This is a genomic window from Arthrobacter oryzae (assembly GCF_037911235.1).
In the GTDB taxonomy this organism is placed as follows: domain Bacteria; phylum Actinomycetota; class Actinomycetes; order Actinomycetales; family Micrococcaceae; genus Arthrobacter; species Arthrobacter oryzae_E.
Genome location: NZ_JBBLYW010000010.1, coordinates 1 through 57671, shown reverse-complemented (window position 1 = coordinate 57671; position 57671 = coordinate 1). Strand labels below are relative to the sequence as shown.

Here is a 57671-nt window from a genome sequence, read left to right as displayed (position 1 = left end):
CCTCGTGCGGATGAAATCCGTCCTGAACATCATGATGATGAGCTTTGGCGCCATGGGTGTTGTCGCCGTCGTCTGGGCGCTATGGGGCTACGGGCTGGCGTTCGGTCCCGACACCATGGCCGGGCTCGTCGGGGATCCGTTTGCCAACCCCGGGCTGAGCGGACTCACAAGCACCATCGGCGGCAAGGCGCCGGGGCTCCCGGACATGGTGTTCATCGGGTTCCAAGCCACCTTCGCCATCATCACGGTCGCGCTGATCAGCGGGGCTGTGGCCGAAAGGGTCAGGTTCGGGCCGTGGCTGCTGTTCGCTGCCTTGTGGGTGACACTCGTCTACGCCCCGATCGCGCACTGGGTCTGGGGAGGCGGCCTCTTCGGCGCCACCGGCATCGTGGGCAGCAAAATCTCGGCGCTCGACTTCGCCGGCGGAACCGTTGTGCACATGAACGCCGGCATCGCGGGGCTGATGCTCGCCGTCGTGCTTGGAAAGCGCCTTGGATTCATGAAGGATCCCAACATCCGTCCGCACAACCTTCCGTTCGTGATGCTCGGCGCAGGGCTCCTGTGGTTCGGATGGTTCGGTTTCAACGCCGGCTCTGAACTCGCCGCCGATGCCACCGCCGGCCTGGCCTGGACCAACACCCTGTTGGCCACGAGCGCCGCCCTCCTGGGCTGGCTGCTGGTTGAAAGGCTGCGGGACGGCCACGCCACGTCCCTCGGTGCCGCATCCGGAGCCGTGGCGGGCCTGGTTGCCGTCACCCCGGCCTGCGGCTTCGTTGACCCCATCGGCGCCATCCTGATCGGGGCCGTAGCCGGCGCGGTCTGCGCGCTCGCGGTGGGCCTCAAGTTCCGGCTGGGCCTCGACGACTCCCTTGACGTGGTGGCCGTCCACTTTGTGGGCGGGCTCTGGGGGACACTCTCCCTGGGATTCTTCGCCGTGCCGTCCGTAAAGACCGAGGGCGGGCTGTTCTACGGCGGTGGCCTGACGCAGTTCTGGCCTCAGATCCTCACAGCGCTCATCGTCACGGCCTGGAGCGCCATTATGACCACACTGATCGGATATGCCATCCACAAGACGATGGGCATGCGCGTGTCCGAAGCCAGCGAACGGTCCGGCATCGACGTCACCGAGCATGCCGAAACTGCCTACGAGTTGCTCATGGTGGGCGGAACCTTCCATCCCGGCGAGCACCACGGCAAGCCTGTTCCTCCCGGCGCGGCCGCTGATGCTGCGGGGGACGCGGGCACTGCAGCGGAAATGCCTGCCGGCGTTCCCGGGCAGAGCCAGGTGGAGCGCGGCAGGGTGCGGACATGAAACTCATCACGGCCATCATCCGGCCGGACAAGGTCGAGACAGTGCGGGCCGCCCTGGAGGGCTTTGGAGTCAGCGGCATGACGGTCAGCCAGGCAAGCGGCTACGGGCAGCAGCGCGGGCATGTGGAGGTTTATCGCGGAACCGAATACAACTCGGACCTTCTGCCGAAGGCCCGGGTGGAAGTCCTGGTGAACGAGGAGGCCATGGACGGCGTGATGGCCGCCATCGAAGCCGGTGCGAGTACCGGACGTTTCGGTGACGGCAAAATCTGGACCATTTCCGTCTCCGACGCCGTCCGCGTGCGGACCGGGGAAAGGGGCCGGTCGGCCATCGATTGAGGAGTCGGCGCTGGGTTTGGTAAACACTTGATGCACAGCGGGAAACCGAGGTGTATGATGGGTGTCACACTACCGACCCATCCTCGAAGGAGAGGCATTCCTTTGGAAGAGCTGCGCATCGAGGCCAACGGCAACCTTGGCCCCATCGATTCATCCCGTATTCCCCGCTACGCAGGGGCGGCAACCTATGCGCGCCTGCCGCGACTGGACCAGGTGGCCAAGGCGGACATCACGGTGGTGGGAGTGCCCTTCGATTCCGGCGTCTCCTACCGGCCGGGTGCCCGCTTCGGTGCCAACCATGTCCGCGAGGCCAGCCGGCTGCTACGCCCCTACAACCCCGCGTGGGACGTCAGCCCCTTCGAGAACGTCCAGGTGGCGGACGCCGGCGACATGGCCGTCAACCCGTTCAACATCAACGAGGCTATCGAAACCATTCAGCAGAACGCCCTCGACCTGACGGCCGGCGGCAGCAAGCTGGTCACCCTCGGCGGTGACCACACCATTGCGCTGCCACTGCTGCGGGCCGCTGCCGAACGCGCCGGGGAACCGGTGGCCATGCTGCACTTCGATGCCCACCTGGACACCTGGGACACGTACTTCGGTGCCGAATACACACACGGCACCCCGTTCCGGCGCGCCGTCGAGGAAGGCATCCTGGACACCGAAGCCATCAGCCACATCGGCACGCGGGGTCCCCTCTACGGCAAGAAGGACCTCGACGACGACCACCGCTTCGGCTTCGGCATCGTCACCTCCGCAGACGTGTACTACCAGGGCGTCCTGGAAACCGTGGCCAAGGTCCGGGACCGCATCGGCAACAGGCCGCTGTATATCTCCGTTGACATCGACGTCCTGGACCCCGCGCACGCGCCGGGCACCGGCACGCCGGAGGCTGGCGGAATCTCCAGCCGCGAACTGCTGGAGATCATCCGCGGCTTCCGCGGCATGAACCTGGTGGGTGCGGACATCGTTGAGGTGGCCCCCGCGTACGACCACGCTGAAATCACGGGCGTCGCGGCCAGCCACGTCGCCTACGAACTGGTAACGCTCATGGCGGACTCCGCCGTCGAGGGCAACAGGTTCGGCAGTGCCAACGGTTACGCCGCGCAGGCGCTGGGACAGGAAGAACGGCGCAAGGCCGGCTTCCCGGCCCCCGTGGACCAGCGCGTCGAGACCGGCGTCTCACTGTGACCGGCGTCCGCAACGGCGGGGACCTCGTCGTCGAAACCCTTGAAGCGCTGGGGGCGAAGACGGTCTTTGGCATACCGGGCCAGCATGCCCTGGGCCTGTTCGATGCGATGGGCAGGGGCAACCTGCACTTTGTCTCTTCGCGGGTGGAAAACAACTCGGCGTTTGCAGCCGACGGGTATTCGCGTGCCACCGGAGAGGTTGGTGTGCTGTTCCTGTCCACCGGTCCCGGGGCACTGACGTCCCTGGCCGGGCTGCAGGAAGCCTACGCCACGGGTGTGCCCATGGTGGTGGTGGCCAGCCAGATCCCGCTGGACGGCCTGGGTGCCCGCCGCAAGGGCATGCTGCACCAGCTCGATGACCAGAAGGCCTCCGCCGCGAACGTCACCAAGAGCCAGCGGCTGATCCAGCACGCATCCGGCATCCCCTCGGCCATTCAGGACGCCTGGACCGAGGCCATTTCCTCGCCGCAGGGCCCGGTCTGGCTGGAAATTCCGCAGAACGTCCTGCTGGATCCCATCATGGTCCCGCCGGTGGAGGACGCCCTCGCCGAAGCGGCGGACAACCCGCCGCGGGTGGAGCTTGTCCGGGAAGCGGTGAAATGGCTGTCGACGGCGGAGCGTCCGGCCATCATCGCCGGCGGCGGCACCCGCCGCGGCCGCGCCGAGAAGTCGCTGCTGTCCATTGCCGAAAAGCTTCGGGCGCCGGTGATCTGCACCCCCGGCGGCAACGGTGCGTTCCCGTGGAACCACGAGCTGTCGCTGCAGTCCTGGATCGAGGACCGGCACATGACGGACCTCCTCGAGGACGCGGATGTGCTGATCGTCATCGGCTCCTCCCTGGGCGAAGTCACCTCCAACTACTTCACCTTCGAGCCGCGGGGCCGCATCATCCAGATCGATGCCGAACCCCGGGTCCTGGAATCCAACAGGCCGGGACTGGGCATCCGAGCCGACGCCGGCCAGGCCCTCGCCGCGCTGGATGAGGCGCTGACTGAACCGCACGGCGAGCGGGCCAACTGGCACGGCACCCCGCCGGAGGCGCTGGTCAAGGAAACGCTCGCGAAGGTCAAGGCCCGGCTGGAGTCCCAGGACCTGGGCAAAGAGTTGAAGTTCATGGCGGACATCCGCGAGGCCGTGCCCTCGGGCATGCAGACCTTCTGGGATATGACCATTTCGGCGTACTGGGCCTGGAGCTGCTGGGATGCCCGCGAGGGCCAGTTCCACTCCGCCCAGGGCGCCGGCGGACTCGGCTTCGGCTTCCCCGCTGCCATCGGCGGGGCGGTTGGGCTCGAGACAACGGGCAGGCCCGGACGTGTCCTGGCGGTCTCCGGCGACGGTTCGGCCATGTACTCCATCTCCGAACTGGCCACCGCCAAGCAGCACAACGTCCCGGTCACCTGGCTGATCGTCGACGACGGCGGGTACGGCATCCTGCGCGAATACATGGTGGGCGCCTTTGGCAAGGCCACGGCCACCGAGCTGGTCCGCCCGGACTTCGTCAGACTCGCCGAAGCCTTTGGTGTCCCGGCCGTACGGGTTGCGCCGGAAAACGTGGAGGAGGCCCTGAAGGCGGGCTTCGCCGCGGACGGCCCCAACGTCGTCGTCGTCGAAACCCTGCTCAAAATGTTCGGCCCCACGCACCTGGACGTTTGAACAGCGCCCTAAACCACCCCACCACATAGCGCGAACGGACACTTGAGGCCCCACTTCCTCCAGGGCCTCAAGTGTCCGTTCGCGCTGGGCGTTTAAGGAGCCGGGCCCCTGTCGGACCCCTGCCTGACCCCTGTCGGTAGTCGGTTAGTTTCCTAAAGCAACCATTTTCGGATATAGTTGCCTAAGGCAAGCAAAGGGGATATGCATCATGGCAGTCGCACCGGAAACCGCAGCCGACCTCGTCTATCAAATCTTCGACCTCCAGCGGGCGGTCCGTTGCGTGGCGGTCGCCGGCCTGCGCGGGCAGGACACCGGCGTGGCGCTCCAGGGCGTCCTGCGGTTTGTGGGGGAGGGGGAGTCCCGGGCCACGCATCTCGCCGCCCGGCTCGGCGTCAGCGCTCCCGTCCTGAGCAGGCACATCGCCGATCTGGAAGAGCAGGGACTGGTGGTCCGCCGCCCTGATCCCGAGGACGGACGGGCCCAGCTCGTGGCGCTCTCCGAGGCCGGAGCGGACAAGTTGCGCGAGATAGAACAGCAGCGCACGGCAACCCTCCAGGGCTACCTGCAGGACTGGAGCCAGAACGACGCCGAAGAAACCGCGAAAATCCTCAAGAAACTTGCTGAATCCCTGAGGGACTCAGCCCGGGCAAAGACGGCCGGACCCACCGAAATCACTCCAACCGTTTAGGAGCTGCACATGGCAAGCCACGCCACAGCCACCGGTCCGTCCCGGGCCATGTCAACGACACCACAGCAGTCGTCGCCGTCATCTGCCCAGGCGCCCCAGCCTGCGATGAGCCACCGCCAGATCATGGAAGCCCTCACCGGCCTGCTGGCTGCATTCTTCACGGCGATCATCAGCAGCACCATCGTGGCCAACGCGCTGCCCACCATCATGTCCGAGCTCAAAGGCACGCAGACGGACTTCGCCTGGGTCATCACGGCGGCACTGCTGGCCAACGCCGCCACCACGCCGATCTGGGGCAAGCTCGCGGACCTCTTCGACAAGAAGCTGCTGGTCCAGCTGAGCATTGTGATCTTCGTAGCCGGGTCCGTCATGGCCGGCCTTTCCGAAACGATCCCGCTGCTGCTGACCGCCCGCGTCATCCAGGGCGTCGCCATGGGCGGCCTCACGGCATTGGCACAGGCCATCATCGGCTCCATCATCCCGCCCCGGGACCGCGGCAAATACTCCGGCTACATGGGCGGCGTCATGGCTGTGGGCACCGCCGGCGGCCCGCTGCTGGGCGGATTCATCGTAGACAGTCCGCTGGGCTGGCGCTGGACCTTCTTTGTCTGTGTCCCGCTGGCCGTCATCGCGCTCATCCTGCTGCAGATCACGCTGAAGCTTCCGCACGTCAAGCGCCACGCCAAGATCGACTGGCTCGGTTCCATCCTGCTCACCTCCGGCGTCAGCCTGCTGCTGATCTGGGTTTCATTCGCCGGCAACCCGGACTACTACGACTGGTGGTCCTGGCAGACCGCTGCCATGGTGGGCGGCGGCGTGCTTCTCCTGGCACTGCTCGTTGTGGTGGAGTCCAGGGTGGAGCAGCCCGTCATCCCGCTCAAGATCATCAGCGAACGCACCACGGCACTGGCCATCCTGGCCTCCGTCGCCGTAGGCGTGGGCATGTTCGGATCCTCCGCCTTCCTGGGCCAGTACTTCCAGGTGGCCCGGGGGGCAACCCCCACCGAAGCGGGCCTCCTGACGCTGCCCATGATCGCCGGCAACCTCATCGGCTCAGTCCTGTCGGGCCAGCTGATCAGCCGCACCGGCAAGTGGAAGCGCTACCTGGTTGCCGGTTCCATCCTGCTGATCGGCGGCCTGGGACTGGCCGGATCCATCGACCACACCACCGAACTCTGGCTGACCGGCCTCTACACCGCGATCCTGGGCCTGGGCCTCGGACTGCTGATGCAGAACCTCGTACTGGCGGTCCAGAACACCGTCCGGGCCACGGACATCGGCACCGCCAGCGCCTCCGTGGCGTTCTTCCGGTCGGTAGGCGGCGCAATCGGCGTGTCCGTGCTGGGTGCAGTGCTGGCCAACCGTGTCAAAGAACTGGCCGCCGACGGGCTCGCCGCGGCCGGTATTCCGGCCGCGGGCGGATCAGCGGGGGCGAGCATGGCCCTCCAGGACATGCCTGCGCCGATCCGGGACATCATGCGGGCGGCCTACGGCGACGCGACGGCCGAGATTTTCCTGATCTCAGCGGTCGTCGGCATCATCGCCCTTGTAGCGATCCTGTTCATCAAGGAACAGCCGCTGCGCCGCACCGTGGACATCGTTCCGGGAGCCGCGCCCGCGGCTTCGGGAAGCCCCTCGCCGGCCCGGAACGGCGACGGCGGGCTTACCCCGGCCGGCGGGTCCGGCGTCGTGGACCTCGACCGGGAGTTCATCGAAGTCCTCAGCAGGCAGCGCGCGCATGAGTCGCGCTTCCCCGACGGCGCGCGCCGGGAGCGGACCATGGTGGCGGACCGACGTTCCGAGGCCGACGACGTCGTGCCCCTCCTGGTGAAGACGCAACTGCTGCTCGCAGAGCAGCAGCTCCAAGTGGCAGAGGCGCTCCGCGCCGTCCACGAGCAGACGGCGGAGCAGCGCGAGATCGCCGCCGAACAGTCACGCATCAGCGGGGAACTCACCACTCTCCGGCGGCGGCTGGCCAAGGAACGGAAGCTCCAGCGCGCTGCAGCGGACTACATCGCAACGCACGGACGGCACCGAAGCGAGTAGTCCGCGCTCACCGAAATGCCAGGAGCAGACGACGACGGCGGCTGACTGCCGCCGTCGTCGTCAAGGGCTCCGCGAGGGTCAGGGCTCGGGGACAGGTGACGCAACCACCACCACGTTCTTTCCCCAAGGGTCTTCCGTGTAGCAGCTGATGAGGACGAGGCGGTTGGGAAAGCCGGTCCAGATCGGGCTGTCTTTCAGGCTTGACTTCAGGTAGGTATCCACCGAATCCACCCGGTACCGCATTGTTCCCGAGGCCGTGATGGCTTCGAAGACGTCGCCCGGGGCGCTGGCTGCGCTGAGCCGGTTGAACGGGGCGTCGCGGTCCTCCCAGCTGTGGCCGAGGATGTACGTCGTGTTGGTGGACCCGGCGCCGGGCATGCCGAGGCTGGACACCCAGTAGCCGTCGACGGTGATCGGCGGCACGATCGCCTGGGATTCGAGCTCCTCCGGCGTCGGCGTGAGCGGATGAATGGTGACGTCCAGGCCGGCCGCGGGATACACGATGCGGGTGGGCGCCGCGGCGGGAGGATAGTTGGGAAGGCTCGGCGGTTGCTGGGCTGCCGGCGCAACGGCGGCGCCTTTGATGGCCTCCGGGGCCGAGCCCTTCCCGTTCCAGGAGAATGTGTCAGCCGGGCCGGCATAGGCGGTGGCGCGGGTATCGGCCCGCGAGTACGGAGCAGTTGCCAGGTGAAGTCCGGCCGCGCCGGAGGTGTTCCCGGCAGCGATGATGCCGGGAAGGAACGACAGGAGGAAAAAGGCCACGACGCCGGCGAGCAGTAACAGCCGGTCGCCGCGGTTCAAGGAAAGACGGTTCCGCGACAGGCGCTTCAAGGACGGGCGCGTGGACGCAGTACGCTCCAAGGAAAGGTGCTTGGGGTGCTTGGGGGACGGGTCGCTTGGGGCTGCATCCTCCGGGGCTGCCTCTGGTGCATCTGTTCGGCTGCCGGTACTGCTCCGCAGGTGCTGGCCCTCTGCAGATGTGAGGCCGGGGAAGGGCATCGGAACTCCTTCGTGGAGTGTGGTGTGGACGGGCATCACGCCGTGGCGGCGGATGCCCGTCCTCACAGGGGACCAGCCTTACTTACTTGGAGCCGGGCATATCCTGCAGGCGTCCCCGGTGCCTCAGGGCAATCAGGCCCGTTGCCCCCAGGAGTGCCGCCAGGCCGCCGAACCAGGCCGGCATGCCCGTGTCGGGCTGGCTGCCGGCCGCCGTCTGGGCGTTGAACCCGCGGTTGACGACAGGTACTACTGCTGCCGGCGCAACGACGGGTGCCACGGCCGCTCCCGCAGGTGCCGGCGGGGTAACAGCCGGCGGGGTAACAGCCGGCGGGGTGACCTCCGGCGGGGTGACCACCGGCGGGGTAACCTCCGGCGGCGTAACCTCAGGCGGGGTCACGACGGGCGGAACAACAACGGGCGGCTTTTCTTCCTCTTCTTCTTCTTCCTCCTCTTCAGGGCAGCAACCACCGGCGGGGACCGGATAGATGTCGCCGTGGTCCTTGTGGCCGTGCCACCAGGCCTTTTTCGGAATGGTGATTTCGACGTAGGGGTTCTCTTCAGATCCCGTGGCGTGGCAGATCGTGATCATTTCGCCGTGGTCGTCATCATCGTCATGGCCGCCCCCGCCTCCGCCGTATCCGCCGCTGGGGCAGCCGCCCGCAGGTGCCGGAATCAGGTCGCCAGCGTGCGTGGCATGGCCGTTTCCGTTAAGCGAGTTCTCGCTGACAGTGATGTGCACGTAGGGGTTTGATTCGGAGCCGGTTGCGTGGCAAATGCTGACTTTTTTGTCGTCGTCATCGCCGTTGCCGGTGGCATTCGCCGGGGCTGTGACACCTACTAACGCAATGCCGGCAATGCCGGCAGTTGCGAGGATTCTCTTCATGGGATACTCCTGGATCATTGTGGACTGACCAGACTGCGGGAGCGGAAGCCCATGGAGGAGCTGACCGTTTGGTCGCGGATGCCCAGATCACCTGCGACTCTCCTACAGAGTTGTCATTGACTGACCACTTCACGCTAATCCCTAGGCCCGGAGGCAGTCGCGAGTAGCCGGTACCTGACTCGCCACTCGTTTTTCACAGGTTGCACCGCTTGGAATCGCGGGGTGACACCCGTTCCACCTGTAACAGGGTGCACGTGGGAAGCTATAGCCTCGTTGCGCCGCTACGCCCTTGGGATGATATTCACAGGGCGTTGTTTCGCTGAGGCAACAGATTTCGTAGAGTGGGGAAGGCTGAGAGTGTCGGCCCTCGCTGGTATTACTTTCCTGCACTCACTTCGCACTTCCCAAAGGACCCCCGGGCATGCTTGTCACTCTGATACGGCGCTACTCCAAGCCGTATTCGCCGTATATAGCGGCAGTCATTCTTTTCCAGCTTGCTTCCACCATTGCGGCCCTCTATCTACCGAGCCTGAATGCCCAGATCATTGATGAGGGAGTCTCCCGAGGGGACACGGACTACATCTGGAGAACGGGCGGTCTCATGCTCGGGGTCGCGCTGATCCAGGTGGTCACCGCCATTGCAGGCGTGTACTTCGGTTCCAAGGCGGCCATGGCCTTCGGCCGCGACCTCCGGCGCGGGGTCTTCCGTAAAGTCACGAGCTTTTCGGCCAAGGATGTCAACGTCTTCGGCGCACCAACCCTGATCACCCGCGGCACCAATGACGTCCAGCAGGTGCAGATGCTCGTGCTGATGGGCCTGAACTTCATGGTGGCAACGCCCATCATGTGCATCGGCGGGATCTTCATGGCATTGCGCGAGGACCTGAGCCTGTCCTGGCTGGTCTGGGTGTCCGTTCCGGTGCTTATTGCCGTCGTCGGATACCTCGTGGTCCGCCTCATGCCGCTCTTCCGCTCCATGCAGACGAAAATCGACCGCATCAACGGCATTCTCCGGGAGCAGATCATCGGCATCCGCGTGGTCCGCGCCTTCGTCCGTGAACCGCACGAAACGGAGCGTTTTGGCGAGGCCAACCGCGAACTCACGGACGTCTCCCTGAAGATCGGCGCCCTGTTCGTCCTGATGTTCCCGGCCATCGGCATGATCCTGCACGTCTCCACCGCGGCCGTCCTGTGGTTCGGCGGCCAGCGCGTGGAGGCGGGAGAGATGCAGGTGGGCTCCCTGACCGCCTTCCTGCAATACCTCCTGCAGATCCTCATGGCGGTGATGATGGGAACGTTCATGGCGATGATGATTCCGCGCGCCTCGGTCTGCGCGGACCGCATCGGTGAAGTGCTCGACGTCGAGCCCTCCATCCATGAGCCGGCCGCGCCCGTGGCGCCCGCCCAGCGCACCGGCCGCGTGGAGTACCGTAATGTCTCCTTCGCCTACCCCGGGGCGGAAGAGCCTGTCCTGAGCAACATCAGCTTCACGGCCGAGCCCGGCCAGACCGTGGCCATCGTCGGGTCAACAGGTGCCGGCAAGACCAGCCTGCTGTCGCTGCTGCCGCGGCTTTACGACGTCGCGTCCGGTGAGGTACTGCTCGACGGCGTCTCCGTCACCAACCTTGACCGGTCCGAAATCACCGGCCGTGTGGCCATGGTGCCGCAGCGGCCCTACCTCTTTTCCGGGACCATCGAGCACAACCTGCGCTTTGGCAAGACCGAGGCCACGGACCAGGAACTGTGGGACGCGCTCACGGTGGCCCAGGCCGCTGACTTCGTCCGGGAGAAGAAGAACGGCCTCGGTTCCCGGATCGCCCAGGGCGGCACCAACGTCTCGGGCGGCCAGCGCCAGCGCCTGTGTATCGCCAGGGCACTGGTCACCAAGCCCAAGGTGTACCTGTTCGATGACTCCTTCTCGGCGCTGGACGTCGCCACGGACGCGCGACTTCGCCGCGCGCTCAAGGCAAAGACGGCGGACGCCACCGTGATCATTGTCGGCCAGCGCGTGTCCACCATTGCCGACGCCGACCAGATCCTGGTGCTGGACAACGGCCGGATCGTGGACCGGGGAACGCACGAGGAACTGCTGCAAAGTTCCACCACCTACCAGGAAATCGTCGAGTCCCAGCTGACCGCGGAGGAAGTGGCATGAGCACCAACCAGAAACCCGCCGCCGGCCAGGAAACCCTTCCCGCGGACGAGGACGATTTCTACGAAGAGGAATACAAGCCCACCGAGGCCGACGGCGACATGTTCGGCGGCGCGCCGGCGAAGAAGGCCGAGCACTTCTGGCCGTCCGCCAAGCGCCTCATGGGCCTGCTGAGACCCGAGTCCGCCGGCATCGCCCTGGTGCTAGCCATGGTGACGGTCGCCGTCGTCCTCAACGTCGTAGCCCCGAAAATCCTGGGGCAGGCCATGGATGTCATCTTTGGCGGCGTAGTGGGAAAGCAGCTGCCCGCGGGCGTGAGCAAGGACCAGTTCGTGGACGGGCTGCGCGCCCAGGGCGAAAACAACTTCGCGGACATGGTCGCCAAGATGGAACTTGTCCCGGGGTCGGGGATCGATTTCCAGAAGCTGTCCTTCCTGATCAGCGTGGTGCTGGTGATGTACTTCGTAGCGAACATCTTCACCTGGCTGCAGGGCTACGTCCTGAACGTGCTGGTGATGCGCGTGGTCCGCAAGCTCCGTGATGACACGGAGAAGAAGCTGAACCGGCTGCCGCTGAACTACTTCGACACGCGCCAGCGCGGCGACACCCTCTCGCGCGTCACCAACGACGTCGACAACATCCAGCAGGCGCTGCAGCAGGCCTTCGCACAACTGGTCAGCTCGGCCCTGACGGTCCTCGGCATCGTGATCATGATGTTCATCGTGTCGTGGCAGCTGGCCCTCATCGCCCTGGTCGCACTGCCGCTGTCCGGCGTGGCCGCCGGCATCATCGGCTCGCGCAGCCAGAAGCTGTTCGCAGCGCAATGGAAGAACACCGGCCTACTTAACGGCCAGATCGAGGAATCCTTCTCCGGCCACGACCTGGTGCGTGTCTTCGGCCGCGACGCGGACATTCTGGAACGCTTCGACGAACGGAACGAAGCCCTGTACAGGGCCAGCTTCGGGGCCCAGTTCGTGTCCGGCATGATCATGCCCGTCATGCAGTTTGTCTCTTACCTGAGCTACGTCGGCATCGCCGTGGTGGGCGGCCTGCGGGTGGCTTCCGGCGGCATGAGCCTGGGCGACGCCACCGCTTTTATCCAGTACTCCCGGGAGTTCACGCAGCCGCTCGGACAGATGGCGGGCATGGCCAACATGCTGCAGTCCGGCGTTGCCTCCGCTGAGCGGGTCTTCGAATTCCTGGATGCCGAGGAGCAGGATGCCGAGACTGCCACCGAGCACCTGCCTGCCAAGACAGATGGCCACGTCGAGTTCAGGCACGTCACCTTCAGCTACTCGGAGGACAAGCCCCTGATCGAGGACCTGTCCTTCACTGCCGAGCCGGGACACACGGTGGCAATCGTGGGCCCCACCGGAGCAGGCAAGACCACACTGGTCAACCTGGTGATGCGGTTCTATGAGCTCAATTCGGGAAGCATCACCTTGGACGGCGTGGACATCACGCACCTGAGCCGCTCCGAACTGCGGGCCAAAGTGGGCATGGTCCTGCAGGACGCCTGGCTGTTCGGCGGAAGCATCTACGACAACATCAAATACGGCAACCTCAACGCCACGGAGGACCAGGTCATGGAAGCGGCACGGGCAACGTTCGTCGACCGGTTCGTCCGGGCGCTGCCTGACGGTTACGACACGGTCATCGATGAGGAAGGCAACAACGTCAGCGCGGGCGAGAAGCAGCTCATCACCATCGCACGGGCCTTTGTGGCCAACCCGTCCCTGCTCATCCTGGATGAGGCAACAAGCTCCGTGGACACCCGCACGGAAGTCCTGGTCCAGAAAGCCATGGCTGCCCTCCGGACGGACCGCACCAGCTTTGTGATTGCGCACAGGTTGTCCACCATCCGCGACGCCGACACCATCCTGGTGATGGAAGCCGGACGGATCGTCGAACAAGGCAGCCACCACGCCCTCCTGGAACTCAAGGGCGCCTACCACCGCCTCTACATGTCCCAATTCGCGGGCGAGGACGCTGACGCGGCCCTGGCCAATTCCGCGGAAGACGCGACGGCGGTGCACAGTTGAGCGCCGCCCCGTCGGCCGACCGGCGCATTGAGGTCCTGGTACCGATGCGCTGGGGAGACATGGACGCTTACGGCCATGTCAACAACGTGCAGGTGGTGCGGATTTTGGAGGAAGCCCGCATCGCGGCCTTTGGACCTCCCCGCGGCGCCGGACTGCCTGGCGTCGAACCGCAGGTGGCCCTTTTCAACGACGTCGAAGAGGGCACCATGGCCTTGGTGGTGGAGCACAAGATCCGCTACGTCAGGACGCTCGAATACCGGAATGTGCCGGCAGTGGTCCAGCTGTGGATCGGCGCCGTCAAAGGCGCCAGCTTCGACATCCACTACCTGCTGCAGGACCCGGTGACCCGGGAAGACTGCGTCAAGGCCACCACCCACCTGGCCTTCGTGGATGAGGGAACCGGCAGGGTGCTCCGCCTGACTCCGGAGCAGAAGGAGCGGATGGCCCCGTTCACGGCCTGAGCCCAAAGCCCCTACCCGGGGCGGGGCTGCGTCCCTATGATCGTCACTAGATGACCGCCAGCACGAAGCACCAACCAACTGAAGCAAGGAGCACCGGCCATGGCCACGAAGAAGGACACCAGGAAGAAGTCCTGGAAGGACCTGCCGCCGCTGGCACGCGTCGGGACCGTCATTGTGGGGGCGGTGCAACTTTCACTCCTGATTGCGGCCCAGCGTGACATTTCCAGGCGGCCGGCCGAACAGATCCGCGGCAGCAAGGCCGTGTGGCGCATGGTTACGCTGATCAACTTTGTCGGTCCGGGAAGCTATTTCGCGTTCGGGCGGAAGAACCTGCCCCGGCGCTCGGCGGCAACTGCCCGCTAGCTCTGCTGGCTGTACCGGCGCCGATGCCACCGGCCCAGGACTTCTATGGCGGCGCTCCCGGCGGTTCCCACGCCGAGGGAGACGGCCAGCAGGTCTGGCGGCAGGGTCGGCAGTTCGAAGAAACCGGTGGCAGCCGGCAGGGTCAGCAGCACGGCCAGTCCAGTGACCATCGCGGCAATAACCAGCAGCCGCCAGCCGTTCAGCGGCCGTGACCGGACTGCCAGCACCCACAGGGCAATGACCGAAAGTGCCAGCACAGAACCTGTCCGGGTGACGTCCGGGGCCGCCCCGGTCAGCGCGGCAACGACATTCACCGCGAGCACTGCTGTGGCAACAACCAGCCCTGCCGGGACGGCAAAGGCCAGCGACCGCCGCAGGAACCCGGGCACGTAGCGCCCGGCATTGGGCATCAACGCAAGGAAGAATGCCGGAATCCCGATGGTGAGGGCATCGGTGATGGACATCTGGCGCGGCAGGAACGGGAAGCCCCACAGCAGCGCACCGAACACTACGGACAGCGCCACGGCGTACGCCGTTTTCGTCAGGAAGATCGTCGCCACCGTCTCGGTGTTCGCAATGACGCGCCTGCCCTCCGCCACGATCTCCGGTAGGCGGGAGAAACTGCCATCCAGCAGCACCAGCCGTGACACTGCCTTGGTGGCAGCAGCAGCCGTGTTCATGGCGATCCCGATGTCCGCCGCCTTCAACGCCAGGGTGTCGTTCACGCCGTCTCCGGTCATGGCCACGATATGGCCCTGATCCTGCAATGCTTTGACCATTGCCTGCTTCTGGGCAGGTGTGACGCGGCCAAAAACGTGGTGTTCCGCCAGGACACGGGCCAGGGCATCAGCGTCTGCCGGGAGCGTTCGTGCATCGTAACCGTCCGCCGCCAGGCCCACTTCCCGGGCAACGGACTCCACGGTCCGCGGATCGTCGCCGGAGAAAACTTTCACCTGGACACCCTGCCGCCGGAAGTAGGCCAGGGTCTCTGCGGCGTCGCGCCGAATGGTTTCGCGGAAGGTCAGCAGCGCCGCAGCCGTCACCGCCCGCGGAGGCCCGTCCTGCTCCGCCTCCTGCGGCGTGAGTGCCGCGGACCGGTGGGCGAGGACCAAGGTCCTCAATCCGCTCGCCGCCAGCGCGGCCGCCTGTTCCAGCGCCTCCCCGTTGCCCGGTGCCCCTGCGTCCAGCACAAGCTCCGGAGCGCCCAGGACCCAGGTCCCCGGTGCCGGGCTGGCGCGGCCAAGGCTCAGGGCGCTCCATTTGCGGGCGGATGAGAAGGGCACCAACACCAACGGCCGAAGTCTGCCGTCATCGGCAAACACGACGGCGAGGCAACCGGCGGTGGCATTACCACCGGTGGCAGCGAATCTGCCCAGGGCCAGTTCCAGTCCGTCAGGAAACACCGATCCCACCGGATGCAGGGCATCGAAGCTCATGCCTCCCTCGGTGAGGGTCCCGGTCTTATCGATGCAAAGCATGTCCACCCGGGCCAGGACCTCCACGGCGGGCAGTTCCTGGATGAGGACCATGTTCCGGCTCAACCGGACGGCGCCCACGGCGAAGGCCAGGCTGGTCATCAGAACGAGGCCCAGGGGAATCATGGCGGTGACGCTGGCCACCGCGCCCACCAGCGCCTCCCGCCAGGTGCCGCTGGCAAAGGCCGGATCCCAGCCTCCAGCGGCCTGGATCTGGCCATTGGCCACCACCGCCATGATGGGCAGCAGCGCCCACGCGATCCATCGGAGCAAACGGTTCAGGCTGCTGCGGATCTCAGAATTGACCAGTGAAAACCGCCGGGCTTCGGCGGTCAGCCGGCTAGCGAAGGAATCGTCTCCCACCCTCACGGCGCGTGCCATGCCTGTGCCCGCCACCACGCTTGACCCGGAGAGGATTTCAGCGTCGGCGGCCTTGTCAACCGGCTTGGACTCCCCGGTCAGGAGGGACTCATCCAGCTCAAGTCCCTCCGCGCTGAGCACCACGGAGTCGGCCACTACCTGATCGCCCGCGCGGAGCAGCAGCACGTCGTCCCGCACCACGGCAGCGTGCGGGATTTCGGTGACTGCCCCGTCGCGGACCACCCGGGCACGCGGCGCCGTGAGGACGGCCAGCCGGTCCAGCGCCCGTTTGGCCCTGTACTCCTGGACGATCCCGATGATGGCGTTCGCGGTGGCCGAGAACCCGAAGAGCGCATCCTTCCACTCGTTAAGCAGCAGCATGATCAGGAAACACGCGGCAATGATTCCGTTGAAAAGAGTCAGGACGTTAGCCCTGAAGATATGCCAGAGCGTCCGCGACGGGCGCGTGGAGGACTTGTTGGTGTATCCGGCGTCCGTTCGTGACTGCACCTCGCGGGCGCTGAGTCCGGTCAGCGGGGCTGCGGTCAGCGGGCTTGCGGGCAGCGGGACTCCGGTCAGAGGGCCTGCGATGCGTGGCGCGGCGTCAGCTTGGTCCGCACCCGTCTGCGCCGGGTCTGCCTGCGTCACGGCTCGGCTCAGGTGGCGGAGTCGTTACTCAGCCAGGACTCGAGGTAGATACGGCCTGTGGTGCTGTCCGGCAGGAGGATCCAGGCCCAGATGTAGAACGTGGCGGCCGGGCCCGGCACCAAGGCCAGGACCAGGAAAACGATCCTCGCTGCGTTGGGGTCCACGCCAAGCTTTGCCGCTATTCCGCCGCACACGCCGCCAAGCCACCTGTCCGGTCCGCGGGTGAGCCCGGTGCCCCTAATGGCCGTGAACATCTTCTGTGTGACATCTTGGAAAGTCATGGCACGCTCCTTTCGGTGCCGCCAGCCTATGCCCGCCACTCCCGCGTTCATAGGGCCGAAAGCCACGGGGGCCGCCAAGTAAACATACATAATGCCTTAGGTGCTACCGGGCAGTAACCTGTGGAGTCCCGTGGTGCTGCCGCTCAGGTTAACCCTGTAAATTTGAAGGCATGACCCCCACCGCGAAGCCTGCCATGACCCGCGCCCCCGGAATCTCCAAGGAGATTGAGGACGCGGCGTGGTTTGTCCTCGGGGCCGGCCTGCAGGGCAAGCCGTCGGCGTTGGACGGACAGACCCAGACATGGACCACCGCTGCTGCCGGGGAACTCCTGGAGCGGCTGGAAAGGGGCGTCGCCGACTCCAAAGCGCCCATGATGACCAACCTCCGGCAAAACCTGTCGGACGCCTCGCACGCCGCCAAACAGCTGGCCGTTGAGCTGCTGTTCCTCCAGTCGCTGCCGCTGGCGCACGAGGTCAAGTCGTTGAAAGTCAAGCGTGCCCGGGTGGCCGAGGCGGCCTCCTGGCTGGAGCCGCCGCTGGAGCTGCCGGACGAGCTCTATCAAGGCATGACGGACCACGGTGTCATCCGCGACCGCACCGCCGAATTCAACTGGACCATCTGGGACCACCTGAAGTGGCTGTGCCGCTTCGTGCAGCATGTTGACCAGCAGTCCACCAATGCCATGACCAAGGCTTTGAAGGATCCCCTTGCCTTCCATCAGCTCGCGTCGGGAACGCCGGATGACCAGCCCGCGATCCGGCGCAGTATCGAGTACCTCGCATGGCCCAGCTACTTCGAACCGGTGGTGGCTGACGTGGAGCGGCAGGAAATCCGGGATGCCTTCGCTTCTTTGGTGGGCGGCGCCAAGGGTGACAGCGAAGCAGAAATCACCGCTGACATCCACCGCATCCGTCTCTACCTGGACAAGCAGGCGGGCCAGCGGATCGACTGGTATGCCCGCCAGCTGGTGAGCCAGTGGCGCAAGGTGGGGGATCCCGGCCGCCGCGCCTGGCTCCTGCGTACGCACCATGACGTGAAGGACCTCCTCGCTGCGTGGCACAGCGAGGAGAAGGTGACACTCGACGTCGAACATCTGCGGCTTCTGGACCCCGGAGTCACCGCGGGCGTCGTGCAGCACGCCGTCGACGAGGACTACAAGCACCTGGGTTACGTGGAGCGCGAGGACAACAAAACCGCCGTTTTTGCCTTCCTCACGGTGATGAAGCCGGGCGACCTGGTCCTGTACCAGCACGCCGGCGCCGTCCGCCTGGGCGGGGTCCTGGGCGAGCCGGAGCACAACGAGGACAACCGCCGGATGCGCCGCAAGGTCCGCTGGTTCGACGAAGCACACAACATGGCTGACCTTCCCCGCCACGTCCAGCGCCAGCTGGCCACGCCGGGTGTCGTCGTGGACGTCACCCGGGTGGTGCAGGCGCTGCAGGCGCTGCTGCCCGCCGAAGCGGAGTCGGAGGCCGACGACGCCGCCGCGCCGGCCGCCGTCGTCGAACAGGTTCCGGAGGGGTTCCGTCCCCTGACGGAGGAGTTCGCCGCGTCCCTGCACATGGACCTCGAACCGCTGCAGGAAATCGCCGAACTCCTGGAGGAGAACCGGCAGCTGGTGCTCTACGGCCCGCCCGGGACGGGAAAGACGTACCTTGCCAAGCACCTGGCGGCCGAGCTTGCCGGGGACAGCACCGATGAACGCGTCAAGCTGGTGCAGTTCCACCCCTCCTATGCCTACGAGGACTTCTTCGAAGGCTTCCGGCCGGACAAGACCGACGAGGGACAGGTCTCCTTCAAACTTGTGGCCGGACCGCTGCGCCGCCTCGCGGAAGAGGCTGCCAAGCCCGGCAACGAAAACAAGCCGTACTTCCTGATCATCGATGAGATGAACCGTGCCAACCTGGCCAAGGTTTTCGGTGAACTGTACTTCCTGCTGGAGTACCGTGACGACCGCATTTACCTGCAGTACAGCCCCAACGAGCCGTTCACCCTCCCGGACAACCTGTACATCATCGGCACCATGAACACCGCGGACCGCTCCATCGCCATGATGGACGCCGCCATCCGCCGGCGGTTCTCGTTCATCGAGCTGCATCCCAAAACGGAACCGGTGAAGGGCTCCCTGCTCCGCTTCCTGCAGGCCCGGAACCTGGACACCACCCCGGCCCTCCTCCTCGACGCCCTCAACGATGCGATTGATGAGTGGGACCGTGACCTCATGATCGGGCCGTCCTACTTCATGAAGAAGGCAGCCCAGACCCCCTCCGGCCTGCGCCGGATCTGGAAATACGAGCTCATGCCGCTCCTGGAGGAGCACTACCACGGCCAGCTGAACCGGGCACAGCTGCAGGAGCGCTTCGGGCTTGAGCAGCTTCTGAGCCGCCTTGCGTCCCGCTAACGGGCTGCTCCCCGACAAGGGAACGCCGGTGGCTGTGCCACCGCGGCCGGCGCGGCAGCCCTCCAGCGCCGGCAAGGCCGTGCGCCACATCATCCTGGACGAGATGTCCGGCGGCGTGGTGGACAAACTCGACGCAGCAAGCGCGGCGTTTGTGAACGCCAGCGGCCTGGCCAAGGCGTCGCCCATGGGCATGGGCCTGTTCAGGATCGAGCCGGTGGGCATGGTGGGGTCGGTGCGGACGCCCACGGTGCAGCTGGAAGTCCGGCCCAAGGACCGGCTCGGCCTCAACCGGCTGCTGTTCCTCCTCAGCTATGCGGGAAACCAGGGCTTCCGCGACGACCCCGTGGCCGCCGTCGAAGACTCGGACCTGTGGAGCGCGCTCGCGGAATCCCTGGCACAGCTCGCCGACCGCGCCCTGAGCCGCGGCGTCCTGCAGGGATACCTCACCGTCGACGAATCGCTGCGCACGGTGAAGGGCAGGATCCGGATTTCGGACCAGATCTCACGCCGGCCCGGAATGCTGGTGCCGCTGGAAGTCTCGTATGACGAATTCACCGAGGACATCGCGGAGAATCGCATCCTCCGGGCCGCCCTGGAGCGCATGGCCCAGGTTCCGCGCGTGCGGCCTGACGTTCAGAGCCGCCTGCGGCAGCTGAAGGGAAAGCTCGACGCCGTCACGCGCCTTCAGTCCGGAGCGCCCCTTCCGCCGTGGCAGGCCACCCGGATGAACGCCCGCTACCACGCCGTGCTCCGCCTCTCCGAGGTGATCCTGCGCAACGCCTCAGCCGAGGCGGGCGACGGAAAGCAACAGACGGCGTCGTTCGTGGTGGACATGGGGCAGGTGTTCGAGGATTTTGTGGGAACTGCCCTCCGCGAAGCCATGGCTGCCCATCCCGGAGAGATGCGGCTGCAGTACAACGCACTGCTGAACGAGGCCGTGCGCGACTCCGACCGGCTGACGGTGAACCCGGACGCGGTGCACCTGCTGGGCGGCCGTCCCGTGGTGGTCTATGACACGAAGTACCGGGCGGCCACGGACGAGGGAGCGTCGCTGTCCGCGGACCACTTCCAGATGCTGGCCTACTGCACGGCCCTACGCGTCCCCACGGCCTGGCTTGTGTACGCAGGCGCGGGGGAAATGAAGCTCCGCCGCATCCTTAACACCGACATCGACGTGGTGGAGTACCCGCTTGATCTGTCCCTGCCGCCGTCGGACATCCTGGCAGCTGTTGCTGACCTGGCACAGCAGTCCTGGGGCGAAGTGGTGCGGCAGGCAGGACTTAATCAATGACTGCAGGCTCGGAGCGGCCCGGCATTGACATGAGGTGCATGAGCAAAGCCCTCTCAGGGTTGCCCTGGTTCTCGTTGAGGCAACGGCGCAGCTGATTGCGGATTTCGGACCCTTCCGGATCGGTGTCCGTCAAGATTGCATTGATGATTTCCCACGACTGGTGACGAATCGGCTCAAGATTCACGCGCCCGCGGACGGGCCCCCCAACGGCATGGATCCCGGACCGCGCCCGCCGCGAATCTCCCTCGTGGGACTCAATGGCGGACAACATTTTCTTCGGCATCTCTTACCTCCTGTGGCACAAGCGCCCTGGCTCAAACGCCAGGATTCGACCGACCGGAATGTTAAGAATATTATCTTAGACAGACAAGTCTGTCTTCCTCTCGGCTAGACTATTTGTAATGAGTCCCACGCCAGCACATGTGTCGGTAGAGCCTGCCCTGGAGGGCGCGGCTGCGATGACTGGCGCCGACGCGAGGCAGCGGATTGTCGATACGGCATACCAGCTCTTCGCCCGCCGCGGGATCCGTGACGTGGGCGTCAATGAGCTGATCAGCCGGGCAGGCGTGGCCAAGGCAACGTTCTACCGGCATTTTGCGTCCAAGGACGAACTGGTGCTTGCGTTCCTCGAGCAGCGCGACCGGGTGTGGACCGTGGACATGATCGTCGCTGAGGCTCGCCGCCGCGGCGGGACACCCGCTGAGCAGCTGCTGGCCATCTTCGATGTTTTTGGGGACTGGTTCCGGCGCGACGACTTTGAGGCGTGCTCCTTCATCAACATCCTGCTGGAAATGGGCGCCAACCATCCGCTGGGACGGGCAAGCATCGACTACCTTGCCCGGATTCGCGGCCACGTCCAGCAGCTCGCCGAGGAAGCTGGGCTGCGGGACACCGAGGATTTCTCCCGGTCGTGGCACATCCTCATGAAGGGGTCCATCATCTCCGCGACGGAAGGCGATGCGGACGCCGCCAAGCGTGCGCAGGCAATGGCCCGGACGCTCATTGAGCAGTTCCGGCCACAGACCTGACGACGACCGCCGGACTGCTGGCCAGTCCCTAGGCCGGCACCCTGACGGTGAACGTGGTGCCTTCGCCCAAGGCGCTGCGAAGCTGGATGCTCCCGCCGTGCGCTTCAACAATGGCCTTGGTGATGGACAGGCCGAGCCCCACGCCCGGGATGGAAGTGTTCCGCACATTGCCGGTCCGGAAGAATTTCGTAAACACCTCGGCCTGGTCCTCGTCGCTCATGCCCATGCCTGTATCCCGTACTTGGCACACCACGTCCTGCCCCTCTGACTCCAGCGACACCACCACGTCGCCGCCGTTGGGCGAGTACTTGATGGCGTTGGACACAAGGTTGTCCAGTACCTGCGACATCCGCCCGGAATCCACATGGGCCTCCAGCCGTTCGGGAACGGCCGCCCGGAGCCGGACCTTGGCTGCGGCGGCGCGGGGGAGCGCGGCACTGATGCTGGCGCGGACAAGTTCGGCCACATTCACCGCCTGCGGGCTGACGATCAGCTGCCCGCTCCGGCTGGCCAGCAGATCCGACACCAGCCCCAGCAGGCGCTCGGAATTTCGGCGGATGATCATGAGCGGTTCACGGTGGGATTCCGACACTCCGTCATGGTCGTCCAGCAGAAGTTCCGCGTAGCCGAGGATTGAGGTCAGCGGCGTCCGGAACTCGTGGGACACGTTGGCTGCAAAGTCGTCCTTGGCCGCCAGTGCGTTGACCAGGTCGGTGACGTCGCTGAACACGATCACCGAGCCGGCGAAGGCGCCGTCCTGGTCCCGCATGGCGCGGGCGCTGGTGGTGATGGCGCGCTGTCCACTTCCGCTGCCAAGCCACACCAGGTTGTCCGTGAAACTTTCGCCCAGCACGGCACGGCGGACCGGCCGTTCTTCGACCGGTACCTTTGTGGTCCGGTCGGGCTGGAACACCAGGAGCTGGGATTCATTCGGATCGTCATTCCCCGGAGGCGTGGCAAGCCGGTGATTTTCCCGCTGCTTCCGGTTCATCAGGACGTCGTGCCCGTCCGCGTCCACTGCCAGGACGCCCAGATGCACCGTTTCCAGCACGGAGTTCAGCAGGCCTTCCTGCCTCTTGCTCTCTTTCAATGTGACCCGCAGTTGAGCGTCCTTCTCTTCCAGGTCCCGTTGCTGGCGGACCATGCTGAGCGTCAGCACGCTCACGGATACGCCGATCCCCAGCATCATCACCGGCAGCAGCAGGGTCCGCGCCAAATCCTGGCCGCTGACGTCGCCGCGGAGGAACAGGGGCACCCAGATGATGCCCAGGGGTGCGAGGAAGGAGACCAGCAGGGAAGCCCGGGGGTAAAACCCGGAGGCGCAGAGCCAGATGACGGGGAAGACGGCCAGCAGGCTGATCCCTGTCAGGCCCTCCTGCCCGCCCTCCCGTCCCAGTGCGATGGAGACGAAGTCAAGGACGGGAATCACCAGGAAGCTCCCGAACGGCAGCCGCTCCCAAGGCGTGAGGTAGCACAAGGCCAGGATCACGATCTGCGAGACCAGGAACGCGACGAACAGGGGATTACCCAGCGTCCCGGGGAAGAACAGCAGCATCAGCACGGCGGTGAGCCCGGCAGTGATGGATAGCGGCATCTGGCTGAAGGTGACACGGCCCCGCAGCGAGTACTCGTGGAATGGCCGGCGGAAGAAGAGTATCCGGCCGGATGCAAGGTCCCACGTGACGTTGCCGCTCATGGCAGGGTAATTAAAGACGTGCGGTTTACTGGACGCATACCTCCCACGATATCCGCCGAGCGCTATACTTCTGACGGTATCGAGCGGACTGAGGGGGCTGCGATGAGTGAATCACGTGTGGGTCTGGTAATCGAGGATGACCACGACATCCGTGAGCTGGTGCGGGTGGTGCTGGTCCAGGCCGGGTTCGACGTCCAGGTGGCCAGCAGCGGGGCGGCCGGAGTGATCGCCGCCAAGGACCTCAACCCCGCCGTCATCACCCTGGACCTGGGCCTCCCGGACATCGACGGCTTCGAAGTGGCCCGCCAGATCCGGGAATTCTCCGACGCCTACATCGTGATGCTGACCGCCCGGGCCGAGGAACTGGATACCCTCATCGGCCTGGAATCCGGGGCGGACGACTACCTGACCAAGCCCTTCCGTCCCCGCGAACTGCGCGCGCGGGTTGCCGCCATGATGCGGCGTCCGCGTTCGACGTCGGACTCCTCCAACGGGGGCAAGGCACCTGCCGTCGCCGCCGGCACGGGCCGGACGCTGACGCACAACGGCCTTGAGTTCAGCTACGATGCGCGCACCGTAAGCGTGGACGGGCGTGAATTGCACCTGACCCGAACCGAGTTCGACCTGCTGCACGCCCTTCTCGAGGCGGGCCGGATGGTGCGGACCAAATCGGAACTGGTGAGGCGGTTGCGGGACGAACCTTACGACGTCGGAGGCTACATTTCGGAAGCCGACGAGCGCTCCGTCGAGGTGCACATGGGAAACCTCCGCAAGAAGCTGGGCGACAGTCCGCAGAACCCGCGCTGGCTGCAGACGGTGCGGGGCGTCGGCTACCGGTTGGCCCCGGCCGAACGCTGACTCCGTCTCCGTCTTGCGCCGCGGCGGCCGCCGTCGCTCCGACTCACGCCGCGGCGGCCGCCGCCGCTCCGACTTACGCCGCGGCGGCCGCCGCGAGGCCGGCAACGGTCTGCCCGGTGCACGCATCCATGCTTTCCAGCAGCGCCAACTGAACCCGGGGCGGCCGTTCAGCTTCGGTTTCCGGGTGCGATTCCAAATGCTTCAGGATGGTTTCGAGCTCATCCGCCAGCCGGCCCAGGTACGCCGCGCCCACCATCATGCTGGAGGTCTTCACGCTCAGGACGGCATCCATGGCTGCATCCAGGTCCATGGCCTCCACCGCGTGGCGGAGCCGATCGAGCCGCCTCGGCAGCTGCTGGATGTAACTGTTCACGAAGACGTCGCAGTACTCAGCGTCCGGCTCAAGTTCACAGCGGAGTGATTGCAGCACGGACGGGTCCACGTAGGGGTGGCCGACGCCATCCTGTCCATCCATTGGACGCCCCTTCCCTTGGCCCTGCACAACCGGGATAACGGGTGCTGCCACAACCTTGCTTCCTTTACAGTAGGGCTCCGCAGAGGGCGGAAGGCGGTTTCCGGCAGAAATTTGCGCCAATCTTGATGAGACCCGGCGATCTGCATTTAGGATCGGGACAAGTGCCTGCCGGCACCGAACTGACCTGTGGCCTCCGGGCCACCAGCTGATTGCGGGGGACTGCTGTGTTCAGGATCGTCAGGAGTGCTGTTACTGCCTTGGTGGTGGGACTGGGCCTGGCCCTGGTGGCCGTCCAGCCCGTCCACGCGGCCCCTGCTGCGGCGGCCGCGGCGGCCCAGGTCTACCTCAACCCGAACACCGGCCCGGCAGGTTCAGCGGTGACTGTCAGCGGAACGGGATTCAAGGTTTCCACCACGGGAACCGTGATAGTCGGGTCCGCCACTTTTTCCTTCAAGACGGCGGCCTCCGGTGCCTTCAGCACGTCCATCACCATCCCGGTTGCGGCCCCTGGACCGCTGACCATCACAGCGAAGACTTCCTCCATCAAAGCTTCATCCGTTTTCACGGTCACTTCTTCCGTTCCCGTCATCCCTCCCGTCAGCACGGCGGCGCTCCGCTTCGGGGTCGCAACCGCGGGCGGCCCGCTGGCCAGCGCCGAACTGGATGAAGTCTCACAGCTTGCGGGGGAAAGCCCGTCCAGCGTGCTTTTCTACAAGGACTTCCTGCAGGCTCCGCCCCTTGCTGAGATGAACGCCGTGCGTGCGCGCGGAGCCGTCCCGCTGATCACCTGGGAGCCGTGGGCCTGGGGCGGTGGGCTGACGCAGCCGGCCTACGCACTGGACAGGATCGCCGCGGGCGACTTTGATGCCCACATAGCTCAGTGGGGGCAGGAGCTGGCGTCCTGGGGCCAGCCGGTCCAACTGAGGTTCGCGCATGAGATGAATGGAAACTGGTATCCGTGGGCGGAAGGCGTGAACGGCAACCAGGCCGGGGACTACGTCCAAGCCTGGCGGCATGTGCACGACGTCGTTGCGGCGACCGGCGCCAGTAACGTGTCCTGGGTGTGGAGCCCGAATGTTCCGTACTCTGGCTCCACCAATCTTGCCGGGCTGTTCCCGGGCGCCAGTTACGTGGACGTCGTGGCCCTCGACGGGTACAACTGGGGGATCTCGGCGTCGTGGAGCAGCTGGATTTCGCCACAGGATCTCTTCGCGCCCGGAATAGCCCAGCTGCGAACACTCGCTCCGGGACTCCCCATACTCATCGCCGAGACCGCCTCCGCCGAAGCCGGGGGCGCAAAGGCCCAGTGGAACACGGACCTGGTCAGCTATCTTGCCGCCCAGCCGGACGTGGTGGGTTTCGTCTGGTTCCATCTGCAGAAGGAAACCGATTGGCGGATCAACAGCAGCGACGCGTCGGCCGCAGCGTTCAGCTCCGCACTGGCCGCCCGCCGCACCTCTTAGTTGCCGAGTGTTGCCGGGCCTCCTTCAGGCCAGGAACTGTTCCAGATGATCTTCCAAGGCGGAGACGTCCTTGAGCTCGCATTCCCAGACGGTGAGTACCTTCCAGCCGGACGCTTCGAGGAGCCGGCGCTGTTCGGCGTCGCGGTTTTTTGTTCGGGTGCGTTTCGTCTCCCAGAACTCCGCGTTGGCCTTGGGAGCGTGCTGACCCGCTTTACAGTCGTGGAAATGCCAGAAGCAGCCGTTGACGAAAATGACCTTGTGCCGTCCGGCGAACACCAAGTCGGGATTTCCCGGGAGCTTTCCGCCGCGCGCGCTGCCGTGCAGACGGTAGCGGTAGCCCTTCGCGTGCAGGAGGCTCCGCACCAGCAGCTCCGGCTTCGTGTTCTTGCCCCGGATCCTGGACATGTTCCAGCTGCGCCGTTCGGGAGTCAGCTGGTCAGCCATGAGTCAAGTCTAGGCGGCCGGCCAGGCCGCGAGGCCCGGCCGCAATCCTAGATTTCCCGCTCGGGATGTTCCCCGAACTGGAAGTGCCGTCCGCTGACCGACACCGGCTCGATCTCCACGTAAAAGTCCTTCAGCGTGGGAACCCAGGGCTTCAATCCGAGCGATTCCGCGGCCGCGATATCCGCGGATTGGTCAAGGACCCGCGCAGTTCCGCGAAGCACCACGGACCAGGCCTCGTCGGACAAGATGCCGTCCGTCTCAAAGAGGACTTTGGCATTGATTGTCAGCTCCGCGAGCTTGTTTCCGGGCGCGGTCCGGAGGTAGAGCTTCCGGTCGCTCGCGGCGTAGTTGACCGGAAAGATATCCGGTTCGCCTGCCACAGTCACTACCAGCCGGCCGTGCTTGGTGCCCTCAATGAGCTTCCACGACTGGTCATCGTCAAGGTTGAGAATGGGATTGCCGTCGGCATGTGTGAACATCATGTGCTTATTGTTCAGCCAGTGGCAGGCGTTGGCCAGTGTCTTAAGGACGCATTCTCATTTCGGTGGAACCATGACGGGAGCATTCAGCGGTCCAGCCTGTCGGTGTGACCTGGACTTTCATGCGGCGCCGGCAGGTGGCGCAGTAGCGCGGCGGTTCCAGCGTGAGGTGCTCGCCGCAGCGGCGGTGAACGTCCGACGTCGGGCCGGCGCCGCCGTCGGACGGTTCGCCGCAGTGTCCGCAAAACGCAGCGGTGGTCGAGTCTTTGGAAACCCCGTTCATAGTGTCTTCTGGAGTTCCTTGATGGGCATGTTGAGTTCGACCAGGAGGTTGAGATCGGCCGTGGCGGGGCGGCCGAGGGTGGTGAGGTAGTTGCCGACGATGACGGCGTTGATGCCGCCGAGGAGGCCTTCGCGGGTGCCGAGGTCCCCGAGGGTCAGTTCCCTGCCGCCAGCGTAGCGCAGCACGGTGCGGGGCATGGCGAGGCGGAACGCGGCGATCGCACGCAGAGCGTCCTTGCCGTCCATGATTCCCTGGTTTTCGAGCGGGGTTCCGGGGCGGGGGTTGAGGAAGTTCAGCGGGACTTCGTGGGGTTCGAGGGCTGCGAGCTGGGCGGCGAGTTCGGCGCGCTGTTCAAGGGTTTCGCCCATGCCGATCAGGGCGCCGCAGCACAGTTCCATGCCGGCGGCCTTGACCATGTTGCAGGTGTCCAAGCGTTCTTCGTAGCTGTGGGTGGTGACCACTTCGGGGAAGTAGCTGCGGGCGGTTTCGAGGTTGTGGTTGTAGCGGTGCACGCCCCACTCAGCGAGCTGGTCCACCTGGCGCTGGGTGAGCATGCCCAGGGAGCAGGCGATGTTGATGTCCACGGCTTCGTTGATGCGGTCGATCGCGAACTTGATCTGGTTCATGAGCTTGATGTCGGGGCCGCGGACGGCGGCGACGATGCAGAACTCGGTGGCACCGGTGGCGGCGGTTTCCTTGGCGGCCTTGACCAGTTCCGGGATGTCGAGCCAGACGCCCCGGACGGGGGAGTCGAACAGGCCGGACTGGCTGCAGAAGTGGCAGTCCTCGGGGCAGCCTCCGGTCTTGATGGAGATGATGCCTTCGACTTCGACGTCCTCCCCGCAGTGTTTCAGGCGCACTTCGTGGGCCAGCTGGAGGGCGGCGGGAAGGGCTGCGTCCGGGAGGCGGAGGACTTGCTCGAGCTGCGACTGCGTCAGGCCGATGCCGTCTTCGAGGACCTGTTGGCGGGCTGTTTCAAGGATTGCGTAGGTTGTGGCGAGGTTTCCCTGAATCGTCATTGATGCGGTCCTTTTTGCGGGTTCGGCTGGTCTCCACTGACGCTAGTTCGGGTTTTTGTTGCAGGTTTTGTGGGGAGTCAACAAAGGCTTGGCGTTGACGTTGAGGGAAAGGGGCAGCTGCGTTGATCCGGCGGTATGACTTTTCATCGATGGCCCTCGGTGGTAGACCAGAGAAAGTGCCTGTGGATAACTTTGAGCATCAAAGTGTGACCTCAGTTACCCTTTAATCGTTGTCCGGAATTGTTACCGGGCGGCTCGGACGTCTTGAAACTATCGGGGGAATAGCTGCCCATGACATCTCGTACTTCGACTCTGGCCCGGTTGCGCTATTCCGCCGCTGCAGTTTTCGCCGCCTCGGTGCTGGTCCTCACAGCGTGCAACGGAGGGGGTAACTCGCCAGGCAACGACCCCAGTTCCGCGTCGGCTTCAGCATCCGCGTCGGCCACCCCCACGCCGAGTGCGACGCCCACACCATCCGCCGTCTACAAGCCGGCTGACGCGAAAGGCAAGGCGCAGAACGTCCCGGTTCCAGTGTTGCCTGAGGCAGCGAAGGCGGAGACGAAGGAGGGGCTGCTAGCTTTCTCAGGCCATTGGTTCGACTTGCTGAACTATGCCTACGAAACTGGGGACGTCTCGCGCTTGGGGGCTGTGACATCACCGACATGTGAGCTTTGCTCGAATATCACCAACTCGCTAACGAAGAACTATGAAGCCGACAAGTGGATCGTCGGCGGAAAGTTAGTCACCCCGTCGGTTACAACGACATTCATCCCAGAATCAGATGAGACATACCAAGTCCTTGTGCAGGTGCAGCAGGCGGCTATCTCCTATATGGCGCCCGGGGGCAACGAATTCCGGTCGCCGACACCTCCGTCGGACACTGGAAATGTAATGCTGATTGAATTCAAAGACGGTGGCTGGTATCTCAGTGGGCTACACCCGGTCCGATGAAAAAGTGGATGCATTGGCGAATTCGCCTTGTTCTCTTGGCCGCCATCTGCGTCGTGTCAGTCGTCGTCCCGCCAGGGCCGGCAGTCGCAGTTGGAGACGATAGCGGCGTGGATTCGGGATTCGGGAATCACGGTGTCGACGTCGATGCTTGGACTGTCGATCCATCTACTGGGAAGGTAGGGCCGCGGGAACCCGGTGCCCCCAATACAGATCCCAACCAGTACAAATATGAACTCCAGTGCCACTTGGGCGGGGCGGACTTTGACACTCCGTGCTTGGCGCGACAGTTGGAATGCAAGAACGGCCCCGACGGCAAGGATGGAATCCCGGTCGTGTGGCTGAAAGCGCCTAAAGGAATCCCGAACCCAGCCTGGACTTTTCATTCCGGTCCGACGTGCCTCTTCGACCCCAGGCCTGAAGATCTACTTCCCCGCATCGCGGCCATGATCCAGAGCGAGTTCCAGAAACTGCCGGTGGCTGCCGGAACCGTCACTGCCCAGCCGAGTCCGCACACCCTGCGCGGCGCGGAGACAAATTTCTATGCAGACTCGGCCGAGCAACAATTCGACATCACGATCCTGGCCCAGAAGGTCCACGTCGTCGCAACACCGGTCCAGTACACGTGGAACTACGGTGACGGGACAACGTTTGGACCCCAGCCGTCGGCAGGCGGCCCACTACCGCAGGACCGGTGGGGCGAGAAGACGCGGACCAGCCACATCTACACCCAAACGGGCGACTTCCAGGTTGTGCTGACAACCCACTTTCAGGGAACGTACTCCGTCAATAACGGCCCGCCGCTGCCCATCCCCGGTCAGGGACAGTTCAGTTCGCCGCCGCAGACCGTCAGCGTGTGGCGCTCCGTCACCCGCAACTACGCCGACGACTGCATCAGGAACCCGCAGGGCCAGGGCTGCCCGGGTGCCGCGCCAGCACCCTAGGCACCAACCCGGCAGCCTAACGTCATCAGGACTGCAACTCCCGGTCCACCCGTTCCATCCGCGCCCGGACCAACTGAAAGCGGGGATCTCCTGGCCCGATGAGGCTGGCCATCGCTGTGGCTGCTTCGGTATCTGATGCACCCATGTCGCTCGCGCACCACCGCAGAATGAGTTGGGCGTCCCCGCTGGACCGGACGGACGCGCCCACGGCTTCGTTGAGTTCGTCCCGCATCAGCTCAACGGACAGGTTGGTCGAACGGTTGAGCAGCTTCGCAGGGTACGCGGCCAGCGCTTCCCTGAGCCGGCCGGCTCGCAAGTGTCCGGCGACTACGGCTGCGTCCGTGACCACGCGGATGCCCGGCGAGAAGCGGTACGGATTGGGTTCCACCACGTTGCCCAGGACTCCGCGGATTCGATGCATCTCGGTCCTGATGGCTGTCGCGGCGCCGTCCTCGCCATGAAGCTGGTACGCCAACTCATCGGCACTCCACCCCTGGGTCCGGGAGGCCAGCAGCGCCAGGATCTCGGCGCGGCGCAGGGTCAGCGGGAGCCGCGCGCCGCCGTCGACCTCGGCACCCGGCCTGTCACCCAACAACGTCAGCATCAGCGTGGAACGCACGCCGGCACTCTGCTGCCTGGCGGCCGGAGCGCCGGCAGACTTCAGCAATTCCTCGGCCAGCCGCACTCCGCAGCGCACCATGCGCAGGCTGTCCGGCGTCACCGATTCGAAGGGGCCGGAAACATCGAGCACTCCCACCACTTCTCCCGTGTACGGGTCGCGGATGGGCGCAGCCGTGCAGGCCCAGTCGTGATGGGTGCGCACCAGGTGCTCTGCAGAGAACAACTGCGCCGGTGCGCCAGTCACCAGGGCCTCGCTGATGGCATTGGTCCCGACGCCCGCTTCGGACCAGTCAGCGCCCTCGACGAACTCCAAGGAGTCGGCCAGCCTCAGCGCCTGCCCGCTGCCAACCCGCCACAGCACTTCACCCTGCTGATCGGTGACGATCAGGAGGTGGCGGCCCGCAGCGGACTCGTCAGCCAGCAACTGGGACAACGCCGGCATCACGCTTGCCAGGCGGTGACCGGCACTGAGCGAGCGCGCCTCAGATACCTCGTGCCGGTGAACCGGCCTGTGCTGGTCAGGGTCGATGCCCAGCGCCAGCGAACGCTGCCAGGACCTGATCAGGGCCGGGGAAATTGACGGATCCGGACTGCCCGAAATCGTGGCTTCATGGGCTTTGCGCAACGTGCGGGCGTACTCCGCCGGCGCGGTGAACCTCAGGTCGGGAAGATGGGTGATCGCGCCGGTGCCCTTCCGCATCCGCAGTCTCCCAACTCGTCATCGAATCGTGCCGGACCGCCCGAAGAACCGGGAAGGGGGCCGTGTCACTCGATTGTAACCCCCGGCGTCTTTTACTTGTGATGCGGGTCACGGGCCGGTCATCGCGAGGCGGACCGGGCATGGCCCACTGTCAGCAACGAAAAGAGGAATCATGCCTGAGACACCTAACGGCATCGTGGAGGCCTGGCTGGCGCAGTTCGATGAGGCGCTGCGCAGCAAGGACACGGATGCCGCCCTACAGCTGTTCGAGGACGAACCCTACTGGCGCGACTTTGTTTCCTTCACCTGGAACCTCAAGACGCTCGAGGGCAAGGCCGACATCAAGCGCATGCTGGACGCCACACTCGCGGATGTTCAGCCCACGAACTGGGCGCTCGCCGAGGATGCCACCGGCGATGCCGCGAACACCGAGGCGTGGGTGGACTTCGAAACCGCCCAGGCGCGGGGCCATGCCCATGTGCGCATCCGCGACGGCAAATGCTGGACGCTGCTCACCACCATGAAGGAGCTCAAGGGATTCGAGGAGAAGAAGGGCCCGAACCGCGAGAAGGGGGTGGCGCACCAGATCACCAAGGGCCGCAAGTCGTGGCTGGAGCTCAAAGAGGAGCAGGAAGCCCGCCTCGGATACGAGGACCAGCCGTACACGGTCATCATCGGCGGCGGGCAGGGCGGTATCGGACTGGGCGCGAGGCTGCGCCGGCTCGGGGTACCCACGATCATCATCGAGAAGAACGAGAAGCCCGGTGACTCGTGGCGGAACCGCTACAAGTCGCTCCACCTGCACGATCCCGTCTGGTATGACCACCTCCCGTACATGAAGTTCCCCGACGACTGGCCCGTTTTCGCGGCCAAGGACAAAATCGGCGACTGGCTGGAGCACTACACCCGGATCATGGAGCTCAACTACTGGTCCAAGACCGAGTGCACCAACGCCCGCTTCGATGAAGCGTCCCAGGAGTGGATCGTGCAAGTAATGCGCGACGGCGAACCGGTCACCTTGCGGCCCAAGCAGCTCGTCTTCGCGTTGGGCGTCTCCGGATACCCGAACGTTCCAGCGTTCGACGGCGCCGAGTCCTTCCTGGGGCAGCAGTACCACTCGTCCAAGCACCCGGGCGGCGGGGACTGGACAGGCAAGAAGGCCGTGGTGATCGGGTCCAACAACTCGGCCCACGACATCTGCGCGGACCTGTGGGAACACGGCGCGGAAGTCACCATGGTCCAGCGGTCCTCCACGCACATTGCCCGGAGCGAATCGCTCATGGATCTTGCGCTCGGCGACCTCTACTCGGAGAAGGCACTGGCCAACGGCGTCACCACGGAGAAGGCGGACCTCCTGTTCGCATCCTTGCCGTACCGGATCCTGCCGGAGGCCCAAATCCCGGTTTACGAAGAGATGGCCAGGCGCGATGCCGGGTTCTACTCCCAGCTTGAGGCCGCCGGCTTCGACCTGGATTTCGGCGTGGACGGTTCGGGCCTTTTCCTGAAGTACCTCAGGCGCGGCTCCGGCTACTACATCGACGTCGGCGCATCCCAGCTGATCATCGATGGCCGGGTCAAGCTCGCGAACGGGCAAGTCACCAAGATCACCGGCAACGCAGTGGTCATGGACAGCGGCGCGGAGCTCGAGGCCGACGTCATCATTTATGCCACCGGCTACGGTTCCATGAACGGCTGGCTTGCCGACCTGGTCTCGCCCGAGGTTGCCGACGCCGTCGGCAAGTGCTGGGGATTCGGCTCGGACACCCCCAAGGACCCGGGGCCCTGGGAAGGCGAACTCCGCAACATGTGGAAACCCACGAATGTCGAGAATCTCTGGATCCACGGCGGCAACCTGCACCAGAGCCGCCACTACTCCAACTACCTGGCGCTGCAGCTCAAGGCAAGGATGGAGGGCCTGCCGACACCCGTTTACGAGCTCCAGCCGAGCCACCACACCCGCTAACCAGCAGGCCGTGACAATCCCTCTCCCGGGAACCACACTGGGGTGACGGCCACCTGCTGTGACGTTCCAACGACATGCCGTGGATGCGCCTCCCGGGCGCATCCACGGCACCCCATGCGAAGGAAAAAATATCATGAAAGCAGCACGTTTCCACGCCCGCGAGGATCTCCGGATCGAAGATGTTCCGGAACCGGAGCTGCGCCCCGGAGCGGTGAAGATCGCGGTCGCCTGGTGCGGGATCTGCGGCACTGACCTCCATGAATTCCTGGAAGGGCCCATCTTCACGCCGCCGCCCGGACACCCCCACGGGCTGTCACACGAGGCCGCGCCGGTCACCCTGGGCCACGAGTTCTCCGGCACGGTGGAGGAACTGGGCGAGGGCGTGACCGGGCTCGCCATCGGAGACAGCGTGGTGGTGGAGCCCTACTTCGTCTGTGACGAATGCGGTCCGTGCCGTGCGGGCAACTACAACCTGTGCACCAACTTGGGCTTCATCGGGCTGGCCGGCGGCGGCGGGGGACTGAGCGAAAAGATCGTGGTCGACTCGCGGTGGGTCCACCCCGTTGGCGACATTCCACTCGACGAAGCCGCGCTCATCGAACCGCTGGCAGTGGCCTATCACGCCGTCGGCCGCAGCGGCGTCAAAGCCGGGGACGTCGCCGTCGTCGGCGGTGCGGGCCCCATCGGACTGCTCACGGCGGCAGTCCTGAAAGGGCTGGGGGTCACCACCGTGGTGACCGAACTGTCCGCCGCGCGCAAGGAGAAAGCCACGTCGTCCGGCGTCGCCGATCATGTCCTCGACCCCAGCGCGGTCGACGTCAAGGCGCGGGTGCTGGAACTGACCGGGGGAGCGGGCGCGGACGCCGCGTTCGAATGCGCCGGCGTGAACGCCGTTCTGGACACGATGCTCGACGTCGTCAAGCCCGCCGGAGTGGTGGTCAACGTGTCCATCTGGGGACGGCCGGCCACCGTGGACATGCAGAAGATCGTCCTCAAGGAGATCGACCTTCGCGGAACGATTGCCTACCGCGGCGACCACGCGGCCGCCATCAAACTCGTCCAGGAGGGCAAGGTAGACCTCAAGCCGTTTATCACCGGACGGATTGCATTGGACGATCTGGTGGACAAAGGCTTCGACACCCTGATCCACCACAACGACACGGCGGTGAAGATCATCGTCCACCCGTAGTGATCCGAGTCTCAGCTGGAATAGTTGCATGCGCCTCGCAGTTGGTACCGGTGGACCCAATCCGCTTTGAAAGGAACTGCGCATGCTGTTTTCCCCGTTGACCCTTGGTGAGCTTGAACTGCCCAACCGCCTGGTGATGGCGCCGCTGACCCGTCTCCGCTCGGGCGAGGAGGGAGTACCTGCCCCGATCGTTGCGGAGCACTACCGCCAGCGCGCCTCGCTTGGCCTGATCGTCAGCGAGGGCACGTACCCGAGCCCGGCCGGGCGCTCGTACCCGGGGCAGCCCGGGATTGTCACCCCGGAGCAAATTGCCGGCTGGAAGAAGGTCACGGACGCTGTCCATGCCGAAGGCGGCCGGATCTTCGCGCAGATCATGCACGGCGGGCGGGTTTCGCACGAGGACATCAACGGCGGCCACCAGGTGGTCGCGCCCAGCGCCATCGCCGTCGAGGCAGAAACCCGCACGTACAAAGGCAAGCAGGCCCACCCCGTGCCGCATGCCCTGACCTCCGACGAACTGCCCGGCATCCGCCAGGAAATCGTCCAGGGATCGCTGAACGCGATCGAGGCGGGGTTCGACGGCGTGGAGCTGCACTCCGCCAACGGTTACCTGCTGCACGAATTCCTTGCTCCGTCGTCGAACCAGCGCGACGACATCTACGGCGGCTCGCCCGAGAACCGGGCGCGCTTCGTCATCGAGGTGGTGCAGGCTGTGGTTGAGGCGGTCGGCGCGGACCGTGTGGGCATCCGGATCTCACCAGCGCACAACGTTCAGGGCGCTCTCGAAACGGATGCCGCAGATGTCCGCGAGACCTATGGCCTGCTGGTGGATGCCATCGCGCCGCTGAACCTGGCCTACCTGAGCATCCTGCACAAGGAACCCACCAGCGAACTGGTCCAGGACCTGCGTGCGCGTTTCAACGGCACCTTCCTCGTCAACACCGGGTTTGGCGTCATCACCACCCGTGAGGAAGCCATCTCGCTGGTGGCCGACGGCCATGCGGACGCCGTGGTGGTTGGCCGTCCGGCCATCGCCAACCCCGACCTCGTCCGCCGCTGGCGCGAAGGCCTGCCCGTGAACGAGCCGGACCAGGCCACCTTCTACGCCGACGGCGCAGAGGGGTACACGGACTACCCGTTCTACGAGGAATCCGCGAACTAGCCTCCTCCGGGACCGGGCTTTCGGAGGCTCCATCAGCAGGCGGGCGCAACTCCATTGCGCCCGCCTGCTCCCGTATTGTGACCTGCCATCTCCGCTGCTCCCGGCCAGCCCTATAGGATCTGAACATGCAGCGCCCCTCCCAGATCAACAGTCCCGGCAGCCGCAAAGGCAAGCCCGTGAGCCGCCAAGTGCTCGCCGACCACGTCTACGAGGAACTGCTGGAATCGCTGATGGACGGCCGGCTCGAGCCCGGCGCCACCGTCAGCATTGACGGGACAGCCCGGGACCTCGACGTCTCGCCCACCCCGGTCCGCGAAGCCCTGGCAAGGCTGGAACACACCGGCATGGTCCGTCGGGTCGCCCTCAAGGGGTACCGGGTGGCTCCAGTCTTCACGCGTGAGGACTTCGCAGAACTCATGGAGGCACGGCTCGCCATTGAGCCGGTGAATGCGCGGCTGGCCTGCGCACGGCTGACCCCCGAGCGGCTTGCCCAGCTGGAGCAGGCCGTGACCGACTTGAGAACCGCGCCGCGTGGACCGTCATTCGCTGAGTACCGGGACTACCTCGAAGCCGACGAACGCTTTCACCGGCTCATCGCCGAACAAACCGGAAACCAGTTCATGGTGGCGGCGTATGCCGCACTCGGTGGCCAGGTTCAGCGCTTCCGGCTGTTCGGCGGCGTGGGCATCACGGATGCAGAGAACGCCATCGCCGAACACCAGGCCGTCCTTGACGCGCTGGCCACGGGGGACCCCGAGAAGGCCGCATCAGCCATGGCCGAGCACGTCCGGAAGGTCCGCGGCCGCGCCATCGCCGACGCGCCGGAAGGCTAGGGCCCCCTCAGCCCACTTTCTCCCAACTGACTGGCAGTAGATGTCGTTATAGAGCCTTTTCACGACGTCTACTGCTAGCTAGTTGGGCACCCGAACCCCGAAGTGTGACCTTGACAACTCTTAGTCGATAGTAAATCCTATAGGAAACAGGATTCGCACAAGGAGTGACATCATGGCCTACACAGCCGAGAACTGGCCCATTACTGCGGCCCTGCTTCAGTTTCCGGGCACTGACGCCCAGGGAACGGATATCAACGACGCCGACGCTTCGGCCTGGGCCGAGGTCCTCACCGAGGTCAAGGAAGCCGGTTTCGCCAACGCGGACCTCACGGACAGCTGGGTGCGTCCCGGCGACCTGAGCAAGGATCGCCTGGCCGAGTTCAAGCAGACGGCGGACACAGTGGGGATCGGCGTTCCGGTCATCTCCGCCATCCGCCGCAGCGTCATCGAAGAAGGCAACTGGGAAGCCAACCTGGCCTACAGCCACCGCACCATCGACGCCGCCGCCGAACTGGGCTGCGAAGTTGTCTCCTTCGGCCTCCACCAGGCCATCACGCCCGAGCAGCAGAAGCAGCTCTGGTTCTGGACAGTTGAAGGCTACAAGGACCCGGCGGGCAACAAGGAAGCCTGGGGCAACGCCGTCAGCCGCCTCCGCGAACTCGGCCGGCACGCGGCCGAGGTGGGCGTTCTGCTCTCGCTCGAAATGTACGAGGACACGTTCCTGGGCACGGCGGATTCGTCAGTCCAGCTGGTCCAGGACATCGGCCTCGCCAACGTTGGCCTCAATCCGGACCTCGGCAACCTGATCCGCCTTCACCGGCCCATCGAGGACTGGCGCGAGATGGTGGCCAAGACCCTGCCGTACTCCAACTACTGGCACATGAAGAACTACATCCGCGACGAGGACGCTGCACGCGACATGTACGTTGCCATGCCGGCGCCGATGGAAAGCGGCCTCATCAACTACCGCGAGGCCTTCAAGCTGGCCTTGTCCGTCGGTTTCCAGGGCATCCTCTGCACCGAACACTACGGCGGAGACGGCCTCAGCGTGACGGCCAGCAACCAGGACTACCTCCGCCGCCACGTCCTTCCCAAGACGGACGGCTACACACTGGGCCGGAGCCAGGTGGCGCAGGGACGGCAGCAGCCGGCCGCCGTCGAGCTCGCCAGCGCCTAACCGGAGGCGGGGAACCAAAGCCCGCTTTCATCCCAACACCGTATTTCCCAACACGGATTCAATGAGGAAACCATGACCCAGATCTTCGACAACCCCGCAGATTTCGCGGATGAGGCACTGGACGGCTTCGTGGCAGCCAACCGCGGGTACGTTGCCCGGGTGGACGGCGGCGTGGTCCGCTCCACCGAGGTGCCTGCCGGCCAGGTGGCCCTGGTGGTGGGCGGCGGCTCCGGCCATTACCCGGCCTTCGCGGGCCTGGTGGGACCGGGCCTCGCCGCGGGCTCCGCCTGCGGCAACATGTTCGCTTCCCCGGCGGCCGGCCAGGTCTACCGCGTGGCCAAGGCCGCCAACGCGGGCGGCGGCGTGCTGCTGAGCTACGGCAACTACGCCGGCGACGTGCTCCACTTCGGCCAGGCCCAGCTGCGGCTCAACGCGGAGGGCATCGAAACCCGCACCGTCCTGGTCACGGACGACATCGCCAGCGCCCCGCTGGACCAGATCGAGAAACGCCGCGGCATCGCCGGAGACCTGACGGTCTTCAAGATCGCCGGCGCCGCGGCAGAAGCGGGACTGGACCTTGACGGCGTCGAACGGCTCGCGATCCGGACCAACTACCGCACCCGTTCGCTGGGTGTGGCCTTTGACGGCTGCACGCTGCCGGGCGCTGACGCACCGCTGTTCCACGTGCCCGCCGGCCAGATGTCGCTGGGCCTGGGCATCCACGGTGAGCCGGGGATCTCTGAACACCCGATGCCCACCGCGTCCGAACTCGCCGAACTGCTCGTCTCCAGGCTCCTTGCGGACAAGCCCTACGACGCCGGGAACCGTGTGGTGGCCATCGTCAACGGCCTCGGCACGGTCAAATACGATGAGCTGTTCCTGCTCTTCGGCAAGATCGAAAAACTCCTGACCGCCGCCGGCCTGACCGTGGTGGAACCGGAATGCGGCGAGCTGGTCACCAGCCTGGACATGTCCGGGCTCTCCCTCACCCTGCTCTGGCTGGACGACGAACTCGAGCAGTTGTGGGCAGCACCGGCCGACACGCCGGCCTTCCGCAAGGGCAACCTCGCCCCGCGGGCCCGACGCGAGCTGTCCGGACCGGACGACGCCGTGGCAAGCGAAGCGGAAGACACGACGCCGGCAGCAGCTGACCTGGGCCGGCTGGCGGCCGCCGTGCTCGCCCAGGTGCAGGGCGTCGTCGTCGAACACGAAGAGGAACTGGGCAACCTGGACGCCATCGCGGGCGACGGCGACCATGGCATCGGCATGCGCCGCGGCGTGGACGCGGCCACCGCGGCAGCACAGGAGGTCTCCACAGCCGGCGCATCGGTGGAACGGGTGCTCACGGCGGCGGGGGAGGCGTGGAGCGAACGCGCCGGCGGAACTTCCGGGGCCTTGTGGGGATCCGCGGTCATCGCGGCCGGACTCGCCCTCGGCAACAAGGACTCCTACAGCGGCGGAGACGCTGCGGACGCGGTCACCGCCTTCGTGGACGCAATCACAGCCCTTGGCAAGGCCGAGCCGGGGGACAAGACCATGGTGGACGCGCTGCTTCCGTTCCGGGACAGCTTCCTGACCGCGTTCGACGGCGGCGCGTCCGTATCGGCGGCACTCGCCTCGGCAGCGGCTGCTGCGCAGTCCGCCGCCGACGCCACCGCATCGCTCCGCCCGCTCAAGGGCAGGGCGCGGCCGCTGGCCGAAAAGAGCCTGGGCCATCCCGACCCCGGCGCGGTTTCCTTCGGGCTGATCGCCGCCCGGATCTCCGACTACCTCGATTCTGATTCCCCGCTGGCCGCCTCCGCGGCCGGAAAAGGAGTACAAGCATGAGCACCACCACCCTGAGCACCACGGCAGGATGGCGCATTGTCATCGGCAACGATGAAGCCGGCGTCGAATACAAGGAAGCGCTGAAGGCGCTGCTCGAAGCCGACAGCCGCGTGGCGTCTGTTGTGGACGTGGGCGTCGGCGCGAACGACTCGACCGCGTACCCGCACGTCGCCGTCGACGCCGCCCGCAAGGTGGCGGACGGCGAGGCGGACCGTGCCCTGCTGATCTGCGGCACCGGGCTGGGAGTGGCCATTGCGGCCAACAAGGTTCCCGGGATCCGCGCCGTCACGGCCCACGACGGCTACTCGGTGGAGCGCTCGGTCCTGAGCAACAACGCCCAGGTCCTCACCATGGGCCAGCGCGTCATCGGCCTGGAACTGGCTAAGAAGCTGGTGGGCGAATGGCTCGACTACCGTTTCGACGAGACTTCATCCTCCGCCGCCAAGGTGGACGCCATCTGCTCCTACGAGCCCGACTACACGAAGGCAGTCTGATCATGACCGAAACAGCAAGCACCCCCTCAACCGCAGCCGCCAGTGCGGTAAACAGCGCGCGGAAGATCGCCGTCGTCGGCTCCGGTTACATGGGCGGCGGGATCGCGCAGGTCCTGGCCCTCGGCGGAGCCCGCGTGGCACTCGCCGACGTGTCCGCCGAAGTGGCGCAGAGCAACTACGACAGGCTCCTGGCGGAGTCCGACCAGTTCGTGGCCGACGGCCTGTTCCCCGCCGGTTCCACCGAGATCCTGAAGCAGAACCTGTGGGCCGCCAAGGACATCGAAGAAGCCGTGGCGGACGCGGACTTCATCGAGGAAGCAGTCCCCGAGGTCATCGCCATCAAGCACCAGACGCTGGCCCGCATCAGCGCCGCAGCCCGGCCGGACGCCGTCATCGGTTCCAACACGTCCACCATCTCCATCGCCGAACTGTCCGAGCCGGTCACCAACCCGGAGCGGTTCCTCGGCGTGCACTTCTCCAACCCGTCGCCGTTCATCCCCGGCGTCGAAATCATCCCGCACGCCGGCACCTCGGCCGCCACCGTGGGCGCAGCCCGCGATCTGGTCCATGCGGCGGGCAAGCAGACCGCCGTCGTCAAGGACGTCACCGGCTTCGTGCTCAACCGCCTGCAGTACGCGCTCTTCCACGAGGCAGCGCAGTTGGTGGAGCAGGGCATCGCGACGGCGGACGACGTGGACACCCTGGTTCGCACCACGTTCGGCTTCCGGCTGCCGTTCTTCGGACCCTTCGCTATCGCGGACATGGCCGGGTTGGACGTCTACAACTTCTGCTACAAGTCGCTCCAGACCGACTTCCCGGAGCGCTTCGCCACCCCCAAGATCCTCACCGACCTGGTGGAGGCCGGAAATCTGGGCACCAAGACGGGCGCGGGCTTCCTGAACGTCCCGGCCGAGCGCACCCCCGAACTGATCGCTTACCGCAACAAGGCCTATGTGGCCATGCAGCAGCTGCTTGAAGACCTGGGCCCCGCGCCGATTCATTAGGAACCATCCCTGCCGCCGGCCCCGATCGCCGGGCAGGGACCTTCCGTTCGCCATCATCAAGGAGCAACCATGAGCATCTTTCCCGCGGAACGCACGGCCATCGTCACCGGAGCCGTCTCCGAGCGCGGCATCGGCCGGGCCACTGTCAACTACCTTGCCGCGCAGGGCTGGAACATCGGCATCATCGACCTCGACGACGCGCTGTGCAAGGCCACGGCCAAGGAACTCGCCGCCCAGTACGGCGTGAAGGCCTGTGGCGTTGGCGCCAACGTGGGCGATGAAGCATCCGTCCGCAGCGCGATCGACGAGATCGAAACGGAGTTGCCGCAGATTGTGGCCCTGGCCAACGTTGCCGGCGTCAGCTCGCCGGTTCCGTACCTGGAACTGGACGCGGCCGAATGGGACCGCGTGCTGAACATCAACCTCAACGGCGTCCACTACGCCACCCGCCGCGTGGCCGAATCCATGGTCAAGAACCGGATCGGGCGCATCGTCAACATCTCCTCCGTGTCCGCCCAGCGCGGCGGCGGCACGTTCTCCAAGACGCCCTACTCCGTGGCGAAGGCCGGCGTGATCGGGCTGACCCGTTCCACCGCCCGCGAACTGGGGGAGTACGACATCACGGTCAACGCCATCTCGCCGGGCCCCATCGACACCGACATCATGGGCGGCACGCTCAGCCAGGAACGCAAGGAGGAACTCACCAAGGACCTCGTGGTCAACCGGGTCGGATCCACACGCGACATCGCAGCAGCCATCGCCTTCCTCATCAGCGAGGACGCCGGATACATCTCCGGCCAGACGCTGAATGTGGACGGCGGACTCTACATGCACTAGGGAAGGCCAGCCATGGCACAGCACAGCAAGCCCGCAGCAGCACCCCGAGCCGCCCAGGCCCGAGGCACCCAGGCCCGAGGCACCCAGGCCCAGGCCACCGGGCTCCGCTCCTGGAGCCGCGAGCGCAGGATCTACCTTGCCGTGGGCATCCTTGCCTGCCTCGCCGGGATCATGATCATCGCGTTCTCCCGCTAGGACCCGAAGTACCCCCTTCGTTTGCAACTGATTTACTCAAAGAGGAGTCTTGATGTCCCTAACAGCAACTTCCACCAAGGAGCTCCTGGAATCGCCGATTCTTAAATCGGCGATTTCCAAGGCCTCGTTCCGGCTCATGCCGATGCTCGTCATTCTGTACATTGTCGCGTTCCTGGACCGCACCAACGTGGGCTTCGCGGAAGCGGCGCTGGGTGTGGACCGCGGGGTCACTGCGGGGGCCTACGCCCTCGGCGCAGGTATTTTCTTCATCGGCTACGCCCTGTTCGAAATTCCCAGCAACCTGCTCCTGACGAAGTTCGGCGCCAAGGTGTGGCTGGCCCGCATCGCCATCACCTGGGGCATCGTGTCCGCGTGCTTCGCCTTCGTCCAGGGCGAGACCTCGTTCATCATCCTGCGGTTCCTGCTGGGTGTGACCGAGGCCGGCCTGTTCCCGGGCGTCATCATGTTCCTCGCGGCCTGGTTCCCGAACAAGGTGCGCGTGAAGATGTTCGCCATCTTCTACTTGGCGCAGCCGTTTTCCCAGATGATGGGCGCACCGCTGTCCGGCTGGCTGATCAACATCGGCGACCAGGTTCCCGGCGTAGCCGGCTGGCAGGTCATGTTCTTCGTCGAAGGCATGCTCGCGGTGGTTGCCGGCATCGCCGCGTACTTCTTCCTGATCAACAGCCCGCAGGACGCCAAGTTCCTGAACCCCGGTGAAAAGAAGGCGCTGCTGGATGTCATGGCGCTGGAGGACACCGTCAAGGAAGAAACCGGCCCCCGCGGCGTGCTCGCCGCGATGAAGAACCGCAAGGTCTGGTATTTCACGGTGATCTACTTCTGCCTCCAGGTGGCGGTGTACGGCGTGACCTTCTACCTGCCGCAGCAGGTGGCCCAGCTGACCGGCCAGAAGGTGGGCATCATGGTGGGTCTGCTGGCAGCGATCCCGTGGTTCTTCGGCATCTTCGCCTGCTACTTCATCGGCAAGGCGGCCAACACCATCGTCCGCCGCCGGGTGTGGGGCACGGGGCTGTTCATCTCCACCGGCCTGTGCATCTTCGGCTCGGCGTGGGCCGGCGCCAACCACATCCCTGCGCTGGGCATCATCTTCATCACCCTCGCGGTGTGCAGCTTCCTGTCGATCGGCCCCATCGCCTGGTCCTACCCGACCGCGTTCCTCACCGGAACAGCAGCGGCCGCAGGCATCGGCCTGATCAACTCGCTGGGCAACCTGGGCGGCTTCGTGGCCCCGATCCTGCGCACCACGGTCAACCAAGTCACGGCGTCCGACACCGGAACCATGGGCGTCTACGCCCTCGGCGTCCTGCCGTTCCTGGCAGCCATCATGATGTTCGCGACCAAGAGGTTCCAAAACAAGGCGGACGAGCTGCTGGAGAAGTAGGTTCCGGACAGATCCACCCGCAAGCAACGTTTCACCAGCAAGAAAGCAGTAGAGATGCAGCACGCTCCAGCCAGCCAGGCCACGGACAGTGTCAGTGTGGCTGTCAATGGCACTGTCAGTGACACCGTCAGTGACAGCGTTAGTGACTCGGTCACGTGGGTCGGCGTCAGCACCAAGATGTACCTGGGCTACCGGGACACCCTGGACTGGCTGGAGCGACTGCGGCACGAAGTGGACTCCCGCCCGGCCCTCGCGGCCGGGCGGGTTGTCCCGTTTGTCATCCCTTCCTTCCCGGTTCTCCCGGGGGCCGCATCTGTTCTGGATGGGTCACCGATACTGCTGGGTGCGCAGAACTGCGGCTGGGCCGACGGTCCTTGGACCGGGGAAGTGGCGCCGTCCATGCTCGCCGAGCTGGGCGTCTGCCTAGTGGAGATCGGCCACGCCGAACGCCGCGCGCATTTCGGCGAAACTGATGCCGTGGTGGCGCTCAAGGTCCGGGCCGCGGACGACGCCGGGCTGACGCCGCTGCTCTGCGTGGGCGAACTCTCCGCGGGGGACGACGCCGCCCGTGACGCCGCCGCGGGGGACGACGCCGCCCGTGACGCCGCCGCGGGGGACGACGCCGCCCGTGACGCCGCCGTCTTTGTCTACCGGCAAATCGAAGCTGCCGTGGGAAGCGACTGGGAGCTGGCGTCCCGCCTCGTTGTTGCCTACGAGCCTGTCTGGGCCATCGGCGCCGCCGAGCCGGCGAACGCCGGGCACGTGTCCGACGTCGTGAATCACCTCCGTGAGCTGCTCGCCGGGCACGGGCTCCGACAGCTTCCGGTCATCTACGGCGGCTCTGCCAAGCCGGGCCTGCTTCCCCGGCTCGCCGGCGTTTCCGGGCTGTTCCTGGGCCGTTTCGCCCACGACGCTACGAACTTCGGAGCAGTTCTGGATGAGGCGCTGCTGCTCGCGGCTAGGCAGAAACCGACCGCTGGCACAGTCCGATAAAACCGCCGAGCTGTTCGAGGCCTTCCGGATGGGTGGGCAGGTAGTTGGTCAGTTCCGGTGCCCGAACCACCACGGCACGCCATTTGCCACGGGACACCGCCACGTTGATCCGGTTCCGGGAGAGCAGGAACTCCATGCCGCGCGGAGCCTCCGCCACCGCCGAACAGGCCATGGACACGATCACCACGGCAGCCTCCTGACCTTGGAACTTGTCCACGGTACCCACCCGGACCGCCGAGTGGCCGGCGGAGTTGAGGGCGTCCCTGATCAGGTTCACCTGCGCGTTATAGGCGGCCACCACCAGGATGTCCTCCGACCCCAGCGGCCGGGTGCCGGCCTCATCGTGCCACGTCAGTCCCAGGTGCCGGCCGACCTGGCGCACCACTTCGGCGGCCTCCTCCGGGGAGGACGTGATGTTGCCGCTGTGGGGCACCATGACGGTTTCGATTCCGGCGGGAACACCCGCCAGGAACCGCAGGTCCGCCGCGCTGGCCGACTGGAGCCTCCCCTCGTATGAGAGCTCCGAAACGGCAGCGCACAGGGGCGCCGCCATGCGCCACGAATCCGCCAGGAAGTAGCCGAGTTCAGGGGGAAGCGTCGCGTGGCCCGCAGAGATCCAGCCCAGGGCGGACTCGTTGACCGGCTCCGGGTGGGTGCCCTGGCTGACCTGGGGGAGCTGCTGCGGATCGCCGAGCAGCAACAGCCGCGGACTCGCCTGGGCGACAGCCAGTGTGTTGGCGAGCGAGAACTGTCCGGCTTCGTCGATCACCAGCAGATCCAGGGACCCCGCGGGTACCGTGGCGCCGGTCATGGTCCAGGCGGTGCCGCCCATCAGTGCGCCGCCGGGGGAATTGAGCAGCCGGTCAACGTCGGCGGCAGCCCGGTGATCCCACGGCAGGGAACCGTCGTGCTTCACGTCCTTGGCGACCCGCCGCGGGTCCACTCCCGCTTTTTCCACGGCGGTGCAGAGCAGGTTCTCCACCACCGCGTGCGACTGGGCAACGACGCCCACTTTCCAGCCGCCGGCCACGAGGCGAGCAATGACATGCGAGCCGACGTGCGTCTTGCCGGTGCCCGGCGGTCCCTGGACGGCAAGGTACGAATGGTCGAGGGCCTCCACAGCGGCGGTGATGGCGTCAACGAAGCGGTCCGGGCCGCCGGCCGGCGCGGGAAGCGGGCCGCCTGTCACCAGCCGCGGCGGAATCCGGCGCACCAGGTCCAACGCCGGATGCTTCCGGAAAACAGGCTTACCCGGACTCTCGGCCGAGCCGTCCGGAAGGCCGGCAGCCACCTGCTCGGCCAGGAGGGCCAGCGCTTCCTCCAGGCTTTTGGTGGCGACGGGCTGGTCCTCGGTGAGCGCGATGGGCAGGCTGTTGTGCGGCTCGATCTTCCGGTGCAGCCTGTCGCGGATCACCACAGTGTCCCTGCCGTCCTCGTGGCCGAGCTCCAGCACCTCCGTCCCGAACCACCCGTTACGGCCCGAGCCGTCGCTGCCCGTGCCCGCGAGACCGGCGGGCAAGGGTCGGTCATACATCCGGAACCATGTGCTGCCCTCGCGGAGGTCCGATCCGGCACTCACCGTGCCAGTCAGTTGTACCCTGCGCTCCGGGAGCCTGGTGCCCACCTTGTGCCAGTCGTTGAGAATCCTGGCCTCCTCCACGAGGAAGACGTTGCGGTCCTGCTGGTGGGTGTCGGGGCCGTTTTCGCAGCGGTCAAAGTGGGCCCACCAAAAAGCCTTGCGCTCACGGCGGTGATAGCTCACGGCGGCATCCACCATCGCGACGGCTTGAACATCCGCCTCGGGGACGCTGAACTCATGACCGGCGGCGCGGAACTCCGCTGCCCGTTCCAGGTAAGCCCTGATAACGAGTTCTGAAGGCCGGACCGCGGAGCCGTCGCCGGGCTCAGGTGCCGCCCGGCCTAAATTTCCGGCAGATCCGCCGATTCCGGGGTCCACGCCGATGCCGCCGGAGCCAACGGGTCCGGTGGCGGCCAGTGCCGCACCGATTCCGCGCTCCGTGGCCAGCCGAAGCAGCCAGTTGCGGAGTTCCAGCGTGGAGAGGCAGTCGTATTCGTTGTAGTCGGAGATGCCGGCGAGGATGGCCTCGGCGTCCGCGGCCAGCCCGGCGTCGCGTGCTTCGCAGTAATCGGCGTACGCCACCACCGACGCGCCGGCGTCCTTCACGTCCCCGGAGCGGAGGTTGCTGCCCATATACAGCGGCTCGAGCTTCTTGATGCTGTAGGAGTTTTCGGAGATGCGGATGCTGTTCCGGACAGTCTGGTAGAGGTCCACAAGAAGCCCGTCCCGCAGCCAGTTGTCCACGATGTCCTCGCCGGCGACGTGCATGACCGACAGTTTGCGGAGGGCGGTCTTCTCGTAGGCGGCGTAGTGGTAGACGTGCATGTCCGGGTACCGGCGCCGCCTGTCCTCGACGTAGTCCAGGAAATCGAGGAAGGCCTGCTTCTCCGCCGCACGGTTGTGTGCCCAGAACGGCTTGAACACGGTCCCGCCATCCGGTTCCTGCGGTGATTCGACAACCCCGAAAAGGTACTCGAGCCCCCAGACTCCGGTGGCGCTGTCCTGCCACAGCGGATCCCCCTCGAAGTCGAAAAAGATGTCTCCAGGGCTGGGCGGGGGCAGTTCCGCCAGGGTGTTCTCCGGGATCACCCGGTAGCTGATGCGGTGCTGCTCGCCCTCCTTGACATAGCTCACGGAACCTTCCGCCGTGCCCGCGTTGCTCTGCATCCTGGCCTGGTCCTGCATCCGCAGCAGGGACGGGTTGGCTCCGGGCAACGTGGCGTCGGCCAACTGCTTGACAGTGAAGATCCCTTTCTCGTGGAGTTTCTTCCGCTGCGCCGAGTTCATCCGGGCCACCAGGAGGAGGTCGTCCGTCGCCTTGACCTGTTCCTGGCAGTAATCGCACCGGCCGCAGGCCACGATGCCGGACGCACCCCAGCTGACGGCGTCGGGCTGGCTGCAGTGGCCGGCCGTCAGATCAAGGAACCTGTCCCTCCGCTCGCGGAAGACCGGAAGGATGTCCGCCAGCTTGTGGCTGCTCCGGACGTAGTCGAAGCCGCCTCCGGCTGATTCCACCGTGGCACCCAGGATCAGGGTCACCGCAGGGTCCGGCGCGATTCCGGCGTGCAGCAGCTGGTCGCCGTACGCGGCAAGCTGGAGCAGCGCCGTCACCTTGGCATGGCGCGCCAGCTTGGTGTCGAACACGGCGTAGCTGCCATTGTCCTGTTTGACCAGGAAGTCGGAGCGGCCGTGGAAGCGCCCGTCGAAGAAGGCCGCCTGGAACACGACGTCCGCCCCGGCCCGCAGCGCATCAATGGATTCGGCGTGCTTGGCCTGCAGGGTGGCGCGATCCATCGAGGTGGCGGACGCGACGTCGTACACGCCGCGTCCGGTAGCGGGATCCCAGGGGCCGAATTCGTCAAGGAACTTGTCCAGCACCTTGTGTTCGTGGACGTCACCAAGTTTCGCCGTGCGGGCCAGCATCTCATCGGGCTCGAAGTCGGCCTTTGCGGACCTGCCCAGTTTTTCGTCGAGCTTGCGCAGCACCTGGTATTCGCACGTGGCAGCGATCACCAGATCGCTCGCGGAGAAGATCAGATCCTGCGCCCGATCCGGTACTTCCGGTTCAAGAAGAAACACTGCGCCTCGTTGCCCTGGATGTTGTGGTTGATGTTGTCGTTGATGATGCCCTTGATGTCCTATTGCCAAGCTACCAAAGGCCTCTGACAATCCGCTTCGCCTGAGTGCACTCGCCTGAGTGCACTCGCCTGAGTGCCCTCGCCTGAGTGCCCTCGCCTGGGGGCATGCCTATGAGCACTCACCCGTGGGCGCTGGCCCGTGAGCACTGACCTCTGGCCCGGGCCGGCACGGTCGGCGTAAGGTCTGAGGAACATGACTGAACAGCAGCCTTTCGAAGTCGTCCAACGGTTCCCGGATTTTGAAGTGCGTCGTTACCCGGCGCACGCTGTTGCCGAAGTGAAGGTGAACGCGCCCTTCGATCGCGCGGGCAACGCCGCCTTTCGGCTCCTTTTTGGGTACATCAGCGGCAACAACACCGCTCGCGAGTCCGTGCCCATGACCGCCCCGGTCCTGCAAAGTCCCGCGCCGTCCCGGAAACTGGCCATGACCGCGCCGGTGCTCCAGAGCGGTGCGTTCGGCGACAGTGAATTCGTCGTTGCATTCGTTCTTCCCGCCAACATCACGGCAGCGACAGCTCCCGTTCCTAACAATCCCGAAGTAGAAATTCGGGCCGTCCACGGCTCCGTGGCCGCAGTGCTGGGGTTCTCCGGCAAGGGGTCGGAAGCGGCGTTCCAGAAGCGGAACCACGGCTTGCAGGAAGCCCTGGCGCAGGCCGGCCTCAGGCCAATCGGGGCGCCGCGGTTCGCACGCTTCGACCCGCCGTTCAAACCTTGGTTTCTCAGGAAGAATGAAGTGGTCCAGGACATCGAGGAGTCGGCGGGACTTGCCGGCCATAGGGGAGGGGCCGCATGAGCAGGCAACCAAGCGACTACACCGTCACCGCGGAAACCGATTCAGCCGCTGCCATGTACGACGAGGCCGCTTTCGAAGCGGCTGTCCGGGCCGCGCAGCAGAGCCTCAGCGAAGGCGGCATCCCCATCGGGGCCGCGCTGGTGAGGGGGAGTCAAATGCTCGCCAGCGGCCACAACAAGCGTGTGCAGCACGGCGATCCGATCGCGCACGGCGAGATGGCGGCGCTCCGCGCGGCCGGGCGCCAGAAGAGTTACCGGGACACCACTCTGTACACCACCCTCGCCCCGTGCGCGATGTGCACCGGGACCATCATCCAGTTCAAGATTCCCAGGGTGGTGGTGGGAGAGGCCAGGACGTTCCCGGGCGAATTTGAGCTCCTGCGCTCACGCGGGGTGGAAGTGCTGGTGCTGGACGACCAGCGCTGCGTGGACATGATGGTTGGCTTCCAGCGCGACTACCCGGAACTGTGGGCAGAGGACATCGCCGAGTAGTCGGATGAACTCCGAAACGGAGCCCGAACCGGCCCGGGCGCGCCGTCCAGTGACACCGTCCGACGAACCATCATTGAGCCTAGTCAGGGCGTTTGACCGGGCGTAGGCTGACAGCATCGGCGCCGGAGCCGAAGGCCCCTGCGTCGAATCCCAACCGATGAAGGAGGACTGATGAGCGTCGTACGTGAATTCATGACTACCAACGCCCAGTGCGTCAGGGAAGAGCAGACACTGCAGGAAGCGGCCGTAATGATGCGCGACCTTGACTGTGGTTCGCTGCCGATCTGTGGCAGCGAAGGCAAACTCAGGGGACTCATCACGGACCGCGACATCGTACTCAGGTGCGTTGCCGAGGGCTTGGACGCCAGGGAGGTCAGGGCCATAGACCTCGCCCAGGGCAATCTACGCTGGATCGATGCTGACGCCAACATCGACGAAGCCATCGCAGTGATGGAGCAGTACCAGATCAGGCGCCTGCCCGTCATTTCCGACCACAAGCTGGTGGGCATCATCAGCCAGGGCGACATTGCACGCAACTACTCGGAAGAGCGCGTCGGCGAACTGGTGGAACACATTTCGGCAAAGAAGCCCATGGAGAACATGGCCTAGTGCCGAAGATAAGCAACGACTGTCCGACTGACCCAAGCAACAAGCGCCGCGAACCATGTGCGGCGCTTGTTTCGCGCCTGCCGTCAGCTCCTTGCACCGGTCTCCAGTTGACCGCAGGCTACAGGACGGCCTCGCGGCCGGTTCCCTCACGCAGCAGGAGTTTGCCGTCTTCGATGGAAACGAGGAGGCTCTTCGGTTTGCCGCTGAGCTTCACGCCCCCGGACAAGCCCCGGCTGGTGACGTCGACGCCGATAAGGGCACCGCGCGCCGGAAGCTCGATCGCAACTTCTTCCGCTATGCCCAGCAGCGGGTTGGTGGAGAGAGCGGTGTCGCGCCTGGCCTGCTTGCCGTTGACGAAAACAGTGACGTTGTCCTCCTCAAAGCCGCCCTGAAGGATGATGAGCAACTCCTGCATGATGGACCGCCTCCGTTGATCGACCGGCTCCCCCAACTGCCACTACACCACTTCTTTTCCCTCGTGGGTAGCCCCAGTTTCGGCCGTGTGTGACTGCGCTGTCATGTTGCGGCAACACATACTGTCGGTCCGGTAAGGCAAAATGTTCTGGGTGAACCACATCCCGCAACGCCCGTCCGCATCCCCTGCCACCCACGTCACCGCGACCGGTAAACCCGCCGGCAAGGCTCCCGCCGGCAAGACAGCAGACACCGTAGCGGAACAGATCGCAGCCCAGATCGCCGGCGAACTGGGCGTCAAGGCGTGGCAGGTGAAGGCCGCGGTGGAACTGCTCGACGGCGGCTCGACGGTCCCCTTCATCGCCCGGTACCGCAAGGAAGCCACCGGGACGCTGGACGACACCCAACTCCGCGAGCTCGAGGAGCGGCTCCGCTACCTCCGCGAACTGGAGGACCGGCGTCGGACGGTCCTTGAAGCGATTGCCGCGCAAGGCAAGCTGACAGCTGAACTGCAGGCCGCCGTCGTCGGCGCCGATACCAAATCGCGGCTGGAAGACATCTACCTCCCCTTCAAGAGCAAGCGGCGGACCAAGGCCCAGATCGCCCGTGAGGCGGGGCTGGAGCCGCTCGCCGACGCGCTGCTCAAGCGCCCGGAACTGGACCCGGAACGCGAGGCCGCCAAGTTCCTGAACGCCGAACATTCCATCGACGATGCCGCGGCAGCGCTGGCGGGCGCCCGGTCCATCCTGGTGGAGCGGGTGGCACAGGACCCGGATCTCGCCGAGACGCTGCGTGAGCGGTTGTGGACCCAGGGCCGCATGGTGTCCCGGGTGAGGAAGGGCCAAGAGGCCGAGGGGCAGAAGTTCAAGGACTATTTCGAGTTTTCGCAGGCGCCGTCCGGGATGCCGTCGCACCGTGTCCTGGCGTTGCTCCGCGGGGAAAAGGACGGGGTGCTGGAGCTAGACCTCGCTGAAGCGGAACCGTCCGACGACGACGCCCTGGCGGCCGCCCGCGGCCGGTACGAGTCCGCCGTGGCCAGGTTCCTCGGGGTTGCGGACCGCGGCCGGACCGCCGATGAATGGCTGCTGCAGACCGCGCAGGTGGCGTGGCGCTCGCGGGTGCTGGCCCGGCTGACGGCCGATCTGAGGGGGAGGATGTTCGCGGCCGCCGAGGACGAGGCGGTGCGGGTCTTCGCCGCCAACCTCCGCGACGTGCTGCTCGCCGCCCCGGCCGGCAACCGGGCAACCCTCGGGCTCGACCCGGGGTTGCGCACCGGTGTGAAGGTGGCCGTGGTGGACGGGACGGGAAAGGTGGTGGCCACGGACACTGTCTACCCGCACGCTCCGGCGCGGAAGTGGGACGAGGCCCTGGCAGCACTTGTACGGCTGGCGCGCCAGCACTCCGTCGAACTCGTGGCGATCGGCAACGGGACGGCGTCCCGGGAGACCGACAAACTTGCGCTCGAACTGATCAAAAAGCTGTCGGCGGATGCAGCTCCGGGCCAGCCGGGGAACGGCGCCGCAACCCGGACGCCGGAAAAACTGGTGGTGTCCGAGGCCGGTGCCTCGGTGTATTCGGCGTCGGCGCTGGCTGCGGCCGAGCTGCCCGGCATGGACGTCTCGCTGCGAGGGGCGGTGTCCATCGCCCGGCGCCTGCAGGATCCGCTGGCCGAGCTGGTGAAGATCGAGCCGAAATCGATCGGCGTCGGGCAGTACCAGCACGATGTCACGGCCGCGAAGCTGGACCGCAGCCTGGACGCCGTGGTGGAGGACTGCGTGAATGCCGTTGGCGTGGACGTGAACACGGCGTCGCCCGCGCTGCTGAGCCGGGTGGCCGGCGTCGGGCCCCTGTTGAGCGAGAACATTGTGGCGTACAGGAACGAGCACGGGCCGTTCGCTAAGCGCAGTGACCTGAAGAAGGTGCCGCGGCTGGGTGCCAAGGCGTTCGAGCAGTGCGCCGGCTTCCTACGGATCACGGGCGGTGCGGAACCGCTGGATGCTTCCAGCGTGCACCCGGAGGCCTACCCGGTGGCGCGGAAGATCCTCGCCGCCGCAGGCGGCAAGTCAACTGCTGGCAAGTCAACTGCCGGCACGTCCGCTGCCGGGAAGGCAGCTCTTAGCGGGTCCGGTGCCGGCAGCCTCGCTTCGCTCAACCCGCAGGACTTCGTGGAAGGCGCCTTCGGCCTGCCTACGGTGCAGGACATCATTTCCGAACTGGAGAAGCCCGGCCGTGACCCGCGGCCGGCGTTTGCGGCCGCCAAGTTCTCGGAGGGGATCGAAAAGATCTCCGACCTCAGGCCCGGGATGATCCTGGAAGGAACCGTCACCAACGTAGCCGCGTTCGGGGCGTTCGTGGACGTCGGGGTGCACCAGGACGGTCTGGTGCACGTTTCCGCGCTGGCCAACCGTTTCGTGTCCGATCCGCGGGAAGTGGTGAAGTCCGGACAGGTGGTGCGGGTGAAGGTCCTCGAGGCTGATCCCGAGCGGAAGCGCATCTCGCTCACGCTGAGGCTCGACGACGAACCGTCACCTGCCGGTGGACGGCAGCCTTCTGCGGCGGGCAGGCCGGCTGCTGCCGGGCGCCAGGGGAACGAACGCAGTGGGCGCCAGGGGAGCGGGGCACCACGGCAGGGGTCCGGCGACCGGCAGGCGTCCGGCGACCGGCAGGCGAGTGACGGCCGCCAGCCGCGGGGTACCGGCGGCCAGCCGCGGAACGACCGTGCCGATGCCAAGCGGACCCCGCCAGCAAAGCCCGCGCCGGTCAACACCGCCATGGCCGAGGCGCTGCGGAAGGCCGGCCTGGGCAAGTAACCGCCAATCCGGCCCGCCGGTGGCGGCTGTGGCTACAGTGGTCCCCATGACTTTCACCCGGCCCGACCCCTTCACCACGCGCCCCACCCTGCGGGGAACCTTCGGGATGAGTGCGTCCACGCATTGGCTGGCGACGGCGGCCGCCCAGGCCGTGCTGGAACGTGGCGGAAACGCGTTCGACGCCGCCACGGCCGGGGCGTTTGTGCTTCACGTTGTTGAGCCGCACCTGAACGGACCGGGCGGGGACATGACCGGGATATTTGTCACTGCCCAGGAGCCAGACAGGCCGCTGGTCCTGATGGGACAGGGACCGGCGCCCGCGGGGGCGACTCCGGAGCACTTTCGCTCCGAGGGCCTGGAACTGGTGCCCGGTTCAGGCGCCCTGGCCGCCGCGGTGCCTGCCGCCGTCGACGCCTGGCTCCTCCTGCTGCGCGACCACGGAACGTGGGAGCTCTCTTCGGTACTGGAGTTCGCGATCGGATATGCCCGTGACGGCCATCCCGTGCTGGGCAGGGTTGGGACGACCATCGCGGCCGTTGCCGGGCTGTTTCGCGAACACTGGCCCACCTCGGCCGAGCTCTGGATGCCTGAAGGAAGGGTTCCGGCAGAGGGTGAAATCGTCCGGAATCCGGCCTATGCCCGGACGCTGGGGCAGCTGGTGGAGGCCGGGGCGGCGGAGTCCACGCGCGAAGCCCGCATCGACGCCGCCCGCCGCGAATGGCGGGAAGGCTTTGTGGCGAAGGCCCTGGTGGCATCCGTTCAGAACCCGCACAGGCATTCCTCCGGCACGGACCATCGCGGCGTCCTGGCAATGGATGACCTCGAAGGATTCGAAGCGGGCTACGAAGCCGCAGCCACTCTTGAGTTCAGGGGACACACCATCGCCAAGACGGGTCCGTGGGGCCAGGGTCCGGCGTTGTTGCAGACCCTGTCGATCCTGGACGGGTTTGCCGATGAGTACCTGGACCCGTCCACCGAACTGGGCGCGCACACCATCCTTGAGGCCCAGAAATTGGCGCTCGCCGACCGGGAGGCTTATTACGGCGACACTGACGTTCCGCTCGACTATCTGCTGTCCGCCGAGTACGCCGCATCGCGCCGTGCCTTGATTGCCGAGCGCGCCTCGCTTGAATTCCGGCCAGGCGCGGTCCCGGGACGCGAACCTTTTATCCCGCCGCTGCGGACGGAGTACGTGCCGCCGGCGCTCGCGAGCGACGACGTCGGGCCGGGTCTTCGCGGGACTGCCGGCGCCGGCGTGGGTGAGCCGACGGTGCTGGCCACCGGCGAGACGCGCGGCGACACCTGCCACATCGACGTGGTTGACCGCTGGGGCAACATGATCTCGGCGACTCCGTCCGGCGGCTGGCTGCAGTCCTCTCCGGCGATTCCGGACCTGGGTTTCTGCCTGGGAACGCGGCTGCAGATGACCTGGCTCGAACCAGGGACACCGTCCACGCTCACACCGGGCAAACGTCCCCGCACCACGATGACGCCCACCCTCGTGCTGCGAAACGGCACGGCGGTTGCGGCGCTGGGCTCGCCCGGCGGCGACCAGCAGGACCAGTGGCAGCTGCCGTACCTGCTGCGGACCATCGTGGGCGGCTACACCCCGCAGCAGGCGATTGATGCGCCAACGTTCCATACGACGTCGATGCCGGGGTCGTTCTGGCCCCGCACCTGGGAACCGGGCGGCGCCGTGGTGGAGGACCGGTTGGGTACGGACGTCATTGCAGGCCTGGAACGCCGTGGTCATCGGATCACGCGGGCCGGCGACTGGACGCTGGGACGGTTGTCCGCCGTCGTACGTGATCCGCTGACGGGAGTCCTTCAGAGCGCAGCGAACCCCCGCGGTGCGCAGGGATACGCGGCGGGACGCTAGGGCTGATGCCCTAACGAAGTACTGCGACTGCCTCGATTCAGTCTTGCTTGACGATATCGACCGAGATCTCCACCGCTGGAACCGTTCCCCTGTTCTCGAGCCAATGGGTCGTGTTGCGATCTTCGGGCCATCCCACTCCGGGCCCGTAGTCCGTGGCGACGCCATTTCGATGGTCAGTGATCGTTCCCTGCAGGATGTAGACGGTGCCAGGACGGCCGACGTGGTCGTGGATCGGGCCGAAGACGCCTCCGGGCTCGATGGTCACCATGCGCGTTCGAAGCCGGTGCCCTTCCATGCCTTCGATCTCTGAGGTGAGGTCAACCGTTGAAAGTACCTCCACTGTGACACCCTTCGTCTCAGGTGCCATCTGTTCGTTGCTCATTGTGCTCTTCTCTCTGTACGTCTCTGTACGTCCGGACTTGCTGCGCTGGAAGGATCGGGGCCACGTGAAACGGCTCAGCGTGGCGAGTCTCCATGGTCCAAGGTGCGAGCGTCCGTCGCTTGATTCTTGCAGCGCGGCTGCCCGCGCGCACCACTCGGCGGCGCTTCCAGGGCCAACCGTGGATCCACCGTTGAACGGACACTCCCCGCCCCGGTTCGGCGCACGTCCGCGCGTGGCTCCTGGCGCTTCCCTTGGGCGCCTGTCAGCAACGGAAGTACGCATTTCTTCGCGGTTTTTGGCGTGGATCGATATGTGGTGGCGGGATGAACCACGGGACGCCGGTTTGGACGCGGATGTGCCACTGTTCTTTGTGGATCAGGTGGTGGTGATGGCTGCAAAGCAGGGTGCCGTTGTCTGTGCTGGTGGTTCCGCCGCGGGACCAGTAGGTGATGTGGTGGGCTTCGCACCAGGGCGCCGGGATGGTGCAGCCCGGGAAGGCGCATCCCTGGTCGCGGGCGGTGATGGCTTTGCGGATGTGGGGCGGGAAGATCCGTGTGGTCCGTCCGATATCCAGGACGCGGCCCTGGCTGCCGAGCAGGACGGGGATGATGTCCGCGTCGCAGGCGATCTTCCGGACCGTGGCGGCGGTGACGGGTCCGGTGAAGGTGAAGGAGCCCGTGCCGGGGATGTCGGTGCCGGTTCTCTGGCTGGTGCCTGAGGCCCCGGTGGTGCTCTCGAGGCTGTCCAACTGGTCGAGGAGGTCGCGGTAGTCGATGGTCACCATTACCTGGGGCCGGAGCCCTACCGCGGCAGGGAGCATGTCGGTGGTCAGGCCTGCTTTGCAGGCGCCGACGAGGCCGTCGAGGAGTTGCTGCTGGCGGGTGCGCTGCTCCAGATCCTGCCCGCCCTGTTGAGTGCGGGGGTTGGTGGCGGTATTCATCGCAGTCAGCAGGTGTTCGGTTTGCTCGGCGGTGGCGAAGATTTCCACGTGGTGGAGTCCGCGGCGGGGTTTCCGGATGAACACGCCCTGCCTGTGCCGGAGCTCCTCCTCGGAGGGTTCGCTGCCGTCCTGGTCGATCGCCTCGACCAGCTGGCGGGCGACGCGGGCTACGAAATCGGTGTCGTTCTCTGCCGCGGTGCGGGTCAGGGCGTGTTCCATCCCTGCCATGGTGTCTTCGGGGGCGTGGTGCCGGACCCGGTCCAGCGCGAGGGTGATGATGGTCGCGGAACGGGAGCCCACCGACCCGGACGCCACTGCGGCTGCGAGCACGGGCCGCTCCGGTTCCTGGACGTGGCCGGTGATCCCGGTCGTTGGCAGCACCGCTTCGGCCAGCGCAAGCCGGCGGCGGGCTTCGCCGGCACCGATCCTCAGCCTCATACGCAGGAACTCGGTAGTGTTCCGGCAGCCGTCATCCGTCGGGTCCGGTTCTTTGGCGAGGGCCGGAGCTTCGTTACGAACCACCGCCTTGGCTGCCTGGGCGGTGTCCGTTTCGCTGGTGGCCCAGCCGATGGGCCCGTGGACGGCAGTTGCTTCGCCCCACCCGGTGGTCCAACCAACCCCAGAACCGGAGCCGGCCCGCGCAGCAGCGGAGGCCTCCCGCCGGGTCCGGTCCACAGCCCCGGCTGCGACCACTTGCAGGTATTCCATGGACCGGGCGATTTCCTCAACGTTCGCCGCGAAGTCAGCGGCCTCCCGGAAGCCCATCACCCCGGTGTCCCCGACCGCCGTCGAACTCAAATCCGCCATCAGCCCAAGGATCCGCGCGAGATCACCGGGCCCACCGCCGTCGGATGCTATCGCCTGAGAAGGCTGCGGTCCGGCGGGGACGCTGCGCAGGCCCGGACCGGAAGCGGGCCGAATAGCAGAAGCGGCGGCGGGCAACTTGGCCCGCCGCAACGCCCCACCTGCTTCTGCGAGTTCCCCCAAGACCTCCATGGGATAACTCTCGCAGCGACCT

General features: G+C 65.9%; 49 protein-coding genes (1 of these 49 running past the window's edge). 34 read left to right on the top strand and 15 right to left on the bottom strand.

The features are described from left to right. The 6 genes from WMN78_RS03250 to WMN78_RS03225 all read left to right on the top strand — a co-directional run. Positions 1-1312, top strand: the 3' portion of a protein-coding gene (locus WMN78_RS03250; RefSeq protein ID WP_340531979.1) for an ammonium transporter. Its footprint begins 134 nt before the window's first position; only the last 1312 of its 1446 coding nucleotides appear in the window; its start codon lies off the left edge, out of view; its stop codon occupies positions 1310-1312. Further along, on the top strand, positions 1309-1650 hold the full coding sequence (locus WMN78_RS03245) for a P-II family nitrogen regulator (protein ID WP_340531978.1): 342 nt from the start codon (positions 1309-1311) through the stop codon (positions 1648-1650). Before WMN78_RS03250 ends, WMN78_RS03245 begins: the two co-directional genes overlap by 4 nt. A gap of 102 nt (positions 1651-1752) precedes the next feature. Next, positions 1753-2841 carry an agmatinase gene (gene speB / locus WMN78_RS03240; RefSeq protein WP_340531977.1) on the top strand — a complete coding sequence of 363 codons (1089 nt, stop codon included), beginning with the start codon at positions 1753-1755 and terminating at the stop codon, positions 2839-2841. Then, positions 2838-4493: a thiamine pyrophosphate-binding protein gene (locus WMN78_RS03235; RefSeq protein WP_340531976.1), complete on the top strand. Its 1656-nt coding sequence runs from the start codon at positions 2838-2840 to the stop codon at positions 4491-4493. Before speB ends, WMN78_RS03235 begins: the two co-directional genes overlap by 4 nt. Before the next feature lie 208 nt (positions 4494-4701). Then, on the top strand, positions 4702-5181 hold the full coding sequence (locus WMN78_RS03230; RefSeq protein WP_340531975.1) for a MarR family winged helix-turn-helix transcriptional regulator: 480 nt from the start codon (positions 4702-4704) through the stop codon (positions 5179-5181). Positions 5182-5229: 48 nt separating this feature from the next. Beyond that, positions 5230-7227, top strand: coding sequence for an MFS transporter (locus WMN78_RS03225; RefSeq protein ID WP_340532144.1), 1998 nt, complete (start codon positions 5230-5232; stop codon positions 7225-7227). Between the two features lie 78 nt (positions 7228-7305). Here WMN78_RS03225 and WMN78_RS03220 read toward each other — a convergent pair whose 3' ends face one another. Together WMN78_RS03220 and WMN78_RS03215 are read right to left on the bottom strand one after the other, a co-directional pair. Then, the gene (locus tag WMN78_RS03220; RefSeq protein ID WP_340531974.1) at positions 7306-8028 is read right to left on the bottom strand and encodes a class F sortase; all 723 of its coding nucleotides are present in this window, start codon (positions 8026-8028) and stop codon (positions 7306-7308) included. A gap of 280 nt (positions 8029-8308) precedes the next feature. Continuing rightward, on the bottom strand, positions 8309-9109 hold the full coding sequence (locus tag WMN78_RS03215; RefSeq protein WP_340531973.1) for a hypothetical protein: 801 nt from the start codon (positions 9107-9109) through the stop codon (positions 8309-8311). 421 nt (positions 9110-9530) lie between these two features. On the opposite strand from WMN78_RS03215, the gene WMN78_RS03210 reads away from it, so the two are divergent. The 4 genes from WMN78_RS03210 to WMN78_RS03195 all read left to right on the top strand — a co-directional run bounded on the left by WMN78_RS03210 (position 9531) and on the right by WMN78_RS03195 (position 14127). Next, on the top strand, positions 9531-11264 hold the full coding sequence (locus WMN78_RS03210; RefSeq protein ID WP_340531972.1) for an ABC transporter ATP-binding protein: 1734 nt from the start codon (positions 9531-9533) through the stop codon (positions 11262-11264). Next, positions 11261-13303: an ABC transporter ATP-binding protein gene (locus WMN78_RS03205; RefSeq protein WP_340531971.1), complete on the top strand. Its 2043-nt coding sequence runs from the start codon at positions 11261-11263 to the stop codon at positions 13301-13303. Before WMN78_RS03210 ends, WMN78_RS03205 begins: the two co-directional genes overlap by 4 nt. 44 nt (positions 13304-13347) lie before the next feature. Continuing rightward, positions 13348-13764, top strand: coding sequence for an acyl-CoA thioesterase (locus WMN78_RS03200; protein WP_340532143.1), 417 nt, complete (start codon positions 13348-13350; stop codon positions 13762-13764). Between the two features lie 99 nt (positions 13765-13863). Then, positions 13864-14127, top strand: coding sequence for a PLDc N-terminal domain-containing protein (locus WMN78_RS03195; RefSeq protein ID WP_340531970.1), 264 nt, complete (start codon positions 13864-13866; stop codon positions 14125-14127). On the opposite strand, the gene WMN78_RS03190 is transcribed toward WMN78_RS03195, so the two are convergent. Both WMN78_RS03190 and WMN78_RS03185 read right to left on the bottom strand, forming a co-directional pair. After that, positions 14124-16610: an HAD-IC family P-type ATPase gene (locus WMN78_RS03190; protein WP_340531969.1), complete on the bottom strand. Its 2487-nt coding sequence runs from the start codon at positions 16608-16610 to the stop codon at positions 14124-14126. The genes WMN78_RS03195 and WMN78_RS03190 overlap by 4 nt on opposite strands. Before the next feature lie 8 nt (positions 16611-16618). Further along, positions 16619-16891, bottom strand: a complete 273-nt coding sequence (locus WMN78_RS03185) for a PspC domain-containing protein (protein WP_340531968.1) — start codon at positions 16889-16891, stop codon at positions 16619-16621. A gap of 170 nt (positions 16892-17061) precedes the next feature. Here WMN78_RS03185 and WMN78_RS03180 point away from each other — a divergent pair, with 170 nt between their 5' ends. After that, positions 17062-19293 carry an McrB family protein gene (locus WMN78_RS03180; RefSeq protein WP_340531967.1) on the top strand — a complete coding sequence of 744 codons (2232 nt, stop codon included), beginning with the start codon at positions 17062-17064 and terminating at the stop codon, positions 19291-19293. 94 nt (positions 19294-19387) lie between these two features. Next, on the top strand, positions 19388-20584 hold the full coding sequence (locus tag WMN78_RS03175; protein ID WP_425341108.1) for an McrC family protein: 1197 nt from the start codon (positions 19388-19390) through the stop codon (positions 20582-20584). Here the strand turns inward: WMN78_RS03175 and WMN78_RS03170 are convergent. Next, positions 20574-20867: a hypothetical protein gene (locus tag WMN78_RS03170; RefSeq protein ID WP_340531966.1), complete on the bottom strand. Its 294-nt coding sequence runs from the start codon at positions 20865-20867 to the stop codon at positions 20574-20576. The two genes, WMN78_RS03175 and WMN78_RS03170, sit on opposite strands and share 11 nt — an antisense overlap. A gap of 175 nt (positions 20868-21042) precedes the next feature. On the opposite strand from WMN78_RS03170, the gene WMN78_RS03165 reads away from it, so the two are divergent. Further along, positions 21043-21612 carry a helix-turn-helix domain-containing protein gene (locus WMN78_RS03165; RefSeq protein WP_340532141.1) on the top strand — a complete coding sequence of 190 codons (570 nt, stop codon included), beginning with the start codon at positions 21043-21045 and terminating at the stop codon, positions 21610-21612. Positions 21613-21640: 28 nt separating this feature from the next. Here WMN78_RS03165 and WMN78_RS03160 read toward each other — a convergent pair whose 3' ends face one another. Continuing rightward, a complete protein-coding gene (locus WMN78_RS03160; RefSeq protein ID WP_340531965.1) occupies positions 21641-23308 on the bottom strand; it encodes a HAMP domain-containing sensor histidine kinase in 1668 nt (555 codons plus the stop codon). 102 nt (positions 23309-23410) lie between these two features. Here WMN78_RS03160 and WMN78_RS03155 point away from each other — a divergent pair, with 102 nt between their 5' ends. After that, positions 23411-24166, top strand: coding sequence for a response regulator transcription factor (locus WMN78_RS03155; protein ID WP_340531964.1), 756 nt, complete (start codon positions 23411-23413; stop codon positions 24164-24166). Between the two features lie 73 nt (positions 24167-24239). Here WMN78_RS03155 and WMN78_RS03150 read toward each other — a convergent pair whose 3' ends face one another. Next, on the bottom strand, positions 24240-24641 hold the full coding sequence (locus tag WMN78_RS03150) for an Hpt domain-containing protein (RefSeq protein WP_340531963.1): 402 nt from the start codon (positions 24639-24641) through the stop codon (positions 24240-24242). A 224-nt stretch (positions 24642-24865) separates the two neighbouring features. On the opposite strand from WMN78_RS03150, the gene WMN78_RS03145 reads away from it, so the two are divergent. Then, positions 24866-26104 carry a glycoside hydrolase family 26 protein gene (locus tag WMN78_RS03145; RefSeq protein ID WP_340531962.1) on the top strand — a complete coding sequence of 413 codons (1239 nt, stop codon included), beginning with the start codon at positions 24866-24868 and terminating at the stop codon, positions 26102-26104. A 24-nt stretch (positions 26105-26128) separates the two neighbouring features. Here the strand turns inward: WMN78_RS03145 and WMN78_RS03140 are convergent, their stop codons facing one another. From WMN78_RS03140 to bioB, 3 genes are all read right to left on the bottom strand, one after another. Next, entirely contained in the window at positions 26129-26548 is a 420-nt protein-coding gene (locus WMN78_RS03140; protein ID WP_340531961.1) for a very short patch repair endonuclease, read from the bottom strand. A gap of 47 nt (positions 26549-26595) precedes the next feature. Beyond that, the gene (locus tag WMN78_RS03135; RefSeq protein ID WP_340531960.1) at positions 26596-27030 is read right to left on the bottom strand and encodes a pyridoxamine 5'-phosphate oxidase family protein; all 435 of its coding nucleotides are present in this window, start codon (positions 27028-27030) and stop codon (positions 26596-26598) included. A gap of 276 nt (positions 27031-27306) precedes the next feature. After that, positions 27307-28329, bottom strand: a complete 1023-nt coding sequence (bioB, locus tag WMN78_RS03130; RefSeq protein WP_340531959.1) for a biotin synthase BioB — start codon at positions 28327-28329, stop codon at positions 27307-27309. A gap of 291 nt (positions 28330-28620) precedes the next feature. Between bioB and WMN78_RS21105 the strand changes: the two genes are divergently transcribed. Both WMN78_RS21105 and WMN78_RS03125 read left to right on the top strand, forming a co-directional pair. Next, on the top strand, positions 28621-29280 hold the full coding sequence (locus tag WMN78_RS21105; RefSeq protein ID WP_425341106.1) for a DUF6318 family protein: 660 nt from the start codon (positions 28621-28623) through the stop codon (positions 29278-29280). Positions 29281-29723: 443 nt separating this feature from the next. Beyond that, positions 29724-30221 carry a PKD domain-containing protein gene (locus WMN78_RS03125; protein ID WP_340531958.1) on the top strand — a complete coding sequence of 166 codons (498 nt, stop codon included), beginning with the start codon at positions 29724-29726 and terminating at the stop codon, positions 30219-30221. Between the two features lie 25 nt (positions 30222-30246). Here WMN78_RS03125 and WMN78_RS03120 read toward each other — a convergent pair whose 3' ends face one another. Continuing rightward, positions 30247-31542: a GAF domain-containing protein gene (locus tag WMN78_RS03120; RefSeq protein ID WP_340531957.1), complete on the bottom strand. Its 1296-nt coding sequence runs from the start codon at positions 31540-31542 to the stop codon at positions 30247-30249. A gap of 172 nt (positions 31543-31714) precedes the next feature. On the opposite strand from WMN78_RS03120, the gene WMN78_RS03115 reads away from it, so the two are divergent. The 12 genes from WMN78_RS03115 (at position 31715) to WMN78_RS03060 (ending at position 44618) form a co-directional block, all read left to right on the top strand. Then, on the top strand, positions 31715-33505 hold the full coding sequence (locus WMN78_RS03115; RefSeq protein ID WP_340531956.1) for an NAD(P)/FAD-dependent oxidoreductase: 1791 nt from the start codon (positions 31715-31717) through the stop codon (positions 33503-33505). 133 nt (positions 33506-33638) lie between these two features. Next, a complete protein-coding gene (locus WMN78_RS03110; RefSeq protein WP_340531955.1) occupies positions 33639-34694 on the top strand; it encodes a 2,3-butanediol dehydrogenase in 1056 nt (351 codons plus the stop codon). A gap of 82 nt (positions 34695-34776) precedes the next feature. Beyond that, positions 34777-35856 carry an alkene reductase gene (locus WMN78_RS03105; RefSeq protein ID WP_340531954.1) on the top strand — a complete coding sequence of 360 codons (1080 nt, stop codon included), beginning with the start codon at positions 34777-34779 and terminating at the stop codon, positions 35854-35856. A 125-nt stretch (positions 35857-35981) separates the two neighbouring features. Continuing rightward, positions 35982-36689, top strand: a complete 708-nt coding sequence (locus WMN78_RS03100; protein ID WP_340531953.1) for a GntR family transcriptional regulator — start codon at positions 35982-35984, stop codon at positions 36687-36689. Positions 36690-36861: 172 nt separating this feature from the next. Beyond that, positions 36862-37866 (top strand): sugar phosphate isomerase/epimerase family protein, encoded by a 1005-nt coding sequence (locus WMN78_RS03095; protein WP_340531952.1) that lies wholly within the window; start codon positions 36862-36864, stop codon positions 37864-37866. A gap of 72 nt (positions 37867-37938) precedes the next feature. Further along, positions 37939-39693, top strand: coding sequence for a dihydroxyacetone kinase subunit DhaL (dhaL, locus tag WMN78_RS03090; protein ID WP_340531951.1), 1755 nt, complete (start codon positions 37939-37941; stop codon positions 39691-39693). Positions 39694-39704: 11 nt separating this feature from the next. Continuing rightward, the gene (locus tag WMN78_RS03085) at positions 39705-40187 is read left to right on the top strand and encodes a ribose-5-phosphate isomerase (protein ID WP_340532140.1); all 483 of its coding nucleotides are present in this window, start codon (positions 39705-39707) and stop codon (positions 40185-40187) included. 2 nt (positions 40188-40189) lie between these two features. After that, the gene (locus tag WMN78_RS03080; protein ID WP_340531950.1) at positions 40190-41191 is read left to right on the top strand and encodes a 3-hydroxyacyl-CoA dehydrogenase family protein; all 1002 of its coding nucleotides are present in this window, start codon (positions 40190-40192) and stop codon (positions 41189-41191) included. A gap of 69 nt (positions 41192-41260) precedes the next feature. Continuing rightward, positions 41261-42028 (top strand): SDR family NAD(P)-dependent oxidoreductase, encoded by a 768-nt coding sequence (locus WMN78_RS03075; RefSeq protein WP_340531949.1) that lies wholly within the window; start codon positions 41261-41263, stop codon positions 42026-42028. A 12-nt stretch (positions 42029-42040) separates the two neighbouring features. Further along, the gene (locus WMN78_RS03070) at positions 42041-42223 is read left to right on the top strand and encodes a hypothetical protein (RefSeq protein WP_340531948.1); all 183 of its coding nucleotides are present in this window, start codon (positions 42041-42043) and stop codon (positions 42221-42223) included. A gap of 52 nt (positions 42224-42275) precedes the next feature. Continuing rightward, the gene (locus WMN78_RS03065) at positions 42276-43625 is read left to right on the top strand and encodes an MFS transporter (RefSeq protein WP_340531947.1); all 1350 of its coding nucleotides are present in this window, start codon (positions 42276-42278) and stop codon (positions 43623-43625) included. A 177-nt stretch (positions 43626-43802) separates the two neighbouring features. Next, entirely contained in the window at positions 43803-44618 is an 816-nt protein-coding gene (locus WMN78_RS03060) for a triose-phosphate isomerase family protein (protein WP_425341107.1), read from the top strand. On the opposite strand, the gene WMN78_RS03055 is transcribed toward WMN78_RS03060, so the two are convergent. After that, positions 44584-48276 carry a TM0106 family RecB-like putative nuclease gene (locus WMN78_RS03055; RefSeq protein ID WP_340531944.1) on the bottom strand — a complete coding sequence of 1231 codons (3693 nt, stop codon included), beginning with the start codon at positions 48274-48276 and terminating at the stop codon, positions 44584-44586. The genes WMN78_RS03060 and WMN78_RS03055 overlap by 35 nt on opposite strands. A gap of 252 nt (positions 48277-48528) precedes the next feature. Here WMN78_RS03055 and WMN78_RS03050 point away from each other — a divergent pair, with 252 nt between their 5' ends. The 3 genes from WMN78_RS03050 (at position 48529) to WMN78_RS03040 (ending at position 50228) form a co-directional block, all read left to right on the top strand. Next, positions 48529-49128: a heme-binding protein gene (locus tag WMN78_RS03050; protein ID WP_340531943.1), complete on the top strand. Its 600-nt coding sequence runs from the start codon at positions 48529-48531 to the stop codon at positions 49126-49128. Between the two features lie 53 nt (positions 49129-49181). Then, positions 49182-49619: a nucleoside deaminase gene (locus WMN78_RS03045; protein WP_340532139.1), complete on the top strand. Its 438-nt coding sequence runs from the start codon at positions 49182-49184 to the stop codon at positions 49617-49619. A 171-nt stretch (positions 49620-49790) separates the two neighbouring features. Further along, positions 49791-50228, top strand: coding sequence for a CBS domain-containing protein (locus tag WMN78_RS03040; RefSeq protein ID WP_340531942.1), 438 nt, complete (start codon positions 49791-49793; stop codon positions 50226-50228). Between the two features lie 118 nt (positions 50229-50346). Here WMN78_RS03040 and WMN78_RS03035 read toward each other — a convergent pair whose 3' ends face one another. Then, the gene (locus tag WMN78_RS03035) at positions 50347-50643 is read right to left on the bottom strand and encodes a hypothetical protein (protein ID WP_305939944.1); all 297 of its coding nucleotides are present in this window, start codon (positions 50641-50643) and stop codon (positions 50347-50349) included. 142 nt (positions 50644-50785) lie between these two features. Between WMN78_RS03035 and WMN78_RS03030 the strand changes: the two genes are divergently transcribed. Further along, a complete protein-coding gene (locus tag WMN78_RS03030) occupies positions 50786-53452 on the top strand; it encodes a Tex family protein (RefSeq protein WP_340531941.1) in 2667 nt (888 codons plus the stop codon). 46 nt (positions 53453-53498) lie between these two features. After that, complete coding sequence (locus WMN78_RS03025; RefSeq protein WP_340531940.1) at positions 53499-55331, top strand: gamma-glutamyltransferase family protein; 1833 nt, start codon at positions 53499-53501, stop codon at positions 55329-55331. A gap of 37 nt (positions 55332-55368) precedes the next feature. On the opposite strand, the gene WMN78_RS03020 is transcribed toward WMN78_RS03025, so the two are convergent. Both WMN78_RS03020 and WMN78_RS03015 read right to left on the bottom strand, forming a co-directional pair. Next, positions 55369-55713 (bottom strand): cupin domain-containing protein, encoded by a 345-nt coding sequence (locus WMN78_RS03020; protein ID WP_340531939.1) that lies wholly within the window; start codon positions 55711-55713, stop codon positions 55369-55371. A gap of 262 nt (positions 55714-55975) precedes the next feature. Beyond that, positions 55976-57649 carry an HNH endonuclease signature motif containing protein gene (locus WMN78_RS03015; RefSeq protein WP_340532138.1) on the bottom strand — a complete coding sequence of 558 codons (1674 nt, stop codon included), beginning with the start codon at positions 57647-57649 and terminating at the stop codon, positions 55976-55978. Positions 57650-57671: the final 22 nt, after the last annotated feature.

Bases quoted from the DNA above. Each gene is read 5' to 3' on its own strand.
- WMN78_RS03245 (WP_340531978.1), top strand. From the start codon at position 1,309: ATGAAACTCATCACGGCCATCATCCGGCCGGACAAGGTCGAGACAGTG.
- WMN78_RS03230 (WP_340531975.1), top strand. From the start codon at position 4,702: ATGGCAGTCGCACCGGAAACCGCAGCCGACCTCGTCTATCAAATCTTC.
- WMN78_RS03225 (WP_340532144.1), top strand. From the start codon at position 5,230: ATGTCAACGACACCACAGCAGTCGTCGCCGTCATCTGCCCAGGCGCCC.
- WMN78_RS03215 (WP_340531973.1), bottom strand. From the start codon at position 9,109: ATGAAGAGAATCCTCGCAACTGCCGGCATTGCCGGCATTGCGTTAGTA.
- WMN78_RS03210 (WP_340531972.1), top strand. From the start codon at position 9,531: ATGCTTGTCACTCTGATACGGCGCTACTCCAAGCCGTATTCGCCGTAT.
- WMN78_RS03205 (WP_340531971.1), top strand. From the start codon at position 11,261: ATGAGCACCAACCAGAAACCCGCCGCCGGCCAGGAAACCCTTCCCGCG.
- WMN78_RS03200 (WP_340532143.1), top strand. From the start codon at position 13,348: ATGCGCTGGGGAGACATGGACGCTTACGGCCATGTCAACAACGTGCAG.
- WMN78_RS03195 (WP_340531970.1), top strand. From the start codon at position 13,864: ATGGCCACGAAGAAGGACACCAGGAAGAAGTCCTGGAAGGACCTGCCG.
- WMN78_RS03185 (WP_340531968.1), bottom strand. From the start codon at position 16,891: ATGACTTTCCAAGATGTCACACAGAAGATGTTCACGGCCATTAGGGGC.
- WMN78_RS03180 (WP_340531967.1), top strand. From the start codon at position 17,062: ATGACCCCCACCGCGAAGCCTGCCATGACCCGCGCCCCCGGAATCTCC.
- WMN78_RS03170 (WP_340531966.1), bottom strand. From the start codon at position 20,867: ATGCCGAAGAAAATGTTGTCCGCCATTGAGTCCCACGAGGGAGATTCG.
- WMN78_RS03165 (WP_340532141.1), top strand. From the start codon at position 21,043: ATGACTGGCGCCGACGCGAGGCAGCGGATTGTCGATACGGCATACCAG.
- WMN78_RS03160 (WP_340531965.1), bottom strand. From the start codon at position 23,308: ATGAGCGGCAACGTCACGTGGGACCTTGCATCCGGCCGGATACTCTTC.
- WMN78_RS03155 (WP_340531964.1), top strand. From the start codon at position 23,411: ATGAGTGAATCACGTGTGGGTCTGGTAATCGAGGATGACCACGACATC.
- WMN78_RS03150 (WP_340531963.1), bottom strand. From the start codon at position 24,641: ATGGATGGACAGGATGGCGTCGGCCACCCCTACGTGGACCCGTCCGTG.
- WMN78_RS03140 (WP_340531961.1), bottom strand. From the start codon at position 26,548: ATGGCTGACCAGCTGACTCCCGAACGGCGCAGCTGGAACATGTCCAGG.
- WMN78_RS03135 (WP_340531960.1), bottom strand. From the start codon at position 27,030: ATGATGTTCACACATGCCGACGGCAATCCCATTCTCAACCTTGACGAT.
- bioB (WP_340531959.1), bottom strand. From the start codon at position 28,329: ATGACGATTCAGGGAAACCTCGCCACAACCTACGCAATCCTTGAAACA.
- WMN78_RS21105 (WP_425341106.1), top strand. From the start codon at position 28,621: ATGACATCTCGTACTTCGACTCTGGCCCGGTTGCGCTATTCCGCCGCT.
- WMN78_RS03125 (WP_340531958.1), top strand. From the start codon at position 29,724: ATGATCCAGAGCGAGTTCCAGAAACTGCCGGTGGCTGCCGGAACCGTC.
- WMN78_RS03120 (WP_340531957.1), bottom strand. From the start codon at position 31,542: ATGCGGAAGGGCACCGGCGCGATCACCCATCTTCCCGACCTGAGGTTC.
- WMN78_RS03115 (WP_340531956.1), top strand. From the start codon at position 31,715: ATGCCTGAGACACCTAACGGCATCGTGGAGGCCTGGCTGGCGCAGTTC.
- WMN78_RS03110 (WP_340531955.1), top strand. From the start codon at position 33,639: ATGAAAGCAGCACGTTTCCACGCCCGCGAGGATCTCCGGATCGAAGAT.
- WMN78_RS03105 (WP_340531954.1), top strand. From the start codon at position 34,777: ATGCTGTTTTCCCCGTTGACCCTTGGTGAGCTTGAACTGCCCAACCGC.
- WMN78_RS03100 (WP_340531953.1), top strand. From the start codon at position 35,982: ATGCAGCGCCCCTCCCAGATCAACAGTCCCGGCAGCCGCAAAGGCAAG.
- WMN78_RS03095 (WP_340531952.1), top strand. From the start codon at position 36,862: ATGGCCTACACAGCCGAGAACTGGCCCATTACTGCGGCCCTGCTTCAG.
- dhaL (WP_340531951.1), top strand. From the start codon at position 37,939: ATGACCCAGATCTTCGACAACCCCGCAGATTTCGCGGATGAGGCACTG.
- WMN78_RS03080 (WP_340531950.1), top strand. From the start codon at position 40,190: ATGACCGAAACAGCAAGCACCCCCTCAACCGCAGCCGCCAGTGCGGTA.
- WMN78_RS03075 (WP_340531949.1), top strand. From the start codon at position 41,261: ATGAGCATCTTTCCCGCGGAACGCACGGCCATCGTCACCGGAGCCGTC.
- WMN78_RS03070 (WP_340531948.1), top strand. From the start codon at position 42,041: ATGGCACAGCACAGCAAGCCCGCAGCAGCACCCCGAGCCGCCCAGGCC.
- WMN78_RS03065 (WP_340531947.1), top strand. From the start codon at position 42,276: ATGTCCCTAACAGCAACTTCCACCAAGGAGCTCCTGGAATCGCCGATT.
- WMN78_RS03060 (WP_425341107.1), top strand. From the start codon at position 43,803: ATGTACCTGGGCTACCGGGACACCCTGGACTGGCTGGAGCGACTGCGG.
- WMN78_RS03050 (WP_340531943.1), top strand. From the start codon at position 48,529: ATGACTGAACAGCAGCCTTTCGAAGTCGTCCAACGGTTCCCGGATTTT.
- WMN78_RS03045 (WP_340532139.1), top strand. From the start codon at position 49,182: ATGTACGACGAGGCCGCTTTCGAAGCGGCTGTCCGGGCCGCGCAGCAG.
- WMN78_RS03040 (WP_340531942.1), top strand. From the start codon at position 49,791: ATGAGCGTCGTACGTGAATTCATGACTACCAACGCCCAGTGCGTCAGG.
- WMN78_RS03035 (WP_305939944.1), bottom strand. From the start codon at position 50,643: ATGCAGGAGTTGCTCATCATCCTTCAGGGCGGCTTTGAGGAGGACAAC.
- WMN78_RS03030 (WP_340531941.1), top strand. From the start codon at position 50,786: ATGTTCTGGGTGAACCACATCCCGCAACGCCCGTCCGCATCCCCTGCC.
- WMN78_RS03025 (WP_340531940.1), top strand. From the start codon at position 53,499: ATGACTTTCACCCGGCCCGACCCCTTCACCACGCGCCCCACCCTGCGG.
- WMN78_RS03020 (WP_340531939.1), bottom strand. From the start codon at position 55,713: ATGAGCAACGAACAGATGGCACCTGAGACGAAGGGTGTCACAGTGGAG.
- WMN78_RS03015 (WP_340532138.1), bottom strand. From the start codon at position 57,649: ATGGAGGTCTTGGGGGAACTCGCAGAAGCAGGTGGGGCGTTGCGGCGG.